Origin of the sequence: Anaerofustis sp. LCP19S3_F7 (assembly GCF_052119445.1) — a bacterium.
Taxonomy (GTDB): domain Bacteria; phylum Bacillota; class Clostridia; order Eubacteriales; family Anaerofustaceae; genus Anaerofustis; species Anaerofustis butyriciformans.
Map to the genome: position 1 here is coordinate 1 of NZ_JBQKFF010000005.1, position 57,671 is coordinate 57,671.

The window sequence follows — 57,671 nt, forward strand, 5'->3', positions numbered from 1 at the left end:
GTATATAGATTATTAAAAATTTTTCTTCAGAATGAAGAATTTTTTATTTATAATAAAATTCTTTTATATTTTATTTTGAATTAATAAAAGGATTAATAAATATTATAAATCATAAATATTATAATTTTCTATATAAATTTTGAATAAAATAAGTAATATCAAATCTTACAAAAATGTTATTGAATAAAGAAAATAAAATGATAACATTAAATTATATAAAAGAACGAAATTTAAGGAGGGAATTATGGGTAATGATAAAAATGAAAAAAAGATAAAATCAGCAGAGAAAGCTATTGATTCATGGTTGTGAACGATTGATGATAGTGAAAAAAATTACAAAAGGATTTAAACGAAAAAAAAAGAATAAAAGTTCTAAATAAAATTGAATCTGCTAAGAAATCGTTATTTTATTACATAAAACAATTAGAAGAATATGGCGGTAACCCATCAGAATATTTAAAAGATGTAACAGATTTTCAAAAAGGAATTATAAATCAATTGTTTCCAAATAGCTTAGATAATAATAATATAGGTGCAAAAAGAATAGTAGACAAAATAATATTCAGAATGGATAAAGTAAAGAAGCTAAAACAGAAAATGACATTTGATCCAAATGATGATATAAAAGTAAAAAATGATTTATTTAGAGCGTATGAATTTATAGGAACATATATAATGGCTTTGGAAGATAAAAGTCTAAGAAGTTTCTATAATGAATACTGGCAGTATACAAGGGATTATGAAAATACAAAAGATAAATATTTTACAAAAGAAGAACAAGAAATAATAGCAACAGGACTTGAATGTTCAAGGGAATATAACGAATATTTCAAAGAAAAACATAAGTTTGCACTTGGGATTTTAGATAAGATAGAAGAGACAGGAGAAAAGTTAATAGAAGTAGGAGAAAAGATAGGAGACTTTGGAGAATTGACACAAGCGAAAGTATGGGTAGATAACTATTATAAAGATGTGTTTCCTCAGATAGTAAAAAATATAGAAGGCGACATAAAAGGAAAGGAGCTTGAAGAAAAATCCAAAGCAATGACAAGAAGATATATAGAATTTATCTTGTCAAAAGAAGAGACTTCAAAAGCAATGGAAGAAAAGCTTTATTATGAAAGAAAAGGAGCTGAAATTGTAGAAGAATTAAAAAAGGATTCTCAAAAGGCAAAAGAAAATTTAAAAGGTTTGCTTGGAAACATATCAAGTATAATGATAGATAAAATGGTAAGAGAAATGGAAAAAGAACCATATATAGCCATTTATGATATGGTAAAGGCAAATGAAGGGGAAGAGAGGGCAGCATTTATGTTCTTATATGATAGAGAACCTATAATAGAAAGTAAGATAGAAACATTTTCAAAATACAGTTTTGAAGAATTAGGATTATAAAATATAAAATTAGCTAAAAACATCAAACGAGAGTTTGGTGTTTTTTTTATTACGAATTTTTGAAAGGGGGTGGTTGAATTGAAAGAATAAATTAAATAATTATTTTTTTAGCCAAAATGAAAAATAGAAAGGAGAAAAAAATGGCAAATATAAATAAAAATTTAAGAATAGGAGATTTTATGTTTTACGGAAGCGAAGGAAATCTTACAATAACATATTTACAATGAGGAGAAGAATAATGGCTGATAAAAAAATATTTGGGAACTATGATTCGAGCAGTTATGATTTGTATGTGATTTGTTCTACAAACTCTCAAAGTGTTACAAATAATAGTTCAAGTGTCACTTTTACTTTTGGAATGTATAAAGCAAGTAGTAACTCTCAAAGTTATAATTTAGACTCTCAAACATTTACTTATAAAATAAACGGGGTTAAATATACAAAATCCGTAAGTTTCGATTTTAGAAGTAAGGGAACGGGAACATATAATAAATTATTTTCTGTAACAAAAACCATAGCACATAATGCAGACGGAACAAAGACTGTATCTGTTAGTGCATCTCATCCAACGGGAATAAGTCTTGGAACAGGAAGTTTGTCGGGAAGTTATACACTTGCGACTATTCCAAGAGCTTCTACTCCTACGCTTAGTGCATCGTCAGTAAATGTAGGAAGTAGTGTTACGATTTATACAAATAGAAAGAGTAGTTCTTTTACGCATAAAATAGTATGTGCAATGGGAAGTTATTCAAAGACTATAAGTAATGTTGGAAGCAGCACATCTTTAAGTTTAGATACTTCTTTGGCAGATTATATTACTTCGGCTACTTCGGCAACAATGAAAATAACATGTACTACATACAATGGTAGTACAAATATAGGAAGTAAGTATGTTAATTTAACTGTTAAAGTTCCAAATACTGATGAATTTAAGCCTACCGTTTCAAGTAATGAGATAACAGGTAATAGTACTCTTGAAGGTCTTTTGGTTCAAAATGTAAGTACTATTGATTCTTTAATAACGGCTAGTGGAAAAAATAATTCTACGATAAAGACATATAAGGTTAATGTTGGAGGGAAAGCTTATTCTTCAACTTCTTCACATATAAAAGGAATTACACTTCCAAATAGTGGGGATCAAATAAATATTGTAACCAGTGTTGTAGACAGCAGAGGTTATGAAAGTACAGCCTTAAACTCAACAATAGCTGTATATCCTTACAGCAATTTAAATATTTCCAATTTTAATGTAAAAAGAGCTGAAGAGGATAGTGGTAACTCTCTTATTGTAAGTTTTAATGCTGATTTTGCGTCGGTTAATAAGAAGAATACTTTTGAATATGTGTTATATAGAAAATTATTTGGTGCAGAAAAATATGAGGAATTTTTTAAAGGGGTTATTGTCGTAAGTGATGAATTTGAAGAAGGGAAGTTTATAGATGGAAAATATGTATCTACTGTTGTAACCAATGAAGATAAGGTTTCTGAAAAATTTAATATTCTAATACCTTTAGATATAGCTACTTTTCCTAATGAAAGTACTTTTGATATAAAAATTAAATATAATGATTTCAATATGAGTGCAGAAGATTATGCATTATTACAAACTGAATTTGTAACTTTAGATTTTAGAAAAGGTGGAAAAGGGATTGCTATTGGGAAATTTTGTGAAGAAGATGCTTTTGAAGTAAATATTCCGGCTGTTTTTCATAAAGGTGTAAAAGGTATAGGTTTGTTAGACTATATTCACCCTGTCGGTTCGATTGTGTACATTAACAATAGCTCTTTTAATCCAAATATAGAATGGGGAGGAAATTGGGAAAGAATAAAAGGTAGGTTTATATTTGGGGCAGACGATGAAACTTATAATTTGAATAGTCAAGGAGGAGAGTTAAGTCATACCTTAAAAACCGAAGAATTGCCTGTTCATTCACATTCTGTTACCATAAATAATGCGCCATCAAGCGGTAGTGTAGGAACGATTTTTTCTTCGGGAACAACTGATGCAACTTCTGGACCTTTTACTAGAAGTGTTTATAAAGAAAGAAATTATCAAACTAGTGATACTACTCCTGTAAATACATGGAAAACAGTAACGTGGTCTTATACTCATAAACATACGGCAACAAGTGCTGATGTGGGGAGTGGAAAGGCTTTTAATATTATACCAGCTTATAAAGCTGTTTATATTTGGGAAAGAATAGAATAAATCAAGGAAACCCTTATGCGGTTTCCTTGATCATGTTGGAGTTTTTAATATAAATAAGTTGAAAAAACATTATTGCCAGTCCTGAAACAAGAACGAATAAATAAAAGTTTATTCCCCTTGAAAGTAACATTGCAGGGCTTGTAAGTGTAAGAGGGAAAATGTATTTGAATAGTGATAAAAATCCTCCTTCACTTGCACCTACTCCACCTGGTAATGGAAGAGCCATAACAGATGAATAAAGTACAGCTTGTATTGATATTATTTGTATAAAATTAAACTGTGAAAGTCCGAAAGATTTATATACAAAGAATGTTACAGAATACATTGCTGTTAGTTGTATAAATGTAATCATTAAAGTTTTTATAAGTGCTTTTTTGTTGTTTTTTATGTATTTTGCACCGCTTGCATATTCTTCAAGTTGTTCTTTTGATTTTTCTTTACATCCTTCAATATTTTTGTATTTTAGTTTTGTTAAAATTTTTGTTGCAAAATTTAATAATTTCTCCATTAATCTTCTATTAAAAAGTGCACATATAATAAACAAAAATGCAATAATATTTATTGTTATTCCTATAAATAAAAGATATTTTATGCTTCCTATTTTTTCCATAAAGAAGTTCATATTAATGAAAAAACCAAGAAGAGAAATAATTACAGTATTGATTTGAAAACTTGCAAGTTCTATAAGTAAAGCTACTATACTGTGTGATATTTCTATGTTATCTTTTTTCATGAAGTAAACCTGCATAGGTTGTCCACCTGATGCTGATGGGGTAATTGAACTAAAGAAAAAGCCCACAAGAGCATATTTTATTCCTTTTATAAGTCCTACATTATATCCCAGTATATTTAAATTTCTAAGTATGTTTATTCCTTCACAACTTATAAATACACACATTGCTATGATGGCAAGTAGTATATAGTTTGTATTTACGTCTTCAATAGTCTCAATTATTGATGTTAAATTTGAATCTTTAAACAACATATAAGACGTAAGAATAAGCATTACCACAAAAAATATTGTAGACTTAAAAATATTTTTTATTTTATTATCCTTCATTTTATTCTCCGGTTGTTTTAAAAATGTATCCTTCATTTTTCCATTTTGGAAGAATTTCTTTTAATGCTTCTATTGTTCTTTTGGGAGCACCATCTCTGCCTCGTCCGTCATGGAGGCAGATAATATCATTGTTCTTTACTCTTTTTTCAAGTTTATTTTTTATTATTTCACTTGTTGTGTTTTTTTGCCAATCTTCTGCCATAACATCCCAAAGGAAAGGTTTTAAATTATAGGACTTCATAAGGTATATCATTGCCCAGTTGAATTGTCCCCAGGGAGGTCTGAAACTTGGGTTTTTTACGCCTAGATTATTTAAGGTATTTATTCCTTTTTGAAAGTTCGTTTTGGTTTTTAGAGGATGTTGTATGAGTGCGCTTTTGTGTTCATACCAATGAAGTCCTATTTTATGCCCTTCTTCTTGCATTCTTTTTATTATGTCAGGATTATTTTTTGCAAATTCACCTACTACAAAAAAGGATGCTTTGATGTCATTTTCTTTTAAAATATCAAGAAGTTCCAAGGTGTATTTTGGATCCGGGCCGTCATCGAATGTAAGGTATATGTTTTTACCATTACTTGTTATATTCTTTTTTTCTATTTTATGTTTTATCTTATAAAAATAAGTTGGGATTATTCCGTATAAAATAATTAATGATATAAATATTAATATAGTATAAAATAAAATTTTCATATGTCTTTCACCTTTAAGCAGATATAATAGTTTCTAAATAATCGTTTTGAGTTTCTTTTTTTATTCTTCTCATATTTTCTTTCATTTGATTTAATCTTTTTTCATCATTGATTAACTCTATTACATCTTTTGATATGTTTTCTTTTTTCTTCCATTTAATCATTCCAATATCATTTTTTTCTATATATAAAGCATTTCCAACTTCTTGCATTAAGAAAGGATGTATTATATATAAAGGACAAAGTGCGTGAATTGCTTCAAATGTTGTTATTCCGCCTGACTTTGTTATTATTAGATCAGCTTTATTCATATATTTATGAACATCATTTGTAAATCCCACTACATTAATATTAGGAAATTTTTCTTTCATCTTATTAAACATTTCTTTATTTTTTCCGCATATTAATGTGACATTGATAGAGTCGTTTTCGTTAAAAGTTTTTAAAATATCTTCTATTCCAGGTATTAATCCAAGTCCTCCACCCATAATTAATAATTCTTTTTGTTTTTTTCCTTTAATTATTTTTAGGTTTTTGAATGCTTGTTTTACAGGTATACCGGAAATTAGTATTTTTTCTTCTTCAACACCTTTTTCCATTAGTTCGATTTTAGTTTCTTTACTTCCTACAAAATATAAATTTGTACCTTTGCCTACCCATTCGTTATGTGCTGATATATCTGTTATATATGTATATAAAGGTATATTGATTTTTTTTGTTTCTTTATATAGTGATATATATTTTGATGCAATTGGTATTGTTGAGATAATTACATCTGCATTATATTCTTCTATTAATTTATCTAATTTTTTAATAAGCGCTTTCTTTAATGGTATTGTTTCATTGTAATTTCCCGCTGTTTTATTAAAAAAGTTATATACTGTTGAAAACTTGCTTGTTAGATGATTAAATCCTGAGTAAATTAAATTTGCCCATGATGGGAAAAGATAATCTACTACATCAACAATGTAAACATTGGAATTATTATTTTTTAATTTAAGTTCTTCCTTTATTGCATTTGCTGCGGATATGTGTCCCATTCCGAAGCGAGCAGTTAAAATTAATGTATTCATTTTTTTCCCTCTCTTTTATATGATATGTAATTTATTTTTTAATTTCTTTAAGCACAATATATCATAAAAAAAGCCTTAAAAACGGAACTTAAGAGAATGTTAATTTTTGTTAATATGTTGTTAATTTTCTTTAAAAAAACGAAAAATTTATTTATGCAAAAAAAATTAAAGATACAATATAAGCTATGATAAAGCCAAAAAAATCTGCAAGAAGACAGACTTTAAGGGTATATCTTAGGTTAGTTATTTTTTCTCCTGATAAATATACATTTAAAACATATAAAGTTGTCTCGGTAGAACCCATCATTATACTTGCTGTAAGTCCAATAAAGGAATCGGGCGTGTATACTTTAAATATATCGCAAAGAATTGCACTGGCTCCTGAGCCTGAAATTGGTCTAAATATCATTAAAGGCAGTAATTCACTTTTAAAATGGAATATATTGCAAATAGGGGATAGAATAGATATTAAAAAATCGCTTAATCCACTTTCTTTAAAAACATTAACGCTTATAATGAATGTCAAAAGGAATGGGAAAATGCTTAAAGTGGTTTTTAGTCCCTTTTTTGCACCTGTTACAAATGTCGCATAAATATCAATTTTTTTTATCATTCCATAGGTTAAAACCCCTAGAATGATTGAAATAATTACAAAAGAAGATATGAAATTTAACATTTATTACCCCTCTTAAATAATTTAGCCAGTATGATTCCACAAATTGTTGTAAATAGTGTTGAAAGTAGGATAGGCAGAAATACTATGGTTGGATTTTTAGATCCAAAGGACATTCTGTAAGCAAATATAGAGGTTGGAAGAAGTTGTAAACAGGTTGTATTTAATACCAAAAACATAATCATATCATCACTTAATGTATCTTTTTTCTTGTTAAGTTTATTCATTTTGTGTATGGCTTCTATTCCAAGAGGGGTTGCAGCATTACCAAGTCCTAAAAAGTTTGCGGAAAGGTTTAAAATAACAGCATTTAAGGCTTCTTTATCCTTTTTTATATCTTTAAATAGTATATTTATAATTGTTTTAAAAACAGTATTTATTTTATCGGTTAATTTGCTTTTTGAAACTATTTCCATTATTCCACTCCAAAAACACATTGTTCCGATGAGAGAAAAACATATTTTTACACTGTCCTGTCCTGCAGATGAAAATGCATTTGCAATATTATTTGTTTTGCCTGTAAAAATTCCAAAAATTACCGAAAAGAGAATAAGAAAATACCATATTTTTTTTAGCATTTATTTTATTTTCCTCCTTAAAAAGTATAAAATGTGACATTTGTAACATAGCAAAATTAAACATTTAAAATGTAAACCTTATCAAGTTACAAAAGTTTTAATTTTTATATTTTATTCTGCTTGACTTTGTGTTATAATCAATTCAACAAAAAAATAAAACAAATAAAAAAATAATTTTTAAGGAGAATATTATAATGGAAGCAGTCGTATTTAGAGGACCAAATGATTTTGGTTTAGAAAACGTTGAAACACCTGAATGTCCAGAAGGTGGTATTTTAGTAAAGGTTGAAGCAGTAGGTCTTTGTGGTTCTGATATTAGAACATTTGGTTCTGGTCATAAAGATGTTACACCTCCACATATTTTAGGTCATGAAGTTGCTGGTGTAATCGAAAAAAGTGATAATGCAAAATATCCAGCAGGAAAAAGAGTAGTTTTAAATCCACTTATTAAACTTTGTGGTGAATGTTATTTCTGTAAAAACGGTTTACAAAACCATTGTATCAATAAAAAACTTTTAGGTTCTGAAATGCCTGGTGGATATGCTCAATATGTTCCAATCCCAGCTGATTGCTGTACAGATGATGGTATCGTAGAAGTTCCAGAAGGATTTAACTTAGATTTAATTCCTTTAGCTGAAACATTATCAAGTGTTTACTCTACACAAGAATTCGCAAACGTAAAAGACGGCGATGTAGTTGTTGTTATCGGTGCTGGTCCTTTAGGAAACTTACATAGTGCAGTTGCAAAAGCAAGAGGAGCTAAAAAAGTTATTATCTCTGAACCAAGTGAACACAGACTTGAAATGGCTCATAGATTTGACACAACAGATGATTTCGTAAACCCTATTGCGGGTGATTTACATGATTTCGTTATGCAAGAAACAGATGGTATCGGTGCTGACGTTGTTATTACAGCTTGCCCAGTAGGTTCTGTTCAAGTTGAAGCTACACATTTATTAAAACCAAGAGGAAAAGTTATTTTATTCGGTGGTCTTCCAAAAGATAACTGTCACGTAGCTTTTGACTCTAACTTAATTCACTATCAAGAACTTGTATTATACGGTGGTTACGCTTACGCTCCATCAGTATTTAGAAAAGCTATCGAACTTATTACAACAGGTAAAATCGATGCTACTAAATTTATCACACACGTTATTCCTTTGAAAGAAATCAAAAAAGGTATCGAATTAGTTAAAACAGGTGAAGCTATTAAAGTTGTTTTAAAACCTTGGGAATAAAATCCATAATTTCTTTTTACATAGCTACAGTTCTTTTATTTAAAGGATTGTAGCTTTTTTGTTTGAAGTTGAAAGATTGATTTGTTAGAAATAATTTAAAATTATACAATTTGAAGTTAGATGAAATTTTTACTGAATTTAATCTGAAATTCAAAAAAATTATGTTTTAAATGTTTGAAATTATTTCCTTTTGTTTTAACATATGATTTGACTATGTAAATTAAACATTATTGATAAAAAAAAACAAATATGATATCATTATCAATAGTATCTATTAGGAGGGTAATATGAAATCTAAAACCAGACAATTAATTGCAAGAATAATTGTAGGCTTGTTAGTTTTTTTTATGATATTAAGTATAGTAGCACCATATATTTTTGCGGCTGAAAAATTTGTTTCATATTCAAATGAAGATTTACATATGAGTTTTAAAATTCCTTCATCTGCAAAAAATGATATGGAGAAAATAAGTGAAAATGCGAGAGAGTTTTCTGTAAATTTTAATTTAACGGTTAGAGTTTCATATGGAGATATTTACGAAGAAGTTTTAAAAAGTAATAAATTATCTAAAAAAGAATTACTTAGGAAACAAGTTTATATAGAAAGTAATTTTGTAAAAGATACTTGGAATAATGAAGATTACATAAAAGATTATTTTAAAGATATATTAGACGATGCTAAAAGCAGTTATGATTATAAGATAAGTAAAACCACTATTAGTGGTATACCTGCATGGAGATGTTCTTATAAAGGGAAAAGTGTAAAAAGTGAAGGTGAGTATTATCTTACAGTTAATAATGGAGGACTTTATACTCTTCAAATAGATTCATATATGGCTGATATGTCAGAAAATAAATCTACCATAAATAAAATAATTGATTCTTATGAGATAACTGATGTATATATTCCAACACAAACAGAACTTACAACTGTTACAAAACAAGAAGAAAAAACTACAGTTTCAAATGCACAAAATAATCAAAATACAAAAGCCCAAAATCAAGAAAACAATAATGATGAAACTTCTGTTATTTTTTCTTATTTTGTTGGCGGAATAATACTTTTAGCTATTTTTATATCGTTAGGCGTATATATTGTTAAACAGAAAAAATATAAAAAGAGAAAAAAAGAAAGAAAAAATATAAGAGTAAAAAGAAGAAATAACGAAAAATTATAATTTAATAAGGAGCAAAAATGGGGTACTGGGAAAGCAGAGGTCTTAGAGGAAGCGAATTTGAGGATTTGATAAATAGAACCAATAAGGTGTATTTTGATGATGATTTAGCTGTTGTTCAAAAGATTCCTACAGCAATAAAACCTGTTAGACTTGATAATGAAAGAGGAGTAATATCTCTTGCTTATTTTGATGAAAAAAGTACCGTTGACTATATTGGTAATATTCAAGGTATCCCTGTTTGTTTTGATGCGAAAGAAATTTCGGGAAAAAGCCTTCCCATTGCCAATATACATGAACATCAAGTGAGATTTATGGATAAGTTTGATATGCAAGGTGGTATTGCATTCTTACTTGTCCATTTTAAAATTTTTGATGAATATTTTATTTTAGACATAAAAACCCTAATAAAGTATTATAATAATGCAATGAAAGGTGGAAGAAAATCTATACCATATGACGCTTTTAATAAAGAATTGAAGGTGTATTTGGATCATAAATATCCTATTCATTATCTTGAAGGAGTAAGCAAATATTTGCAGTTAAAGGAGAAGTAATATGATAAGGATAAAATTTGATAATAAAAAAATTTTAAATATAAAAGAAGATACAACCATTACTGACCTTGCTCAGTTAAGTGATAAAAAAGACTTAATTGTGGGAGGTCTTGTTAATAATGAAGTTGAAAGCTTGAATTATCATTTTAAACAAGATTGTGATTTTAGTTTTGTTTATCTTAATACCTCGTTAGGTAAAAAGATTTATGAAAAAACATTATTATTTTTACTTGCGGTAAGTTCAAAAAAAATTTTTAAAAATAGAGAAATTTCCATAGGGTATTCTATTGGAGGTGGAATATTTTTTGAATATAAAGATGAAAGTGATTTATCTGAAGATGATATTATAAAGTTAAAAGAAAAAATGAGAGAGTTTATAGATTATAATTTTCCTATTGTAAAATTAAAAACTACAAAAGAGGAAATGAAAGAATCAATAAATAAAAATATTTTTTTAACAAATAAAGAAGTTGTTGATTATTTAGATGATAAAAGTCTTTTAACCTTGTATGAATTAGGTGATTGTTATGGATATTTCTATGGTGACTTATTGCCATCTACCGGATATTTGAAAGTTTTTGATATAATAAAATACAATCATGGGGCGGTTTTGCTTGGATGCGATAAACTTCGTCCTAATAAAATCCATGCTTTTTATGATAATCCTAAATTGTTTAAGGAATACGAAGCTTTTGATAAATGGTTAAAAGATGTTAATGTAACAAATATAGCATCGCTAAACAAAAAAATAGAAAATAGAGAATGTGAAGAGCTTATTTTGGCAAGTGAGGCAAGACATGAATATTTAATTGCCAAAGCAGCTGATAAAATAATTACTTCAAAAGATGAAAAAAGAATTATTTTAATATCAGGTCCTTCTTCTTCAGGTAAAACTACAACATCAAAAAGACTTAAAACACATCTTATGGCAAGAGGTTTAAGTCCTGTTACAATAGGTCTTGATGATTATTTCTTAAATAGAGAACTTACTCCGAGAGATGAAGAAGGTAAACCTCTTTATGAGTCAATAGAAGCAATTGATATACCTTTGTTTAATGAACATTTAATAAGACTTATAAGAGGAGAAGAAGTTAGTATACCTATATTTGATTTTAAAAGCGGTCATAGGAGAAAAATCGGAAGAAAAATAAAGGTTGATGAGCATAATCCAATTATTATTGAAGGTATTCATGGACTTAATGAACGTCTTACATTGGATATTCCGGAAAGTAAAAAATTTAAAATATACATTGCTCCATTAACAGTTATGGGAATAGATCAATATAATAGAATTACAACATCAAAAATAAGAATGTTAAGAAGAATTGTAAGAGATGCACATTTTAGAGGTAACAGTGCTACTGATACCATAAGTATGTGGGAAGATGTAAGAGAAGGGGAGAAGGTAAATATTATTCCTTATAGGGAAGAGGCTGATTATATAATTAATTCAACTTTGATTTATGAAATACCGGTACTAAAAAAATATGCTCTTCCTCTTTTATCAGAGATAAAACATGATAATAAATATTATTATGAAGCAAAACATCTTATTGATTTTTTGTCTTTGTTTAAAGATATACAATCAGAAGAATTTATTCCTGGGGTATCTTTATTAAAAGAATTTATCGGCGGAAGTTTATATGAATAAAAATTAAAGAGAATGTCATGACATTCTCTTTAATTTATAATTCTATTATATTTTTTATTTCTTCGAATATTGCACTTATTTCTTCTTTAAATTCTTCACTATCTTGAATGTTTTTGTCACATATTTCGATAAGCTCATTTGTTATTAAATCCGCAACTTCTTCATCTTCTTTATATAATTTTTCATGGTTTTTATCGATAAGTTTATGTGATTTTTTTATAAATACATCTTTTGAGATATTTTCATTTAAAAATTCTTCTATCGCTTTTATTACTTTATTTATCATTTTTTTTCTCCTACAATTATTTTTATTATTATATCATAAAATAAAATCATAGTGCCGATTTTGTAAAATATTGTATTTTTAAGTAAAAAAAATAAAAATGATAACGTTTAATTAGTTTGTGATATAATATTTATAATTTATAAGACAAGAGGATGGTGGAAATTATGAAAAAAATTATAGCTTTAATTATGTCAATTTTTGTCATATGTAGTTTAACTGGTTGTGGAGGAGAAAAACCAGAAGAGTTTCTAGCAACATATTTAGATGTTATGTGCTGTAAAGATGAAGATAAAGTATTAGAAAAATATATAAACGGAGAAGAAGTTGATGAATATTATGAAGAAGCATTAGGCGCAGATCTTAAATATTTTAAATCAAGTGGCATAGATGAATTTATGTTATCTATATATAAAAATTTAAATTATGAAATAATTAGTGTTGAACAAGATGGTGATAAAGCTACTGCGAAAGTAAACTTTTCTGTTGTTGATTTTGGCAAAGCTTATGATCAAGCCATGAAAGATAGTGTTAAATGGTTTATGGATAATATGTCTGCTTCTGATAGTGATATTTCAAATAAATTAATGGAGAATTTTACAAAAGAAATAAATAATACAGCAAAAAAAGGTGATTTTAAAGAAAAAGAAATAACTTTTATTATGAGTAAAGATGATGAGGGATACTGGAATATCGATAATATGAATTCTGCAATGAATGATTTATTTGAAGAAGGGACCAATGATATAAATGATATAAATAATAATCTTGATAGTTATTTTTATTAAAAATAAAATGAAAAAGAACATACATAATGTATGTTCTTTTTATAAATTAAATATCATTTTATACATATTAATATCACCATATTGTTCTAAAATAATATTTCTATACTTTTCAAAACAATGGTATGTGTCTATACAATCGGATAAAGCTCTGTGTTTTTGGTCTCTTTGAATATTTAATTTTTTTAATAGCGTTTCAAGTTTATGATTTTCAAATTCAGGACTTATTTTCCTTGATATTTTAAGTAAGTCTACATAATCATTATTTAAAATTAAAGTTGTATTTCTTTCATAATTATCATATAAGAAATTTATATCAAAATTAACGTTTTGTCCAACTAAAATATCTTTTCCAACGAAATCATTAAACTTAAGTATTGCATCTTTTATATTTGTGGCATCTTTAACCATTTCATTATCAATACCTGTTAGTTTTTGTATTTCCTCAGAAATAGTTTCTTTTTGAGGTTTTACCAAAATTGAAAATTCTTCACTCATTTTAGTTTCTCTTACTTTAAGTGCGCCTATTTCTATTATTTCATTATATTCAGAGTCAAGTCCTGTTGTTTCAATATCGATTACGCAGTAGTCATTTGGAAAATCAAAATATTCTTTCCCTTTATGTTCTCTATATTTTAAATAATTCATATCTTTCTCCTTTTATTTATATAAATTATAATGATTTTTCTTTTGATTTCCATAAGTTTATAATGTTTTTTACAAATTAATAATAAATAAGTTATTTAGTAATAAATAATATCTATAATATGTAAATTTGTAAAATAATAAGCTTAATAAAAGATAAAAATATATGAATAAAAACCGATTTTTTAGTATAATTATATATATAAATAAAAAAATTATAAAAAAAATAAAAAAGTATTGACAATATTTGTATGTTTTAGTATACTAATTAAGCTGTCAGATTAATTAAGTGACCCATTAGCTCAGTTGGCAGAGCACTTGACTTTTAATCAAGGTGTCCGGAGTTCGAATCTCCGATGGGTCACCATTTTTTTGTCAAAAGTGATTGAAAATTATATAAATAAATTTTAAATTTAGTATTGACAAATTTTGAATGTTCTAGTATACTAATTAAGCTGTCAAATATTAAGTGACCCATTAGCTCAGTTGGCAGAGCACTTGACTTTTAATCAAGGTGTCCGGAGTTCGAATCTCCGATGGGTCACCATTTTTTTGCCCATTTACCATATCTTTTGATATGGTTTTTTTATTTTTTTTGAATAATAAACATACATAATTGAAAAGATAATATTATTAAAATCAGGAGAATAGATTTGGAAGAATTATGTATTGAACTTAATGGGGAAAGAATAAAGATTTATTCTTTTATGGATAAAAAAATATCATTAAAAAATATATTAAAACATGTACATTTTTGTAAAGATAGTAAAAATGTAAAGTTTAAAATAACTTTAATAGATAAAATATCAAAAAAGGATAAAATTATTAATTTACGTAAGGCTTTAAACTTATCTGATATATTAATAGTTAATTCTGCCAGTAAAATAAATATAAGGCATTTTAATATAAAAACAATATCATATGGACTAGATGAAAAATCTACCGTTAATGTTTCCAGTATCAATAATATGGAAAATGATAAACCTATAGTATGTATACAAAGAAGTTTTTCGTCTGTATTTTTAAAGGAATATGATCCTATGGAAATCAAAGTGAAAAGAATTAAAAATATAGATGATATAGCTACTTTTTTAGGGTTAATAACTCTTAAATTAGTATTAGAATTAGATTAAATGTTTGAATTTTTATCTTGTGTGATGTATAATTATAAATATAAATTTTAAGAGAGGATCGAACAATGGAAAAGAACAATACCGGAAAAATTATTTTAGCATCTGTAGTTGGTTCTGTAATGATAATTGGAGCCTTAGGAACGTATTTATATGTTAAGGATAAACTTAACAAAAAGAAACTTGGTGGAAAATTAATAAAAGTTGATTACAATTATTCAAAAGAGTTTGACGATTAATGAGAAGACTTCATAAGTTTGAAGTCTTTTTTATTTTATAGAAAAATATAATTCTTTGTTAAACTTATATTTTTATATATTTTATGATAATTTATTCTTTAATGTTTATAACGTGAGTAAGGCTAATTCATTGACAAAAAAAGCTATATTTGTTATCATAAATTTTATAATTTGTAAATTTTTAGAGGTGTCAAAATGAAAATATGGATAGTTAGATTAGTCGGTGTTTTGATGATTTGTCTGGGCGCTTTTTTTGTAAGACGTCTTGATCATGTAGACCCTGATGAAAGATATTTTAAAATATTAGCTTTATTTGCCATCCCTATGGGATTAATGCTTATAATGGCAACATTTATAAAAGTTTTTGGAGCTTAATAAATAAAAAAACGAGGTTGTAAAATGAGTGAAAAAACATTGGAAAAACAATATAATCCTTCAAAAATAGAAGGCGAAATATATGAAAAATGGGAAAAAGGCGGGTATTTTAAACCTGAAGTAAATAAAGACGGAAAACCTTTTACCATAATTATGCCTCCTCCTAACATTACCGGAAAACTTCATATAGGCCATGCTTTTGATGATACTTTACAAGACATTCTTATAAGATATAAAAGAATGAAGGGTTTTGCTGCGTTATGGCTACCTGGTGAAGATCATGCAAGTATTGCAACAGAAGTAAAGGTTGTTGATAAAATCAAGGAAGAGACAGGAAAAACAAAACAAGATTTAGGCAGGGAAGCATTCCTTGAAGAAGCTTGGGATTGGGCTAAAACTTACAGAAAAGAAATAGCAAATCAAGTAAGAAAACTTGGTGCATCATGTGACTGGTCAAGAGAAAGATTTACTATGGATGAAGGTGTAAGCGAAGCCGTAAAAGAAACTTTCGTAAGGCTTTATGAAAAAGGTCTTATATATAGAGGAAACAGAATAATCAACTGGTGTCCAAGCTGTAGAACTGCTTTAAGCGATGCAGAAGTTGAATATGAAGAACAAAAAGGTCATTTATGGCATATAAAATATCCTATTAAGGATAGTGATGAGTATGTTGTAATTGCAACAACAAGACCTGAAACAATGCTAGGGGATAGTGCTGTTGCGATTAATCCTGATGATGAAAGATATACTCACCTTAAAGGTAAAACTTTGATTTTACCTCTTGTAAACAAAGAAATTCCTATTGTATTTGATGACTATGTAGATAAAGAATTTGGTACAGGTTGTGTAAAAATTACACCTTGTCATGACCCTAACGACTTTGAAGTGGGTCTAAGACATAATCTTGAACAAATAAGAGTATTTAATGATGACGGAACAATAAATGAACTTGGTGGAAAATATCAAGGTTTAACAACTAAGGAAGCAAGAAAACAAATCGTAGAAGATTTAAAAGAAGCAGGCTTATTAGAAAAAATAGAAGATCATATGCATAATGTTGGAACATGTTACAGATGTGGAACAACAGTTGAGCCTTTAACTTCACTTCAATGGTTTGTAAAAATGGAACCACTTGCTAAGCCTGCAATTGACGTTGTTAAAAACGCTGAAGTACAATTTGTTCCTGATAGATTTAAAAAGATATACTTTAACTGGATGGAAAACATTAAAGATTGGTGTATTTCAAGACAGTTATGGTGGGGACATAGAATTCCTGCATATTACTGTGAAGAATGCGGCGAAATGGTAGTAAGCAAAAATGTACCTGAAAAATGTCCTAAATGTGGATGCTCAAAATTAAAACAAGATGAAGATGCACTTGATACATGGTTCTCTTCTGCTTTATGGCCATTTTCTACTTTAGGATGGCCTGAAAAAACTGAAGATCTTGAAAAATTCTATCCAAACGATGTTTTGGTAACAGGTTTTGATATTATTTTCTTCTGGGTAGCAAGAATGGTATTTTCCGGAATAGAACAAATGGGTAAACCACCTTTCCATCATGTATATATTCATGGTTTGGTTAGAGACTCACAAGGTAGAAAAATGAGTAAATCTCTTGGAAACGGTATTGACCCACTTGAAGTAATAGATAAATATGGTGCCGATGTACTTCGTTTCTCTCTTGTAACGGGAAATAAAGCGGGTAATGATACAAGATGGCAAGAAAGTAAAGTTGAAGCAAACAGAAACTTTGCAAATAAAATTAACAATGCTGCAAGATTTATTCTTATGAACCTTGAAGATTTTGACGTAGAAAAAGAAGTTGATTTTGATACACTTCATGATACAGATAAATGGATAATTTCAAGAAAGAATCAAATTGTTAAAGAAGTTACTGCAAATATTGAAAAATATGAATTTGGTATTGCGGCAGAAAAACTATATACATTTATTTGGAATGAATTCTGTGACTTATACATTGAATTTGCAAAACCAAGATTAAATTCTGAAAACGCAAATGACAGATTTAATACACAGTATACTCTAAACCATGTATTTATGGATATAATCAAAATGTTACATCCATATATGCCTTTCATTACAGAACATATTTACTCTTTCATGCCTGGAAAGAACGGAATGCTTATTGGAGAAAAATATCCTGAATATAGAGAAGAATATAATTTCTCAAAAGAAGAAAATGATATAGGCATTATTGTTGAAGCTTTAAGAGCTGTAAGAAATGCGAGAGCTAATATGAACATACCACCTTCAAAGAAAGCTGACGGTTATATTTTTGCAAATGATAAAGGCATGGAAAATGTTTTTGCATCAAGTAAAGATATATTATGTAAATTAGCAGGATTTAAAGATATAAGTTTTATTGATAGTGAATATGACAAAGAAGAAAGTTTAAGTGTTGTATCAAGTGGCGGTAAAATCTATATACCTATGGGAGAACTTATAGATAAAGACAAAGAAATTGAAAGACTTCAAAAGGAAGAAAAGAAACTTATTGGTGAAATAGAAAGACTTGATAAGAAACTTTCTAATAAAAACTTTGTAGATAAAGCTCCTGCAAAAGTAGTTGAAGGTGAAAAAGAAAAATATAAAAAATATGAAGCATTACTTAACGAAGTAAGAGAAAGTTTAAATAAACTAAAATAAAAAAAGTGCGTATACACTTTTTTTATTGTTTCTTTTTTGTGAATTAAAAATAAAATTATGAAAAATATAAATATAAATAGTCTTTTTATTTGCTTATTTATATAAGGCAGTAAATTAATTTGTGTTACAAATGCTCTTCACATTTTGATTAAAATGTTGTATAATAAATTAAAATAAAAAAAGACGTACGAGGTGATTAAAATGGTTAGAATTATCGGTGGTGCTGAAGGCACTGGAAAAACACAAAAACTTATTGAATTAGCTAACAGTGAAAACAAAGAAGCAAAAGGACTTCAAGTTTATATTGATTCTTCACTTAACCATTCAAGAGAAGTAATGACACAAATCAGATTTATTAACACATCTGAATTTCATGTAGCATCTCCTGAAATGTTTTTCGGATTTTTATGTGGTTTAATAGCCGGAAACTATGATATTAACCAAATATACATTGATGATATTTTAGAAATCTTAAATGCTAAACATCTTGAAACTGCAATAGCATTTTTAGATCAATTGGAAGCTCTTACAAAAGAGTATGAATGCGATATAACTCTTACTCTTGGCGCAAGAGACGAAGATGAATTAAATCTAATAAAAAAATATGAATATCAAGAAGCGTAACATTGTATACTAAATTTTCTACTAAGTTAAAAGAAAAGTACTCAGGAAAAGTTTATAAAATTCCTATAAGTATTGACACAACCTGTCCGGTAAGAGATGGGAGTATATCTAAAGGCGGATGTATATTTTGTGGTGAAAAAGGTGCAGGATATGAAAATGGTGACTGCAAAGAATCAATTACTAAACAAATAAACGATAATTTAGATATTTTTGTAAATAAATATAAAGCCGAAAAATTTATATTATATTTTCAAAATTTTACCAATACGTATATTAAACTTTCTACTTTTAAAAATAACATTTTGGAAGCTGTAAATGCATTAGATAATGTTGTTGCGGTGTCTATTTCAACAAGACCCGATTGCATTGACAATGATTATTTGAGCTTTTTGAAAGAAGTAGAAAATGAGTATCATCTTGATATAATAATCGAACTTGGTTTACAGTCCGTAAACAACGAAACTCTTAGAAAATTAAATAGAGGACATACTTTAGCAGATTATATTAAAGCTGTTTTAATGATAAAAAGTTATGGTTTTGAAGTAAGTACGCATATAATTGCTTCAATACCATATGACAGCGATGAAGATATAATAGAAGCTGCAAAAATTCTTAGTATTTTAAAAACAGATAGTGTTAAAATTCATTCATTATATGTAGAAAGAAATACAATTTTGGGTAAAATGTATTTAGATGGAAAAATAAAAATGCTTTCAATCGAAGATTATGTAAGGAGAGTAGTTTTATTTTTAGAAAACTTGGATGAAAATATTGCGGTGGAAAGACTGGTATCCAGAGTACCAAAAGAAGAAGATGTCCTCTTTTTAAACTGGGATAGATCTCACTGGGTAATACAGGATATGATTCTGGATGAGATGAAAAAACAAAATACTTATCAAGGGAAAAAATATAATATATATAACAAAGGTTTGCTTGATAAGTTTAAATAAAGGAATGATATTGTGCTTGAAACAGGCGTGAATTGGGATGACTTTTTATATCCGTATAGACAAGCTGTTGACGAACTGGTTTTAAAATTTAAAACAATAAGAGATCAAAAGATAACAGTTGGTCAGTATTCAGAAATTGAAGAAGTTCACGGAAGAGTAAAAAAAGTAAAAAGCATACTGGAAAAATTGGAAAAAAATCATTATAATATTGATGATATTTCAACAAAGATAACCGATGTTGCAGGTATAAGAATAATATGCCAATTTGAAGAAGATATAACAAAGGTTGTCAGTGATATAATGAAAAGGAATGATATGAAGGTGGTTATAAAAAAAGACTACCTTGCAAATCCAAAAGAAAGCGGTTATCGTTCCGTTCATTTAATTATAGAATATCATGTAAATACAGCATTTGGAGTTAAAGATATTCTATGTGAAATACAAGTAAGAACTTTAGCTATCAACTTTTGGGCTACCATAGAACATTCCCTTAATTATAAATATGAGGGGGATATACCTAAGGAGCTTTCCAACAGACTGAAAGCAGCTGCAAAAAAAGTTGAAGAATTAGATAAAGAAATGAGTGCAATAAGAGATGAAGTAATGCACGCACAAAAAATATTTATGGCAAGTAAAAATGCCACATTAATGACAAGTCAATATATATCCTATCTAAATAAGATGGGGTATTTGGAATTAGGGAATAAATATGTTAAAATATTTAATAAGTTATCTGAAAAAGATGACACCCTACAACTTCTTCTTTTAGAAAAACAATTGGAAGCGGAAGTAAAAAAAATAGAAAACAAAGAAAACAAAGGAGAACAATAATGGCTTTAATCTCAAGTAAAGAAATTTTACAAAAAGCAAAAGAAGGAAAATATGCAGTAGGTGCTTTCAATGTAAACAACATGGAAATTATCCAAGGTATCGTTGAAGCTGCACAACAAGAAAATGCTCCTGTAATTTTACAAGTATCAGCAGGTGCTAGAAAATATGCAAAATCAGCTTACTTAACATCTTTAGTTGATGCTGCAATCAAAGATACAGGTGTTGATGTTGTATTACATCTTGACCATGGTGATAGCTTTGAAATTTGTAAATCTTGTATTGATGATGGATTCACATCAGTAATGATCGATGCAAGTAAATATGATTTTGACAAAAACGTTGAAATTACAAAACAAGTTGTTGAATACGCTCATGATCATGGCGTAACAGTTGAAGCTGAACTTGGTAAATTAGCAGGTGTTGAAGATGCTGTTAAAGTTGCTACAAAAGATGCTACTTACACAGATCCTGAAGAAGCTGCTGAATTCGTAGCTAAAACAGGTGTTGACTCTTTAGCAATCGCTATCGGTACTTCTCATGGTGCATACAAATTCAGTGGAGAACCAAGCTTAGACTATGCTAGACTTGAAAAAGTTTGTGAACTTATTCCAAACTTCCCAATCGTACTTCATGGTGCTTCTTCTGTACCTCAAGAATTTGTTGAACTTAACAACAAATATGGTGCAAAAATCCCTGGAGCTCAAGGTGTTCCTGAAGAAATGTTAGCAAAAGCTGCTAAACTTGGTGTTGCTAAAATCAACGTTGATACAGATATTCGTTTAGCAATGACAGCTGCTATCAGAAAAGTATTTGTTGAACAACCAGAAGTATTCGACCCAAGAGGATACTTAGCTCCTGCAAGAACAGCTGTTAAAGATATGGTTGCTCACAAAATGCAAGTATTTGGTTGTGCTGGTAAAGGCTCACTTAAATAGTTTATATGAAAAATTAAATAATAAAAAAAGACCATCTTTAAGATGGTCCTTTTTTTATTTATTAAATGTTTTATTGTAAATTTCTTCTTGTTCCTTAAGGTGAGTTACATACCCAATTGGAATTTCATTATTTGTTGCTTTAATTATTTCTCTTGCGCCTTCTTCGTTAAAAGCTCCGCACAGTTCAATACAGTTTATTCCTTCTTCGTAAAGTTTTTTTGCAATGATACAAGCTTCTTTTAAATTAGAAACTCCAATTATTCTTGCATCTCCATCATGGATGTATGCTGTGTCATTTTTTGAATTAAAATTACCCATTATTAAAAATGCAAATTTCATATTTTGTTATTCCTTTCTTTTTATTACATTAACGGTGCAAATAATCTAAGTAAACTTCTGTATAATCTAAATAAAAACGGAAGTTTTGTTTTTTTGTTGTATCTTCTTGTACTTACTTCAAAAGTTTGAAGCATATCTTTTTTTATTTCTTTTATACTGTTTGTTTTATATAAGTAAACACCACATTCAAAATGTAAATAAAGACTCCTGTAATCCATGTTTGCAGTTCCTACCGTTGCAATTTTATCATCTGAAAGGAAACATTTCCCATGAATAAATCCTGGTGTATAATGATAAACTTTAACTCCGTTTTCAATAAGTTCCAGACAAAATGATTTTGTAAGTTCGAAAGCACTTTTTTTATCGGGTATTCCCGGAATTACGATTCTTACATCTACACCTCTTTTTGCTGCAAGAGTTAGCGCAGTGGTCATTTCATTGTCTATAATTAAATATGGCGTGTAGATATAGACATAATCTTTTGCTGCATTTAAAATGTTGATATATATATTTTCTGATAAAATTTCATTGTCAAGAGGGGAGTCGCTGTATGGTTGAACGTAACCTTCATTTTCGTACTCTTTTGCAAAATTGTAATCAGGTTTGAATTTTTCATATTCAAGCTCGTTGTCGGTAGGTCTTAGTCCGTTCCACATTTCAAGAAACATCATTGTAAAACTCCAAACAGCTTCACCTTCAAGTTTAATTGCATTGTCTTTCCAATGACCAAATCTTTCGATTTCATTTATATATTCATCAGATAAATTTATTCCCCCAGTATATCCGACTTTTCCATCAATTACCATTATTTTTCTATGGTCACGGTTATTCATTACCATTGATAAAAAAGGAACAAAAGGATTAAAAGCTATTGTTTTAATACCTTTCTTTTCTAATATTCTTTTGTATTTTGCCGGTAATACCGTAACAGAACCTATATCATCATAAATAAATCTTACATCTACACCTTCTTTAACTTTTTGTTCAAGTATATCTAAAATAGAATTCCACATTTTGCCTTCATGGACAATAAAATATTCAATGAAAATATATTTTTTTGCTTTCTTTATTTCAATAAGCATATCTTCAAAGGCTTCTTCACCTAATTTAAAAAAGTTTGTTTTGGTGTTTTTGTAAATAGGATATGGGCCGTAGTTTTCTATATACATAATGTTTCCGGCACCATAAGGATCATCGTTTATTATTTCTTCGATAATTGAAGTATCTTGGTTTAACATTCTTTGTGTAAAAACTTGAGATCTGTTTAATTTTTTTATAAGTTTTCTTGCAGGTTTTTTGTTACCGACAAAGAAGTAAAACATTATACCAAACATTGGGAAAGCCATTATAACTATTGCCCAACCCAGCTTGTATGCAGGGTTTATATTCCTAGTATTTACATAAGCAACCGCTATAATACTTACAATTAAAAATAATCCGTAAATTTGGTTGGTTACTTCGCTGAATTTTACCACAACGAAAAATAACATGAATACCTGTAATATAAGTAATATGCCGAAAATAACAATTCTGCTAAATAGTTTATCTAAAAATTTCATTTTTTCCCTTCTTTTAATTTCTTTGTATATAATATAACATTACAAACTTTTAAAGTCCATATTTTACATTAATTATATTTTTTATTTAATTTTTAAATAATATGTCAAAAAAACTACACTTTTTGTAACAAGAATGAAGTGTAATTTTTTTTGTATATGTTAATTAAATTTTATAACAAAACTAAAATTTATATTGTATAAAAATATATAAATTTACGTAATAAAGTCAATATACCATAAAAGTTACAAAAAGTATGAATATCGCTAAAAAGGAAATGTGGCTATGGGTAAAATTATTAAAATATTTGTTTCTTTGTTTATTATTTTCTTTGTTTTTAGTATTTCTGTTTTATTAATTAAAAGTTATAAAATTAATTTTACTTTTTACTGTGATGAAATTGTTTTTCCAATAAATATATTTTAAGAGAAATTTGTAAATGAGAATTTTGAATTTGTTATATTGAGCAGGAGAAATAAAGAGGTTGGGGTGGTTCGTTATTTGAAAGAATATGAAAGAGAAGTTGATATTCCAAGTTGTATTTTTTATGACAATAATTATTTTAAAGTAACTAGAGTATGTGAAAATGCCTTTTTAAATAATAAAAATCTAATAAAAGTTAATATTTCAAAAAATATACAATTAATAGAAATAAATGCTTTTAAAGATTGTATAAATTTAGAATATGTTACTTTTTCATCTGAAAGTACTTTGAAAATTATTGAGATGAATGCTTTTTACAATACAAATATTAAAAAGATTTTTCTTCCTAAAACTTTAAAGGTTATATGTACTCAAAGTTTTTGTTCTTGTAATAAATTAAAAGTTTTAAGTTTTGAAAAAGAGAGTGAATTAAAATATATAGGGTATGGAGCTTTTATGGGATGTGATATTAAAAGAAAAGTAAATATGAATACTAAAGTATATGTTTCAAAAAATTCTTTTTATAATGAAAAAAAATTAGAAGAATACGAGCAGAATTTAAAAAGAATGGAGAAAAGAGAAGTAATCAGAAATTATATGAATATTAAAGATAGAAACAGCATTATATATAATTGTGAAAAATTTATTTCTTATATTGAAATTATAAAATCAAATATAATATTTTTATTTAAATAAGTTAAATCTCCTAAATTTTCAGAAAATTATTGACATTGTATTAATTGTTATAGTACAATAATTTTTAATATAAATTAAATTATAGGGGAGAAGTAAAATGAAAAAAAAAATATTGGCAATTACGATTTGTTTAGCATTATTTCTAGGTATTAGTGGTTGTGGTTCTAATGACGGAAGTAATAAAGTATACAAAATCGGCGTTCTTCAGTTAGTTCAACATGATGCACTTGATAAAGCTAACGAAGGATTTATGAAAGCATTAGAAGATAATGGATTTAAAGATGGTGAAAACATCGAAGTTGATTATCAAAATGCAGCAGGGGATCAATCAAACTGTCAAACTATTTCTGATAGTTTTATAAATGACGGAAAAGATTTGATTTTAGCAATCGGAACACCTGCAGCTCAAGCTGTTGCAAATAAGACAAAAGATATTCCTATTTTGGTAACAGCAGTTACAGATCCAGCTGATGCGGGACTTGTTAAATCAAATGAAAAACCTGAAACAAATGTATCTGGTACAAGCGATTTAACTCCTGTTGAAGAGCAAATTGACTTGTTAAAACAAATTGTTCCTGATGCAAAAACAGTTGGAGTTATGTATTGTTCAAACGAATCAAACTCTATTTTACAAGCTGGTATTGCAAAAAAAGCTATTGAAGCAAAGGGAATGACATATGTTGAAGGAACAGTATCAAATTCAAATGAAATTCAACAAGTTGCATCTTCTTTGGTAGATAAAGCTGATGTAATTTATGTTCCTACTGATAATATGGTTTCTGCAGGTATAGCTACAGTAGCTATGGTTGCAAATGAAAAAGATGTTCCTATTATTTGTGGTGAATCAGGTATGCTTGAAGGTGGTGCTTTGGCAACATATGGTATTGATTATTACAATCTTGGATATAAAACAGGACTTCAAGCTGTTAAAATTTTAAAAGGTGAAGCAAAAGTTGAAGATATGCCTATTGAATATTTAGCAGAAGAAGATTTAGAAATAGCTGTAAATGAAGAAGCTGCCAAAACTCTTGGTATAACAATACCTGATAGTATTATGAGTCAAATAAAAAAATAATATAAATATATAATAATTGTAATTCTTATTTAGTTTTTGGAGGGGAAAATAATGTTAAAAAAGATTATATCAGTATTACTTTGCCTTGGAGTTGTCCTTGGATTTAGTGCTTGTGGTTCAGACAGCTCAGGTGATGAAGTGAAAAAAATCGGAGTTATTCAATTAATACAACATGAATCTTTGGACTCTGCTTATGAAGGTTTCGTTGCAGCACTTAAGGATAACGGATATGAAGATGGAAAAAATATTGAACTTGATTTCCAAAATGCAGCAGGGGATCAATCAAACTGTCAAACAATTTCAGATGGATTTGTAAATGACAATAAAGATTTGATTTTAGCAATCGGAACACCTGCAGCTCAAGCAGTAGCAAGCAAAACAAGCGATATTCCTATTTTAGTAACAGCGGTTACAGATCCTGCAGATGCCGGACTTGTTAAATCAAACGAAAAACCTGAAACAAACGTATCAGGTACAAGTGATATGACACCTGTTAAAGATCAACTTGAAGTATTAAAGGAATTTTGTCCTGAAGCTAAAACAGTAGGACTTTTATATTCTTCAAATGAAGCAAATTCAGTTTTACAAGCAAAGATATCTAAAGAAGAAGCAAAAAAACTTGGTCTTACTTTAGTTGAAGCAACTGTTTCAAGCTCAAATGAAATTCAACAAGTTGTTTCTTCTGTAATTGATAAAGTTGATGCAATTTACATACCTACAGACAACACATTCGCAGCAGGTATGGCTACAGTTGCTCTTGTAACAAATGAAGCAAAAGTTCCTGTATTCTGTGGAGCACAAGCAATGGCAACAGATGGTGGTCTTGCTTGTTATGGTATTGACTATTATGATCTTGGATACAAAACAGGTCTTCAAGCCGTAAAAGTTCTAAAAGGTGAAGCAGATGTTTCTACTATGCCTATTGAATACTTAAGCGGGGATGATTTAAAACTTGTTGTTAATAACGATACATTAAAAACATTAAATATGGAAATTCCTTCAAGTTTAGAAGATAAACTGGTAAAATAATAAAAATTAAAGAGGTATTTATATACCTCTTTTTTTATTTATAAATATTTATTTTTTTGATTTAATATACATCATAGAAATATTATTTTTATATTGAAAAGTTGATAAAATAATAGTAAAATAAAATAATAGTGAAAATTGAGAAAATTTCATTTTTTTTAAATATTAAATTATAGAAATTTCAGGGGGGTATAATATGGAACTTCTTACAGGTATACTTAAAAACCTGCCGGATGCCATAAGCTTAGGTATTTTGTGGGGTGTAATGTGTCTTGGAGTATACATTACATTCAAAATTTTGGATATAGCAGATATGACAGTTGACGGAACTTTTGCTCTTGGAGGATGTGTTACAGCAACTCTTGTTGTTAATGGCATTAATCCTATTTTAAGTTTAATAGTTGCTACTATTGCCGGTATGATTGCCGGATGTGTAACAGGATTTTTACATACTAAACTTAAAATTCCTGCAATTCTTTCTGGTATCTTGTCTATGCTTGCACTTTATTCAATTAACTTAAAAGTTTTGGATGGTAAATCAAACTTAGCAATGCCACAACTTGGAGGAGGAAATGTTAAAACAGTAATAGACTATGTTTGTGATTTAACAGGACTTTCAAGTTCAAATGCGACATTATTATTCGGACTAATTATTGTAATTTTAGCAATGGTTATTTTATACTGGTTCTTTGGAACAGAAATAGGATGTGCCATAAGAGCTACCGGAAATAATGGTGATATGGTAAGAGCTCTTGGTGTTAATACAGACACAATGAAAATTATTGGTCTTATTATTTCAAATGGTCTTGTTTCATTGTCAGGTGCAATGGTTGCACAATCTCAAAGATATGGTGATGTAGGTATGGGAACAGGTACAATCGTAATTGGTCTTGCATCTATTATTATCGGAGAAGTAATTTTAAATAAGGCTATATCATTTAAAACAAAGCTTATAAGTGTAGTTCTTGGTAGTATCATATACAGAGTAATAATTGCAGTTGTTTTAAGACTTGGTATGAATCCAAACGATTTAAAATTATTAACAGCAATAATAGTTGCTCTTGCATTATCTCTTCCTATAATCAAAGGAAAGATAAACGAAAAGAAAAAAATAAAATTAAACAAAGAAATGAATGGCGGGGAGGTGTAGAAAATGCTTAAACTTCAAAATATAAATAAGACATTCAATGAAGGTACTATAAATGAAAAGAAAGCACTAATAGATATAAACTTACATCTATACCCTCAAGATTTTGTTACGGTTATTGGTGGTAATGGTGCCGGTAAATCAACAATGTTAAATATGATAGCAGGTGTTTATCCTGTTGACAGCGGTAAAATTACATTAGCTGACCACTTGATTACAACTCTTGATGAACATAAAAGAGCAAGATGGATAGGCAGAGTTTTTCAAGATCCTATGAGAGGTACTGCCGCAGATATGATGATTGAAGAAAATCTTGCTATGGCATATAGAAGAGGAGATAAAAGAGGTCTAGGCTGGGGAATTAAAAATGAAGAAAGAGATGAATATAGAGAACTACTAAAAACTCTTGATTTAGGACTTGAAGACAGATTAAGCGATAAAGTAGGTTTACTATCAGGTGGACAAAGACAAGCATTAACTTTATTAATGGCAACACTTAAAAAACCTGAACTTCTTCTTCTTGATGAACATACAGCTGCTCTTGACCCTAAAACAGCATCAAAAGTTTTAGAGCTTACTCAAAAAATCATAGATAAAGATAATTTAACAGCATTAATGGTAACACATAACATGAGAGATGCTATTAAATATGGAAACAGACTTATTATGATGTATGACGGACATATTATTTATGATGTTAGAGGAGAGGAAAAGAAAAATCTTCAAGTAAAAGATTTACTTGAAAAATTTGAAATGTGTTCAGGTGGAGAGTTCGCAAACGACAGAATGCTTCTTTCTTAAAAATATAAAGCGTGGTTTTATTCCACGCTTTTTTTATAAGCAGTTTATACATTACAACTAATAATGAAGATATATATTTGATTTATATATAATTAGAAATATATAATTATAAAATGTTTATTTTATAAAATAAAAAGACAGGTTAACACCTGTCTTTTTTAGTGGCAATAACTTAAGTAAACTTTGCGACTTAGGTTTGGTAGGATTTCCCGAAAATATACAAAAACGTCGCCGTAATTGCGGTTTCCCTTTCAATATTTTCCTGCCTCATTGCTGCGGGCAGGACCAAATTACCACTTAGTTCACACTGTAATCCCTAAATTATCTTCAAATGAAACAGCCTAGGAGCTTTCCTCGGCAGGCTTAAGATGACATAGTTTCTTTTGCAACACAGGTTTCATTGGCAATACTTTCTTATCTTTGAGCTCATATTGATAAAAAGTTGGTTTCCAACTCCCCCTGCATCACTCAAAACAGGCTACGCTATTTCAGTAATAATCACGAGATCCCCCGGATTACCACATCCATAGGTTTCTCCCATAAGAACATTCTTATGAGCCTCCGCGGAAATAGGGTCATCGCCCACATGCCGTTGCAGATCGCCCCATTTCCTTTACTTCCTGAAAGAACCCCTTACTGGGCGTAAGAAGCCCAAACAAGAAACTTCATCGATGTGCCCTTTGACGGATTTTTAGCCCCGCCTTCAATCAAAATAAGTCTGACTAGGATACTGCGCCACTTTGTATATTATATCATACCCAAAATATTCTTACAAGATAAGTGATTTTTATAAATAAATATTTTACATGGTTATTCACAACTTGTCCACAGATTGTTTAGAAAATTTGTTCTATAAAGATTAAAATTACCAAAAAAGTTTAAAAATTAAACAAATTTGGTTGCCAAGGGTGGTATCAAGTGGTAAAATGAGAACATAAATTGGTATAGAGTGGTAAGAAATATGTTAATAGGAGAATATAATCACACGGTTGACAGTAAAGGAAGAGTTAGTGTACCAGCCAAATTCAGAAATGAACTTGGTGATTCTTTTATTATGTGCAAAGGCCTTGATAAATGTATCTGGGTTTATCCACAAGATGCGTGGAAAGAACTTGCCGCTAAAATCAAAAGCTTACCAACTACCGATAGAAATGCCAGAAGATTTTCAAGATTTATTTTAGGGAGTGCTTGTGAATGTTCTCCTGATAAACAGGGGAGAACAAACGTCTCTCAACCTCTTAGAGAATACGCCGGAATAACAAAAGATATTGTTGTTGTTGGTGTTGAAGATAAAGTTGAAATTTGGGATAAGGCTCAGTGGGATAGTTTCAACGATATGTCTGATGATGATATCAATGATGTAGCTCAAGAAATGTATGAAGCGGGGATAAGTATTTAAGATGAAACATATAAGCGTTTTATATAGTGAAACCCTTGATATTTTAAATATAAAACCTGATGGTATTTATGTTGATGGAACCATGGGTGGAGCAGGTCATAGTGAAGGAATATGCAAAAGATTATCTGATAAGGGAACATTTATCGGAATTGACAGAGATGATTTTGTTTTTGACAGAGCAAAAGAAAGACTATCTCCTTATAATTGCAAAAAACATTTTGTAAAAGGTAATTTTCACGATATAAAAAATATTTTACAAGAGCTTGGAATTGATAAGGTTGATGGAATGATGGTTGACCTTGGAGTGTCTTCTTTCCAAATTGATGATGAAAAACGAGGATTCTCTTTTAGACATGACGGTCCACTTGATATGAGAATGGATAGAACCAGCGATTTTGATGCAAAGATGCTTGTTAATACATATTCCTATGAGGATTTAAGAAGAATCATAAGTGAATACGGGGAAGAACAATTTGCAGGAAATATTGCAAAACATATTATAAAAAGGCGTGAAGAGAAGCCAATTGAAACAACTTTTGAACTTGTAGAAATAATAAAGGCTGCAATTCCAAAAAAGTTTCACGCAAAAAAACATCCAGCGAAAAAGACTTTTCAAGCTATTAGGATAGAAGTAAATAACGAAATAGATGCACTTGAAAAATCTGTGGAAGATATGATTGATGTTTTAGATAAAGGTGGAAAGCTTGCGGTAATAACCTTTCATTCTTTGGAAGACAGAATCACAAAGAAAGTGTTTAATGATAAAAAGAAGGGTTGCACCTGCCCTAAGGATTTCCCAGTATGTGTATGCGGAAACAAACCGAAAGTAAAAGTGTTAACGGGTAAACCAATTCTTCCTACAAATGAAGAGATAGAATATAATCCCCGTTCAAGGAGTGCAAAGCTTAGAGCTATAGAGAAACTTTAAGTAATAATAAGAAATTTTTTTAAATATAATTTAAGGAGCAACAAATGACAAGAAGAAATAACAATGTGCAAATGAAAAAAAATGTTAATAAAGAAGAAAAGATTTTTACTATTGATACTGTTTTATTTTTGTTTTTGATTGCTTCGATATGTGTTTCTCTTATCACTTGGCAAAGTTACAGAATAAACAGAACAGATATTGCCATATCTAAGCTTGAAAGTGAATTAAAAGAGGTTCAAATGCTAAACGATAGTTTAGAGGGGAAATTGCTTGCAAAAAGAGATTTGAAGGAAGTTCAAAAGATTGCAACAAAAAAATATGGTATGATTAAACCAAGCAGTAACTCTTTTGTTGCAGTTGATGTAACTGATGATACTGATTCAATTTCTTCAACAAAGAGTGCAAGTGCTCAAAATACTGAAGACGAAAGTGCTCTCTCTAAACTTTTTGGTAGTTTCGTCAGCAACTAATGAAGGTGGTAACATTTGAAAACTTTTTTAGATTTAAAACGAAAAAAAAGAATATTATTTATATTTTCCTTTGTATGTGTACTTTTTGTTGCACTAGTTGTAAAACTTGTCTACATACAAGGATGTAAAGCAGTTGAATACGGAGATAAACAATCAGCCATGTTGATGCAGCGTCTTCCTATTACGGCAAGTAGGGGAGATATTTATGACAGAAACATGGCTTTACTTGCAAAAGACGCAACTTGTTCTAGTATTTATGTTTCTCCGGCGAGTATAGAAAAAGAAGATAAAGAAGAGGTTGCAAAATATTTAAGTGAAATGCTTGATTTAGATTATGATGAAGTTTATAAAAAAGTAAATAATTCATCATCAAGTAATGAACTTATAAAAAGCAAAGTTGATAACAGTATAGGTTTGGAAATAAAAAATAAAGGTTATGACGGTGTTTCAGTAACTGAAGATAAAAAAAGATATTATACAAACGGTACATTTGCCGCATATCTTCTTGGATTTACGGGAACAGACCATCAAGGATTATATGGACTTGAAGCAAGTTTTAATGATGTTCTTTCAGGTAAAGACGGTGTTGTTTTATATCAAACAGACGGAAGCGGAAGAAAGATTGCATCAGGCAGTGAAATAAGGCAAGAAGCTACTGATGGAAGCAACCTTGTTCTTACAATAGACAGCGTAATACAAATGTATGCAGAAAATGCTCTTGAAACCGGTATTAAAAAGACAGGTGCAAAGAGAGCTTTGGCTATTGCTCTTGATACGTCAACTGGAGAGATACTTGCAATGGCATCAAATCCAAGTTACGATTTAAATGATCCGTGGGAACTTGATGAGGATTTTGAAGAAAACTTTAGTTCTGATTTTTATACAACTGATGATAATGGTAAGAAAAGAAAGATGACAGAAAGTGAAAAGCTTGCGATGATGTGGGATAATCCAAACATCAGTTTAAACTATGAACCAGGTTCTACTTTTAAGCCGATAACAGTTTCTGCGGCACTTGAAGAAGGAGCTATAACAACATCTTCAAGATTTTATTGTTCAGGATACAAAGTTGTTGCTGGAACGAAGATAAGATGTTCCGTATATCCAAATGCTCATGGAAGTGAATCTTTGGAAGAAACTCTTGTTAACTCTTGTAACCCTGCTATGATGGAAATAGCAATGCGTATGGGACCTGATGTTTTTTATGATTATATATATAATTATGGATTCGGTTCTAAAACGGGAATAGATTTAGGAGGAGAAGAAAGCGGTATTTTATCTCCAAATGAAGATGTAAACATTGTAGATTATGTAACAAAATCATTTGGCCAAGGTTTATCAACTACACCAATACAGATGTCTATGGCGTTAAGTGCTGTAATTAATGGTGGATATTTATTAAAACCTCAACTTGTTAAATACGTAACAGAAGGGGAAGATAATGAAATAACCACAACATATGATAAAGAAGTAGTAAGACAAATTATTTCAAGTGATACTTCTTCTACTATGAGAAAATATCTAAGAAGTGTTGTAACAAAGTCAGATGTTTTATCAAAATATGATTCAAAGGATTTAAAAATGGGTGGTAAAACCGGTACAGCACAAAAGATAATAGATGGTAAATATTCACATTCAAAATATGTAACGAGTTTTTTCGGGTTTGCACCATATGATAATCCTCAAATTGCAGTTATAGTAATTTTGGATGAACCTACAAACGGAAGTTACGGAAGTACTACCGCTACTCCGATTGTAGCAGAAATTCTTGAAAACTCGCTTAACTATTTGAATACAAAAGCTGATTCTGACAGTGAAGATGTTAAGACATTAAATGCAAAGGTTGTTGTTCCTGATGTTAGAGGAGAAAGCTTAACCGATGCAAAGAGTCTTCTTGATTCATTAAACATAGATTATGAAGTAAAATACAAAACTAAAAATATAAAAGACAATGATGCAATAGTCATAAGTCAAACAAACGTACAGGAAACTTACAGTAAAAAAATTACCATTACTGTTGACAGCTCTTCTTCGACGGAAGTAACTATGCCTGATTTAAAAGGTATGAGTGTTCAAAGTGCAAACGAAGCATTAACTAAACTGGGACTTACCATAGAAGTTAAAGGCGGGGGTATTGCAACGAAACAGAGTGTTAAAGCCGGTACAAAAGTTAAGAAAGGAACAAAAGTAACAGTAACCTTTGAATATGTTGATTAATTATTTTGTATTTTATATATAAGTTGTTTTAACAAAAGCCAAAAAGTGATATAATAATGCGGATATTAAAGTTTTGAGGTAAAAAATGCATAGTATTGATATATTAAAATTAGAAAAAATGCTTGGCGGCAAAATTATTAAAGAAGGAAATAATAAAATAATAACCGATGTGGTAATAGACAGCAGGCTTGCAAAAGAGGGAAGTGTATTCTTTGCACTTCCCGGAACTGCTTTTGATGGACATGATTTTGTAAAAAAAGCAGTCGAGAATAAAGCTTGCTGTTGTGTCGTTACTAAACTTGTTGAAGACGCAGAATGTTATCAAATTAAGGTTGAAGATACTCTAAAGGCTCTTTATGATATGGCAAAAAGTTATAAAAGCGAATTTAAGATTCCATTTATAGCTTTAACGGGAAGTGCTGGTAAGACAACCACAAAAGATATGGTTGCCAGTGTTTTATCAAGTAAGTATAACACTATGAAAACAATAGGCAATTATAACAGCACAACGGGTGCTCCTCTTACTTTGTTTAACTTAAACAAAGAACATGAGATTGCAGTTGTTGAAATGGGAATGAACCATAAAGGTGAAATTAAAAAAATAAGTTCACTTGTTGAACCTGATTTTGGAATAATAACAAATGTAGGTGTAACCCATATTGAAAATTTGGGAAGCAAAGAGAATATTTTTAAAGCAAAAATGGAAATTACAAGAGGACTTAAAAAAGGTGGTACTCTTGTTGTAAACGCAGATAATGAGTTCTTTAAGGATTATAAAAGTAATGAATTCAATATTGTAAAAATAGGAATAGAAAACGGAGATTTTAAAGCTTACGATATTGTTTATGATAAAAGCGGTGTGAGTTTTAAAGTTAAATATGAAGATAAAGAATATTCTTTTAAATTGAAAACTCCTGCAAAATACATTGTTTATAACGGACTTGTAGCAATATATACAGGATTTGCTTTTGGGCTTACTTATGAGCAGATACAAAAAGGACTTGATAGTTTTAAAGCAAGCAAAAATAGAATGGATATAGAAGATTATCATGGAATGACTCTTATAAATGATACCTATAATTCCAACCCTGATGCTTTACGAGAGGCTTTAAGTTTACTTAAGAACATAAGTGGCAATAATAGAAAAGTAGCAGTTCTTGGAGATATGTTTGAACTTGGAGAAAAAAGTGAAAAACTACACTATGAATGTGGAAAAGATATAGTAAAAAACGAAGTTGACTTTCTCATTACTGCTGGAGAACATAGCAGGCAAATAGGAGAGGGCGCCGTTTATTACGGTTTTGACAGAAATAATATAAAACATTTTGATTCAAAAGAAGACTTAATGAAGCAAATTGAAAAGTTAACACTTAAAGGAGATTATATTTTATTTAAAGCATCTAGAGGAATGGCTTTTGAAGATGTAATATTAGGCCTAAAAAGGGGAGGTAATTTATAATGATATATGTAATTCTTTCAACTCTTATTTCATTTGCAATAGTAGTATTATTAACACCTAAATTTATTCCTTTTTTGCAAAGACTAAAAATGGGGCAGACAATAAGGGAACTTGGTCCTAAGAGTCATTATAAAAAGGCAGGTACTCCTACAATGGGCGGACTTGTAATGATGCTTGGTATTTTAGTTACATGTGCATTATTTTTTACAAAAGCTGATGGAGATTTGATATTTGCTTTATTTGTAACATTGATTTTCGGTCTTATAGGCTTTTTAGATGATTATATAAAAATGGTTCAAAAAAACAGATTAAATTCTGAGGGTGGAGTTCTTGTTCCATATCTTGGAATGCTTCCTATTCAAAAATTACTTTTACAATTTTCGGCAGCGGGTGCTGTTGCAGTTTATGCAGCATTTCATCCAACAATAGGAACAAGTATTGTAATACCTTTTACCAATATTGTATGGAATATGGGTATATTTTATATTCCGTTTGTTATTATAGCAATAGTTGCTGTCGTTAATGCGGCGAATTTGACAGACGGATTAGACGGGCTTGCATGCGGAGTTACCATGATAATATTATTCTTTTTCTTGGTATTTTCTCTTGCAAACGGATTTACTTCTATGAATATATTTACTGCCAGCGTAATAGGAGCATGCCTTGGATTTTTATGCTATAATGCTCACCCTGCTTCAATTTTTATGGGGGATACAGGTTCGATGGCTCTTGGCGGTGCGGTTGTAATAGTTTCTATTTTTACAAGATCAGAACTTTACATTTTAATCGCAGGAGGAATATATCTCATAGAAGCATTATCGGTTATATTACAAGTTTTCTATTTTAAGAAAACAGGCGGTAAAAGACTTTTCAAAATGGCACCTATACATCACCATTTTGAACTTTTGGGACATCATGAAACAAAAATAGTAACTTGTTTTTGGATTACTACGGCAGTACTTGTTTTAATATCATTGCTGTCACTTCCAGTTATGTTTAGTTAAGGAGAAAAAAATGGAATTAAAAAATGGAATATATATGGTTGTAGGTGGAGGCAGAAGCGGTGTTTCCGTTTCAAGATTTCTTTCATCTCAAAATAAGAAAGTATATTTAACAGATACAAAAGAATATGAAGATATAGCAAAGCTTGGATTTGGAATAGACACTTTGGTTGGTGATGAAAATATTAAATTTATTCTTGGAAGACAACCAAGTGAAGAGGAAATAAAAGAGTGTGAAATGGTTATAGTTTCACCATCTGTTCCTCCAAAGGCTTTTCCTATTGTTACAGCGAAGAAAAACAATATTCCCGTATACAGTGAATTTGAATTTGCAAACAGCTTTTGCAAAGGTTATAAAGTTGCAATAACAGGTACAAACGGTAAGACAACAACTACTACACTTGTTGGTGAAATATTTAAAAATGCCAGATATGAAACATATGTAAACGGAAATATCGGAGATGCATTTATTAACGATGCGGCAAAGGGAGATGAAAACAGCGTTTATTCTCTTGAGATAAGTTCATATCAACTTGAAATGACAGATAAGTTTAAACCTAATGTTGCTATAATTACAAATATTACTCCTGACCATTTGGAAAGACACGGAAGTTTTGAAGAATATGTCAGAGTTAAAGGAAACGTATTTTTAAATCAAGACGAAAATGATTATCTTATCGTAAATAAAGAAGATAATGTTGTAATGGAACTTAGTAAAAAAGCTAAAAGCAATGTTTTGACTTTTACTACAAAAGACGATAAAGATGCAAACGCATATTTGGAAAACGAAAATATAATGATTAACTTTAAAGGCGAAGTTTTTGAGCTTATAAACATAAATAAGCTTAAATTATATGGACTTCACAATGTAATGAATGTTATGTGTGCATCTTTGGCAGGAATTGTAAAAGGCGTAAAAAAAGAAAATCTTGTTAATACCTTAGAAAATTTCAAAAGTGTTGAACATAGAATTGAATATGTTGATACGGTTGATGGAATAGAATATATAAATGATTCTAAAGGTACAAATGTAGATGCAACAGTAACGGCAATAAAGGCAATGAAGAAAAAAACGGTTTTAATGCTTGGAGGTTATGACAAACAGACACCTTTCGACGATTTGGCACAAAACCTTAATGATAATATTAAATGTAGTGTTCTTTATGGAGTTGTAAAAAACAAAATAAAGGATACATTTGATAAATATGGATATAAAAATTACGTTGTTGTAGAAGATGATTTTATTAAAGCTTGTGAAGAAGCTACAAAACTTGCAAATGAAGGGGAATGTGTTCTTCTTTCTCCTGCTACTTCAAGCTTTGATATGTTTGATGATTATGAGCAAAGGGGAAGAGTATTTAAAGAATACGTAAACAAACTGAAAGGATAATTATATGAGAGAAGTAAGAAAAAGAAAAGGGACAATGGATTATTGGCTTCTTCTTACGGTAATAGGTTTAACTGTTTTTGGGATAATATCTATTTTTTCTGCAAGTATGTATAATTCAGGCCTTGAAGGAAGTCCTTTTTCCTATTTTACAAAGCAGCTTATATTTGCCATCATAGGAACCATTCTTATGATTACTATTTCAAATATAGATTATAAAGTGGTAAAACATTTTGCACCAATGGTAATGATAGGTGCAATATTACTTCTTATTTTGGTTTTGTTTATAGGTGTTGATGTTAACGGTGCAAAAAGATGGATTGATATAAAAATCGGTACGATTCAACCAAGTGAATTTACAAAGGTTGCACTTATCTTATATTTGTCTTATTCAATTGAAAAGAAAAAAGAACTTATAGGAACTTTTAAATACGGAATTTTACCTTATATAGGTCTTGCAATGATTGTTTGCGGACTTATAGCTTTGGAACCTAACCTTAGTACTGCAACAATTATAGGTGCACTTATTGTAGGTATGTTAATAATCGGTGGAATGAATTTAAAATGGTTTATTCCTGTTGCGGGACTTGGTGTTGTAGGTATTGTATTTATGATTATAACTACTCCTTGGAGAATTACCAGAATGCTTACTTTCTTAGATCCATGGGCAGATATACAAGGTTCAGGTTGGCAGATTTGTCAGTCTTTAATGGCTCTTGGTTCTGGAGGTTTACTTGGTAGAGGATTTGGAGAAGGAAAAGCAAAACTTCTTTTTATGCCGGAACCTCAAAATGACTTTATTTTTGCTCATATAGGAGAAGAAATGGGGCTGATTTGCGGGATAATACTTATTGCGGTATATTTATTTTTAATATGGAGATGTATCGTTATAGCTTTAAATGCTCCGGATTCTTTCTCAATGTTATTTAGTGGGGGAATGGCAGGGTTGCTTGGAATGCAGGTGTTTATCAATATCGGTGTTGCAACAGCGCTTTTACCTGTAACAGGTATGCCTCTTCCTTTTGTAAGTGCGGGTGCTTCCTCACTTATTTCTCTGATGTGCGGTATGGGGGTAGTTCTTAATATATCAAAACACTGCCGTATATAAGTAAATTATGGAAAATAATTTTTATATAAAGGATTAATGTTAAAATTAATCCTTTTATAAAATAAAGTTATTTAATAGTTTTTTAATTTTATATTTATCAAAATATAATTAAGAATTATATAATTAAGAATTATATAATATTGTTCTTATAGAGAGGAAAAAAAGATGAAAATTTTAATTGCAGGCGGTGGAACAGGCGGACATATTTATCCTGCTGTTGCCATAGCAAATCAAATAAAATATGAACATCCTGATGCTGAAATTGTATTTGCAGGAAGAAATGACTGCATGGAAGCAGATATAGTTCCAAAGGCAGGTTATGAACTTAACAACATAAGAATATACGGTTTTGAAAGATACTATTCTAAATTAAAAAAATTATCTGTGTTTTTCAAAATGTTTAGAGGATATAATGATGCAAGAAAACTTGTAAAGAGTTTTAATCCTGATATTGTTATAGGTACGGGAGGATTTGTATCAGGTCCTGTTGTATTAGCAGGAGCTTTGAAAGGAAAACCTACTCTTATACATGAACAAAATGCTGTTCCCGGATTTACAACAAGAACACTTTCAAAATGGGCAGACATCGTGTGTTCAAGTTTTGAAAATACAAAAGAATATGTAAAACATCCTGAAAGGGTTGTATATACAGGTAATCCAGTAAGGAGAGAGTTTGGGTTATATAACAGGGATATTGCGAGAAAGACTTTGGAAATAGATCCTGATAAAAAAGTTATAGTATGCTTCGGGGGAAGCCTTGGTGCTAAAAATTTAAATGATGCCATGCTTTCTTTAATTGATGAATATAAAAATGATGATGATATCTATATTTGTCATGTAACCGGTAAAAACGGATATGAAGATTTCCTTGAAAATGCAAAGAAAAGAGGATTGAATTTCGGAGAAATTCATAACGTTGAAATAAAAGATTATGTTTATGATATGCCTGTACTTTTAAATGCTGCTGATCTTGTTATTGCAAGAAGTGGGGCAGGTGCCATTGCAGAAATTACATATGTTGGATTAGCGGGAATATATGTTCCTTATCCGTTGGCTGCCGATGATCATCAAAGAAAAAATGCTGAAGAAGTAGAAAGTGCCGGTGCAGGTATTATGATACTTGATGATGAATTAAACGGGGACAGACTTATTGATGAAGTTAAGAAGATTATATGTAACGAAAGTTATTTTAAACAAATGAGTTATATGTCAAAACTTCTATCAATAAAAGACAGTGCAGAACGTATTGTCGATGAAGTGGAAAAGCTTACTAAAAACAAATAAAAATTATATAACCTTCAAAGCTATGTATTCACAATAATAAAATAATATGAATATTATAAACTAAATGGCTTTGGAGGTAGTTTATGGAAAGTTTCGTTATTGAAGGCGGGAAAAGATTAAGCGGTGAGATTGATTTACAGGGATGCAAAAATGCTGCTTTACCTATTTTGGCAGCATCGGTTTTAAATAAATCGGAAAGTATTATTCATAATGTTCCCGATATAGAAGATGTAAATACTATGATTGAAATGCTTAATGATTTAGGCTGTTATGTCGAAAAGAAAGGTCATAGTGTAATTGTTAATTCTAAAGATATAAATAAAGTAAAATTAAATGATAAACTTTTAAGGAAAATGCGCTCTTCTCTTATTTTAATGGGAGCTGTATTATCTCTTGAAAGGGAATGTAGTTTTTCTATGCCTGGTGGTTGTGATATAGGACTTAGACCCATAGATTTACATATTAAGGCTTTAAAACAACTTGGGTGTGTTATGATAGAGGAGAATGGAATAATTACCTTAAAAGGGAAAAAAATTAAAGGCAGAAATATTCAGCTTGATTTCCCAAGTGTCGGAGTAACGGAAAATATTATTCTTGCTTCTGTTTTGGCAGATGGAGTTACGGCAATAGGAAATCCTGCAAAAGAACCTGAGATAATTGATTTGCAAAATTTCCTAAACAGTATGGGAGCTAGAGTTTACGGTGCAGGAGGAAATACTGTATATATAGAAGGGGTTAGAAGCTTAAAAAATACCGAATATACAATAATGAGTGACAGAATAGTATGTGGGACTTTTATGTGTCTTGCAAATATGACCTCTTCAAGTTTCTTTATAAAAAATGCAAAGCTTGATACTATGAAAGCTGTTTATTACAAACTTCTTGAAACAGGTGAAAATTTTAAAATTTACAGTGACGGAATTTTGGTAAGAGGCAGTGATAATATTAAGCCTTTGAAATCTCTTATTACTCTTCCTTATCCAGGTTTCCCTACAGATATGCAGTCTCAAATGGGAGCAATGCTATCAATTGCAAATGGGGTAAGCATAATTAACGAAACAATATTTGAAAACCGATTTAAGTATACTTTGGAGCTTATAAGAATGGGTGCAAAAATGAATGTAAAGGGAAGCACTCTTGTGATTGAAGGTGTAGATAATCTTTGCGGTGCACAGGTATATGCTCCGGATTTAAGAGGTGGTGCAAGCCTTGTTATTGCTGCTTTGGCGGCAGAAGGAAAAAGTATAGTTAGTGATATACATCATATTGAAAGAGGTTATGAAAATATAGATATTTTAATCAATTCTCTTGGAGGAAAAATAAAAAAAATTAAGGTGTAGTTATGAACAGAAGCTATTATGAAGCTAAAACGTACAGACCAAGAAAAAAAAGAAGAAAAAGAAGAAGCAGGTTTTTTAATTCTAAATCACTTCTTATTATTTTTGTACTTTTAATTGTTGTAATTGGGGCTATTTTTGTAACTACATCGGATTTATTTAATATAGAAAGTATTGAAGTTGAAAATAATCAAATTGCTACAAAAGAGGAGATTATTGCCAGAAGCGGTATTTTGGAAGGAGAGAATATTTATTCTTTTTCTGCGTCAAAAGCCGAAGAAGCAATTGAACAAATAATTGTTGTAAAAAAAGCAAATATACATAGGAAATATCCTAATACCATTGTTATAGATATTGAAGAAAAATCTCCTTTTTTTATTCTACAACAAAGTAAAACATATTATGATGTAGATGAAGATGGAAAAGTTATATCTTCTTCAAATACTTTAGTGAGGTATGATGTTCCGATTGTAACCGGCATAGAGGTTAAAGATATTGAAGAAGGAACCAACTTATTTGAAATGGATGATATGAAAATTCAAACACTAAAACAAGTATTTGAATTTTTAAAAGAAAATGAACTGTTAAAAAATGTTTCTCAATTTTATGTAAATAAAGATGGAGAATACAATTTATATTTTACAAACGGAAGCGTTATTCAATTTGCAAGTTATACTGCGTTTTCATATCATGAAGATTTTATAAAATATTTCATACAAAATATGGATATGAAGCAGAAAGTAGAGCTTATTGAAGGAGTAAACCCAATATATAGTAAAATATAAAATATGGTGTCAGATATGTAGTAAAAATGATAAAAAAGTATTGCATATATTTAAAAATAATATTAAAATAGAATATAATTAGTTTACTATGTTTAGGAGGAGTTATTATGCCATACGAAATGGAAGATATACATATGGGTAATTTTGCTGATATAAGAGTAATCGGCGTTGGCGGAGGCGGAAACAACGCTGTAAATAGAATGATAGAAGGAGGACTTCAAGGCGTAAGATTTGTTGCTGTTAATACTGATGCACAAGCTTTGAGTGAATCTTTAAGTGAAAATAAAGTTCAAATCGGAGAAAGAACAACAGGTGGACTTGGTGCAGGAGCTAACCCACAAGTTGGACAAGAATCTGCAGAAGAAAGCACAGATGATTTAAAGAAAATTGTAGAAGGAGCAGACCTTTTATTCATCACAGCAGGAATGGGTGGTGGTACAGGTACAGGAGCAAGCCATGTAATTGCAAAAATTGCAAAAGATCTTGGTATTTTAACTATTGCCGTTGTAACAAGACCATTTGCTTTTGAAGGAAAGGTTAGAGCTTCTAATTCGGATTTAGGTATAAGACTATTAAGAGAACATGTTGATGCATTAGTTGTTATTCCAAATGAAAAATTACTTACACTTGCAGATAAAAATACAACATTTAAAGATGCTTTAAAATTAGCAGATGATGTATTATCACAAGGGGTTAGAGGTATCTGTGACTTAATCGGTATTACAGGTATTGTAAACTTAGACTTCTCTGATGTTAAGACAATCATGAAAGATGCAGGAATGGCTCATATGGGTGTTGGTTATGGTACAGGTGAAGATAAAGCTGTAGAAGCTGTTACTGAAGCTGTTAAATCTCCTCTATTAGAAACAAGTATTAAAGGTGCAACGGGCGTTATCATTAATATTACTGGTGGGGAAGACTTATCATTATTTGAAATTAACAAAGCTGCTGAAATAGCAAGAGAAGAAGCTGATCCTGATGCTAACGTAATCTTTGGTGCGGCTATTGATCCAAGCTTAGAAGATAGTGTTAAAATTACAATTATCGCAACAGGTTTCAACATGAAAGCAAAAAATGGACAACTTGTTGATATAGTTGAAGAAGATACAGATGATGATAAAGAACAACCTGTTAAAAAGAAAGAAAGTAAGAATGATTGGGGAGATATTCCTGATTTCTTAAAGGATTCTTTATCAAGAAGAGATAGAAATGATTTTGAATAAAAAATAATGAAGACCGCATGTGCGGTCTTTTTTATTTAATAAATTGGCTATGTACAATAAAATATTTTAAATGATAAAAATAAAAAAACACATCAAATTGATGTGTTTTATCTTATTTCATAATCGTCATATCCCAAAGTGTCTTTTTCCGGCATAACCCATGAAAGAACAAAATATAAAATTACAAATGGTATTGTCATTGTTAGTAAGGTAAGCACAACATATATTGTTCTAAGTATTGTAACATCAATGTTAAAATATTCGCTAAACCCTTTTAATACACCACAAAATTTTGCTCCGTATCTTGTTTTATATAATTTCTTTTTCATTGTTTCCTCATTTATTAATTTATATCATAACTTGAATATTCAATCTTTTCTTCACCTGGAATAATAAAAGCTAAAATGATATATAACATTATTGATGGTATACCATAAAAAATTAAACATGAAAGTATAAATATAAAACGTAAGATTATTGTATCAATCCCTATATATTCACAAATTCCGTTTAATACGCCGAAAAACATTGAACCATGTTTCTTCTTATAAAGTTTTTTACTCCGCATATAATACCTTTTCTTTCTTAATATTAAATTGATTTAAATTATTCGCAAAACATTATATCATTAAATTTTATTTTTAGCAAGAAAAATTATATATATGAAAATAATCATATATATTTTACATTATATTTTATTGAAAAAAAGATGTTTGGGTAATATAATTAAAATATATATAAAAGAAAGTTAGGTGATTTAAAGTGAATATTGTAGCAGATTTACACACACATACAAACGTATCTCATCATGCATATTCTACAATTATTGAAATGTGTAAAGGGGCAAAAAAAGCAGGTCATATTGCTATAGGGAATACAGATCATGGTCCTGCAATGGAAGACGGAGCTCATCAATGGCATTTTCAATCTCTTCAAATGTTTATTCCAAGAATTCTTGAAGGCGTATATGTTTTAAGAGGTGCTGAAGCAAACATATTACAACCTGACGGAAGACTTGATATTCCAGATCATGTGCTTGATACTTTGGATTATGTAGTTGCATCAATTCATAATGAAACTTTCCTTGAAAGAGATCCTGATAGAATTACTGAAATAATGCTTAAAGTACTTGAAAATCCAAGAGTAGATATTTTGGGACATTTAGGTTCTCCTGCATTCAAATTTGACTATGAAAAAGTTATTTCAAAATGTAATGAATATGACAAAGTTGTTGAAGTAAACAATAACTCTTTTTATGCAAGAAAGGGAAGCAAAGAAAATTGCCTTGAAATAGCAAAGTTATGTAAAAAATATGAAGTGCCTATTTCTGTTAACTCAGATGCTCATTTTTGTCTTGGAGTAGGTAAAATAGATAGAGCAAGAGGAATAATAGAAGCAGCGGGATTCCCTGAAGAACTTATTATAAATGCAAGTGCAGAGAATTTACAAAATTATTTTATGAGAAAAAAAGGTCTTGATATTTTGGGAGAAATTCAAAAAGGCGAAAATAATACTTTGTAATAAAAAAGAAGCTTATGCTTCTTTTTTTATTTTTTCAAACTGTCCGGAACGGCTTCGGTCTTTAAATATAAACTTCCCAGAGTATCGTGGGTTATTGTTATTCCTTTTTCTTCTTTTGTGACTGCATAAGTTAATACATCTTTCTCATTTTGTTTTATTACTAAAAGTAGTTGTTTATCTTCTTCCTTTATTTCATATTTAAAATCGCTTTTAACATCCTCAAAGATTATGCTTCCTGTATAATCACTGTTAAAAACATAATAGAAGTTTAGATTTGAATAATCGATTTCTTTTTTGTCTACATTAACTTTTTCAAGTTTATATTCTCCTGTTATATCTACCGGTTTATTATTTTTCATACCTGACATTATCCCAAAAATTGCAAGAATTATAACAAGTAGTACGGTAACGGATATAAATATGATATTTTTTCTATTCATGCAAAACCTCCATAATTTATATATTAAAATATATGGTTAAAAGTTTTCATATATGCATTTATTTAAAACAATAATATATAAAATATTTATTGGATAAAATCTTATGTTAAAATAATAATTAAGTTTATATATTAATTAGATTTTATATATATATTAGTTTAATAAAGCCTATTTAATATATAAATTAAACAGAAAATATTACATTTTAGTTGACTTAAGTGCCATAAATTAACTATAATAAAAATGTTAATGTTAAATCGAAATAGTTATAAATAAGGAGAAATAAATGGACAATTATAACTTTAAAGAAATAGAAAAAAAATGGCAAGATATTTGGGATAAAGAACAATGTTTCCATGCAGTAACAGGACTTGACAAACCTAAATATTATGCTTTGGTTGAATTCCCTTATCCATCAGGACAAGGTCTTCACGTAGGTCATCCAAGACCATACACTGCTCTTGATATAGTTTCAAGAAAAAAGAGAATGCAAGGATATAACGTACTTTTCCCAATGGGATTTGACGCATTTGGTCTTCCAACAGAAAACTATGCAATCAAAACAGGTGTTCATCCTGCAATTGTTACAAAAAACAATATTGCTAACTTCAAAAGACAACTAAAATCTCTTGGTTACTCTTTTGATTGGCAAAGAGAAATTGATACAACAGATCCAAAATATTATAAATGGACACAATGGATTTTCTTACAATTATTTAAAAAAGGACTTGCTTATAAGAAAGAATTCCCAATAAACTTCTGTACAAGCTGTAAAGTTGGTCTTGCAAATGAAGAAGTCGTAAACGGCGTTTGCGAAAGATGTGGGGGAGAAGTTGTAAGAAAAGTTAAAAATCAATGGATGCTTAAAATTACTGAATATGCAGACAGACTTATTGATGATTTAGATGATCTTGACTTTATTGACAGAGTAAAATCAAGTCAAAAGAACTGGATTGGCAGAAGTTATGGTGCTGAAATTAATTTTAAAATTAAAGACAGTGATGAAAATTTAACTGTATATACAACAAGACCTGATACAATTTACGGTGCAACATATATGGTTATATCTCCTGAACATCCTGTAATCGAAACATTAAAAGATAAAATAACAAATTATGATAAAGTAGTTGAATATAAAGAAGAAGCTGCTAAGAAATCTGATTTTGAAAGAACAGAACTTAATAAAGAAAAAACAGGTGTAAAACTTGAAGGCGTAAGTGCTATAAATCCTATTACAGGAAAAGAAATAAGCGTTTTTGCTTCTGATTATGTACTTATGACATACGGAACAGGTGCAATTATGGCTGTACCTGCTCATGATACAAGAGACTATGAATTTGCAAAAGTATTCGATTTACCTATCGTTGAAGTTGTAAGTGGCGGAGATATTGAAAAAGAAGCCTACACAGGAGACGGTAAGCTTGTAAATTCTCCATTAATTGATGGTTTAGATATTAAAGAAGCAAAAGAAAAAATGACACAAATCGTTGAAGAAAGAGGAATCGGAAGAAGAAAAACTAACTTCAAACTTCGTGACTGGGTATTCTCTCGTCAAAGATATTGGGGAGAACCTATTCCAATTATAAACTGTCCTCACTGTGGATTCGTTCCGCTTGATGAAAGCGAACTTCCTCTTACACTTCCAGATGTAAAAGATTATAAACCAACTGATGACGGTGAAAGTCCACTTAAAAATATGCCTGAGTGGTATAAGGTTAAATGTCCTAAATGTGGTGCTGATGCTGAAAGAGAAACTGACACAATGCCTCAATGGGCCGGTTCAAGCTGGTATTATTTAAGATATACAGATCCTGATAATGATGAAGCTCTTGCAAGCGAAGAAGCTATTAAATATTGGATGAATGTAGATTGGTATAATGGTGGTATGGAACATACTACACTTCACTTGTTATACTCTCGTTTCTGGCATAAATTCTTATATGATATAGGAGTTGTAAATACAAAAGAACCTTATCAAAAGAGAACAAGTCATGGTATGATTTTAGGTGAAAATCATGAAAAGATGTCTAAATCAAAAGGTAATGTAGTTAACCCTGATGAAGTTGTAGACGAATTCGGTGCTGATACTTTAAGAACATATGAAATGTTTATAGGGGACTTTGAAAAAGTTGCTCCATGGAGTGAAAACGGAGTTAAGGGTTGTAAGAGATTCTTAGACAGAGTTGCTAAAATGGAAGATTTAGTGGTTGACGGAGAAGAATATTCTAAAGAACTTACTACTTTAATGCATCAAACTATTAAGAAAGTAAGTGAAGATTATGAAACTCTTAAATTTAACACTGCAATAGCTCAACTTATGAAATTAACAAATGAAGTTTATGACAAAGGAAAAATAAATAAAGCAGAATTTAGAACATTCCTTATTTTACTTAACCCTGTTGCTCCTCATCTAACAGAAGAATTATGGCAAAGAGCAGGATTTGAAGGATACTTACATCAAGCTTCTTGGCCTGAATATGATGAAGAAAAAACAATTGCCGATGAAATTGAAATTCCAATTCAAGTTAATGGTAAATTCAAAGGTAAAGTAGTTGTAGACAGAAATGCTTCTGAAGAAGAAGTTAAAGAAGCAGTACATGCTCAAAAAGCTGTACAAAATATTCCTGAAGGAAAGAAAATCGTTAAGGAAATTTATGTACCTGGAAGAATTTATAATATAGTTGTTAAATAGCATATATTATCATTTACAAATATATGCTAATATAATGTTATTGAATATTTTATAAAAATAACACATGCAAAAGTAATTTTGTTTGTGTTATTTTTTATGTTATAATTATATCACAGGGATAAAGCACTCTAACAGGTAATATGGTTATATATAATGAATTTGGTCATATAAAAATTGATGAAGCAAGAATAGATGAAACATGTAATGCTTATTTTAAATGGAAAGATTTAAACACATATATTTCTAATAATAGTCATAGGGGAATAAATATGCCTGATGCAATAAGTGAACCTATGGGGTGTTATTGTTTAAATTATTTATGGAATAGAGGAGATGAATCTGGAGATGCTACAGACCCTGAAACTGGGGAAAAAATTGAATTTAAAGCAACTTCTCGGTTTGACGGAGATTTATCTTCATTTGGTCCAAAATGTAAATTTGATAATTTAGTATTTTTAAGATTTAAATTAGATGATAATTTACTTTATATTTATAATTTAAAAATTAATTCAGAAGATTTTGGACGTTATCCCGCAAATAAAAAAGAAACCATACAAGATCAAAAAAATCAAGGAAGAAGACCTCATGTAAGTTTACAGAAATTGTTTGTAGAAGAAAAAAATTTAGATCCCGATATTATTTTTGATATTCGAAAATGTAAAGCATATAATAGATTATCAAAAGAATATAATAGGTTTTTAAACAAATAAATGAAAGGTAGAGAGTTTTGTCTCTGTCTTTTTTTATGTGTATTATTGCAACGCGCCGCAATCTATGTTAATATATCTATAATTAAAAAAAGGAGTAAAATTTAGTATGTATAATGTAGCATCATTTTTTGCAGGTATCGGCGGGATTGATTTAGGTTTTGAACAGACTGGAGAATATAAGACAATATATGCTAATGAATTTGATAAATATGCGAGTGAGACTTTTGAACTAAATTTTCCATCAATATCCGTAGATAAAAGAGATATACATTGTGTTTCTGTTAAGGACGTTCCTCAGGTTGATGTCATAATAGGAGGATTTCCTTGTCAGGCTTTTTCTATAGCAGGTTATAGACAGGGGTTTAAAGATGAGAAGGGGAGAGGAGAACTTTTTTTTGAATTAATACGTATGTTAAAATCTAAAAAGCCAAGGGTTGCATTATTTGAAAATGTAAAAAATCTAGTAGGACATGATAAAGGAAATACTTTTAGAGTAATATGTGAAGAACTAAGTAAACTTGGATATTATTATACATATCAGGTATTAAATGCTATGAATTTTGGAAATATTCCACAAAATAGAGAACGTATATATATAGTTGCATTTCGTGATATTGATGATTTTAATAAATTTACTTGGCCTCTTCCAATACCATTGACGGTCGATGTAAAAGATATTATAGATTTTACTGGTAAGGTTGACGAAAAATATTATTATACAAAGGGAAAATATAAAGGCGATATTTATGAACAGTTAGTAGAGGCAACAAAAAATGAAGATTTAAATAATCCTTCAATTTATCAATGGAGAAGAAAATATGTCAGACAGAATAAGAGTGGGGTTGTTCCAACGTTAACAGCAAATCAAGGCGAAGGAGGACATAATGTTTGTATAGTTAAAACTAAATTTGGATTAAGAAAAATGACACCTCGAGAATGTTTTAATGCACAAGGTTTCCCTAAAAGTTATATTCTCCCACAAGATCAAAGCGATACACGTTTATATAAACAGGCTGGAAATTCTGTATGCGTTCCTGTTATTAATAGAATTGCATTAAATATTTTAAAAGCAATAAAATAGAATTTAGGAGAGATAAAATGTCCGATAATTTAACTGTAGAACAGAGAAGGAAAAATATGAAAAATATTAAATATAAAGATACTAAAATAGAATTAGTATTAAGAAAAGCTCTGTGGGAAAAAGGGTATCGTTATAGGAAGAATTATGCAAAGCTGCCTGGTAAACCTGATATAGTTTTTATAAAAGATAAAGTAGTAGTTTTTTGTGATAGTGAATTTTTCCATGGAAAAGACTGGAAATTATTGCAAAAAAGATTGCAAAACACAAAAAATAAAGATTATTGGATAAAAAAAATTTCGAGAAATATAGAAAGAGATAAAGAAGTAAATAACAAACTTGCTTCATTAGGATGGGAAGTAATTAGATTTTGGGGAAAAGATATATTATCTGATACTGATTCATGTGTGAATACTATAGAAAAAATTTTATCAAACAGAAAAGATATTAAAAGTTGAGATGAATTTTATATAAAATAAGAGTCCTGCATAAAATGCAGGACTCTTATTTTTTCCCTATTTGAAAAGTATGTAATAAAAATTTTTTCTTATTATATCACAACACTTTCTTATAAACATCAAAAAAACATAAAGTTAATTAATTCTTAATATTTGTAATATTTTATTAAGGAATATAAAAAAATATCATTCTTATAATATATGTAACAATATATAAAATAGCAATAAAAGAAAGAATGTAAGTTCTGGTTTTCCTATTCATTTTTAAAAAATACTTTTCGTTAGAAGTAATAAGTAAAATTAAAAAAGGAATAGATAATATAAATAAAGGATGATAATAAAAAGCTTGTTTTATATTACCATTCAAAAAAGAAATTAATGCTCTTGTTGTCCCGCAAAAAGGGCAAGGTAGTCCTATAATGTATCGTATAGGACAGTTTATTTTTGTTATATGAATAATAAAAGCATATAATGTTATTACCGTTAAAATTATAATGTATTTTTTGATATTTTTCTTTTTCATAGATAATATAATTTAATATACTTTCTGTTTTTATTTTAATATAATATAAAAAATTTTTTTAGTCAAACTATCCTTTTCCATTTCTTAAGAAAAACTAAATAATAAAGGTTTTTATTGACATAAAACCTTTAACCATTATATACTTAAATTACGATATACAGGTAGAATGAGAGGAAAAAGTTATGGAACAAAATAAAGTAGATATGTTTTTAATGTCAAATGCTGAATATTTTCCAGAAGAAAATATGATGTTAATAAGAGAAAGATTGCAAGTACTTCCTGATGAATGTTTCGTGCAATTATCAACAATGCAGTTTAAATCACCTGTTGTAATGTTGGTTGTTTCTTTATTCGTTGGAGGTCTTGGTGTTGATAGAATGATGCTTGGTGAAGTTGGACTTGGTGTATTAAAACTTCTTACAGGCGGTGGATGTGGTATTTGGACTATAATAGACTGGTTTATGATTATGGGTAAAACAAAAGAAAAGAATGTATTAAAATTAATGAATGCCATAAACATGATGCAATCTAATCCATATGGACAAACAAACTATAATAATCAATACAACCAATATAATTAAGAAAACCAAAATGATAATATTATAGATGTTGACGAACAATAAAAATAAAAAGCAGTTTTTACTGCTTTTTATTTTTTATTACATTAAAGCATTCATTCAACATATTAATCATTTCAAATTGATTTGTTAAATATAAAATCTTTTTTGCTTCATTAATTTTTATTATTCCTTTTTCTTCCTTATTTACAATATATAAATATATTCCTTCAAAATACATTGTAAGTACATTCCAGTGTAACATTGTTATATCTTCTCTTATCTCTTTTAATCTTTTTATTACTGATTTTATTATGTTATATTCTTTTTCTATGAATAAATAATATATGTTATTTATAAGTAAATGGGAAAGATTTATTTTAAAGTTTGGATAGTTTTTATATTTTTCCATGTTTTCCCATGCTAAAATAAAAAGCTCAGTTCTGTCTTCGTCAAATATAAAATTCATATCTGAAAAAATTTTGATTTCTTCCAGTGTCCAGCTTTCTGTGGCAAAAAGATATTTTTTTATATATTGTTTTGCCTTTTTTCATTCTTCTTTTTTTAATATGTTTTCTTTTAGATTAATATTTTTAAGTAATGTCAGTTGCATATATTTTAAATTAGTTTTTGTATCATTATGATTAATTGTTTTATTTATATTTTCTAATTTTTTTGTTATATACTTACAACTCGTTTTTAAATTGTTTGTATTTATATTTTCCATAATATTATCAAGTTTTGATAATTTATATTTATTATGTATGAATATCATTTCTTCAGGAGAAACCATGATTCTATTTAATATTTCAAGCATTTTACTAAATTTTATGTCATACATTCCTTTTTCAAAATCAATGGCAAAAGATTTGTTTAATATACCGATGTAAGTTTCTTTTAAAGTGATATTTTTACTTGTTCTTATTTGTTTTATTGTCGGTCCGTATTTTCCCATTTTATTACCTCAAATAAATAATAATATATATTTTATCAATAATTTATTTTAGTTGGAATACTCGTACCATTTAAAATTTTAATATATTTTAAATATAAAATATATTAAGGAGGTAGATTATGGAGAAAAGAAAATATAAATTTAAAATGTGGAAATATGGAATTGGACTATTAAAACAAGAAAATGATTATGATAATACAGATGTAATTAATAAGATTGATATGTTGGAAGAGAAAATAAAAAATTTTGAAAATAAACTAAATGATGCTTTTAAATTATAAAAAGGAAGAATAATCATTCTTCCTTTTTTGTATGATATAAATTTTTTATACCATATAATATTAAGTTTGAGAGGTAATATAATTAGGGAGGGTTTCCTATTTGGCTTTTAATTTAAATGAAAGACAATCAGTACAGTCACATTGTGTTGGATGTGATTCATGTGTACCTACTTTGATTGAATCAAGAGAACAATAGTTGCAGTCATTACAATTATATTCACAGCTTTTAACATCGCATTCGATTGAAGTATTTTTATTCATGTTTTTCCTCCTGTACATTTTAAAGTCGTAACTTTTGGTTACGTATTTAGTATGTGGAGAAAAAATAAAAATATTATTTTATTTTGTTAAATCATCTAAACTTTTAAAGGTATATCCTTCCTTTTTAAGTGTTGTAATTAAATCTTTTAAAACTAAGCTGTTTGTTTTTGATGTTGAATGTAAAAGCATTACGCAACCGTTATGCATTCTAGGCATTATTTTTTCAAATACACTGCTAAAACTTTTTTGTTCGTTATTGTTCCAGTCAACATATGCAAGTGACCAAAAAATTGTTTTGTATCCCATGCTGTTTGCAATAGAAAGAGTATGCTCGTTGAACGTTCCTTCCGGAGGCCTTAAATATTTCTTTAATTCTTTACCTGTTGTTTTTTTGTATAAATCTTCCAAATCTGTAAGTTGTTTTTTGAATTCTTCGTCACTTACATATCTTAAATCTTTGTGTGAATATGTATGATTTCCTACTATATGACCTTCATTAATCATTCTTTTTACCAAATCGGGATTTTTTTCTATGTAATTACCTACCAGAAAAAAGGCGGCAGGGACTTTTTCTTCTTTTAAGGTGTCGAGTATTTTAGATGTATATCCATTTTCATAACCTGCATCAAATGTAAGATAAATAACTTTTTGATTTTCATCTCCCACATAGTACGCATTATATTTTTCTAATGTTTCTTTATCTGCATTTCCTACAGGTTGTTTATTTTCTTTATAATTTCCAAGTCCCCACTGAGTTTTATCAATACCTGCATTGATATTATGTAAAAATAGGATAAATATTGTAATTAAAAAAATAATGAATACTAAAATAGAAAAAAACATTTTAATTTTTTTACCGTTTAAATTAATCATAAAAAGCCTCCTAATAGATTATATTTACAAACTTCAGTTTTATGATTAATTATAGTATTTGTTTATAAAAAGAAAAAAACACCTTGCGGTGTTTTTTCCCTAAAACAAAACAATATCAATTTCAAAGGGTAAAAATATATTATATAAAATTTGGAAACATTAATTTTATATTTCTATATTTTACATTATTATTATAAATAATAAATATTAAATTAAAATGATAAAAAAATTAATAATTAATAAATTTTATTTTTTTTATTATTGCCTTATATAAAAAATTTATTCAAAAATTTTAAAAAAGAGGCTATATTAAGGTTATAAAAGGATTTATTGGTGCTTAAAATTGACATTGATTTTATATAGTGATATAATTTTTTAGTTAATGAATATTAGCGTGCTTATGCACATTTTATAAAATAAAAAAAGTTAGAAGGATGAATTAATGAAGAAAGAAAATATAAGAAATATTGCAATCATTGCCCATGTAGACCACGGTAAAACTACATTAATAGATGCAATGCTTAAACAAAGCGGTACATTCAGAGAAAATGAAGATGTAAATGAAAGAGTAATGGACTCAAATGATCTTGAAAGAGAAAGAGGAATTACTATTTTAGCTAAAAATACATCAGTATACTATGATGATATTAAAATCAACATTGTAGACACACCTGGACATGCTGACTTCGGGGGAGAAGTTGAAAGAAGTCTTTCTCTTGTAAATGGAGTTATTCTTCTTGCTGATGCTTTTGAAGGTTGTATGCCTCAAACAAGATTTGTTCTTAAAAAAGCATTGGAACAAAACTTACCTGTAATAATTGTTATAAACAAAGTAGATAGAGAAAATTCAACACCTGAAAAAATTGCCGATGATGTATTGGAATTATTTATAGATCTTGAAGCTGATGAAAGCTATCTTGATTCAAAAGTTCTTTTTGCTTCTGCAAAACAAGGCTGGGCAAGTGAAACACCTGTTAAAAAAGATGATAGCCTTGAAGTATTATTTAAGGCAATAAAAGAAAATATTCCTTGTCCTACAGGAGATGAAGAAAAGCCTTTCCAATTCCTTGTATCAAATATTGAATATGATGAATATACAGGAAGACTTGCCATCGGTAAAATTGAAAGAGGCCATGTTCAAGCAAATGACATGGTAAGTATTGCAAGAAAAGAAGGAAATGTTACAAAAGGTAAAATTTCTCAACTTTATACTTATGAAGGACTTAAAAAAGTTCCTTGTCAAAAGGCAAGCGCCGGAGAAATCGTATGTATAGCAGGTATTGCAGATATTAACATAGGAGAAACAATCGGAGCTGTTGACAATGTAGAGGCTGTTCCTTTTGTTGAAATAGATAAACCTGTACTTTCAATGAACTTTTCCGTAAACACTTCACCATTAGCCGGAATGGACGGAAAATATGTAACAAGCAGACATCTTAGAAACAGATTATTCAGAGAACTTCTATCAAATATTTCTCTAGAAGTAAAACCTACTGACAGTGCAGATACTTACAAAGTATCAGGAAGAGGAGAACTTCATCTTTCAATTCTTATAGAAAATATGAGAAGAGAAGGTTATGAATTTATGGTATCAAAACCAACTGTTATAACAAAAGAAATAGACGGCGTTTTATGTGAACCTTTTGAAAGACTTGTTGTTGATGTTGATGATGAATATACAGGAACAGTTATAGAAAGCTGTGCAACAAGAAAAGGTGAACTTTTAAATATGGATAAATCAAGTGATAAATATACAAGACTTGAATTTATGATTCCTTCAAGAGGACTAATCGGATACAGAAGTGAACTTATGACAGCTACAAAAGGCACTGCTGTTGTAAACTCAAACTTTGAAAAATATATGCCATATAAAGGAGATCTTGAAGGCAGAAGCAGAGGTTCTTTAATTGCTAGTGAACCTGGAGAAAGTATTACTTACGGTTTATACAATGCACAGGAAAGAGGGACTTTGTTTATAGGACCAAACACTACTGTTTATGAAGGAATGGTTGTAGGGGAAAACTCAAGACCTGACGATATGACTGTAAATGTATGTAAGAGAAAACAAGTTACAAATATGCGTGCGGCGGGAAGTGATGAAGCATTAAGACTTACTCCTCACAGACAATTAAGTTTGGAACAATATCTTGAATTTATAAATGACGATGAACTTTTGGAAGTAACACCAAATCATCTAAGAGTAAGAAAAGAAATTCTTGATAAACAACTTAGAATTAAAGCTGAAAACAGAAAAAGACAACAACAAAAAATGGGTAACTAAAAAGAGCCATAAAGGCTCTTTTTTTATAAAATAATTTTTGAGTTTTTAAAATAATTTAAAGAATTATATAAAATAATGTGATATAATTCTTTCTGATTTTGTTATTTTTAGAGGTGGTATGAATATAATAATAGGCAATATAATTTCTTTTATAGCAGCATTATTTATGATACTAAGTTGCATGGTAAATAACAGAAGCAGGATTTTTATGTTTCAATGTATAAATGCTTTGTTGCTTGCGGTAGCATCTATATTTTTTGTTTCCTATGCAGGCGTAGCATCCCTTATTTTATCTGCAATAAGAAATTTTATTGTTTCAAAAGATAAATTTACAAAAAATATAATGATTGTTTTTATGATACTGTCTTTTATTATTGGTATTATTGTAAACAATAGGGGATTTATAGGTTTTCTTCCGATTCTTGCAACACTACAATATACATTTTGCAGTTATTACATTAAAGATGTACAGGGAACAAGGTACAGTATTTGGATTAACTTATTTATGTGGATTATATATTCCTTTAGTATTTTAGATTTTTCTACGGGAATATCCGATTTTACAACTCTTGTAATTAATACAGTATCAATTTTTAAATATAAAAAAGAAAATAAAGAAATACAGGTAAATTAAAATATTACAAAATACAAAATTGAGAGGGAATAAATGAACATAATAATAGGAAATGTAATATCTTTGATTGCTACTTGTTTTATGGTAAGCAGTAGTTTAGTTGATAAAAGAAAAACACTTTTTATTCTTCAAACAATAAATGCTCTTTTGCTTATTATTTCATCTTTATTTTTGGGAGCATATTCAGGAATAATTGCATTAATTGCAACAGCAGTAAGAAATTATGCTATATCCATAGATAAATATTCCAAAAAGTTAATGATAATTTGTACTGTTTTTACCATTGTTTTTGGGTTAATATCAAATAACAGAGGTATTGCAGGACTTCTTCCCATAATAGCAACTTGTGAATATTCTATTTGCTGCTACTATTTTACATCCATAAAAGAAACAAAAATGAGTTTATGTGTTAATTTGTTTTTATGGGTTATGTATTCAATAAGCATTTTAGATATATCTACTGCTCTTACGGATTCTACTACATTTGTTATAACATCAATTTATTTAATAAAGAACTCTAAGAAGAAAAATAATATATTACCAAATGAAGATACTCTTTAGGGGTATCTTTTATTATTTGTAAATAAATATTTTATGTATTGAGATTTTTGTAAATTAAAATTTAATTATAAATAATTATCTAAGCGCTTTTAATAATTACTTATGTGTTTTAATTAAATTTTTTTACTATTGCAATAAAGTAAATATATTAGTAGAATAAAGAAAAAAGTATTTATATATTAATGAAAATGATATATAAAATGATGATGTAAGAGGGAATAGAAATGAAAAAAAGATTTTTAAATTGCATGTTGTTGTTAGTTATTGTATTTATTTTTATGCCTTTTAATTTTACATTTGCAACGAATGATAATTTACAGAAATGATAATTTACATACTAGTGGTAAATGTGGAGAAAATGTTACATGGGAACTAAAAGGCAGTGAATTGATTATTGACGGAACAGGCGAAATGT

Annotated in this window: 59 protein-coding genes, 2 tRNA genes and 1 pseudogene (1 of these 62 running past the window's edge); 45 read left to right on the forward strand and 17 right to left on the reverse strand. The window is 29.1% G+C overall.

Features of this window, described 5'->3' with window-relative positions; all coding sequences use genetic code 11:
• The first annotated feature begins 498 nt into the window (after positions 1-498).
• A complete protein-coding gene (locus tag ACTQYZ_RS06195) occupies positions 499-1,395 on the forward strand; it encodes a hypothetical protein (protein ID WP_441416225.1) in 897 nt (298 codons plus the stop codon).
• Between the two features lie 238 nt (positions 1,396-1,633).
• On the forward strand, positions 1,634-3,604 hold the full coding sequence (locus ACTQYZ_RS06200; protein ID WP_441416226.1) for a DUF859 family phage minor structural protein: 1,971 nt from the start codon (positions 1,634-1,636) through the stop codon (positions 3,602-3,604).
• A 13-nt stretch (positions 3,605-3,617) separates the two neighbouring features.
• On the opposite strand, the gene ACTQYZ_RS06205 is transcribed toward ACTQYZ_RS06200, so the two are convergent.
• The 5 genes from ACTQYZ_RS06205 to ACTQYZ_RS06225 form a co-directional block, all read right to left on the reverse strand.
• Positions 3,618-4,664 (reverse strand): lysylphosphatidylglycerol synthase transmembrane domain-containing protein, encoded by a 1,047-nt coding sequence (locus ACTQYZ_RS06205; protein WP_441416227.1) that lies wholly within the window; start codon positions 4,662-4,664, stop codon positions 3,618-3,620.
• A gap of 1 nt (position 4,665) precedes the next feature.
• Positions 4,666-5,355 carry a polysaccharide deacetylase family protein gene (locus ACTQYZ_RS06210; RefSeq protein ID WP_441022261.1) on the reverse strand — a complete coding sequence of 230 codons (690 nt, stop codon included), beginning with the start codon at positions 5,353-5,355 and terminating at the stop codon, positions 4,666-4,668.
• Between the two features lie 13 nt (positions 5,356-5,368).
• Positions 5,369-6,427, reverse strand: a complete 1,059-nt coding sequence (locus ACTQYZ_RS06215) for an MGDG synthase family glycosyltransferase (RefSeq protein ID WP_441416228.1) — start codon at positions 6,425-6,427, stop codon at positions 5,369-5,371.
• A 151-nt stretch (positions 6,428-6,578) separates the two neighbouring features.
• Positions 6,579-7,103 carry a spore maturation protein gene (locus ACTQYZ_RS06220; RefSeq protein WP_441022257.1) on the reverse strand — a complete coding sequence of 175 codons (525 nt, stop codon included), beginning with the start codon at positions 7,101-7,103 and terminating at the stop codon, positions 6,579-6,581.
• The gene (locus ACTQYZ_RS06225; RefSeq protein ID WP_441416229.1) at positions 7,097-7,678 is read right to left on the reverse strand and encodes a nucleoside recognition domain-containing protein; all 582 of its coding nucleotides are present in this window, start codon (positions 7,676-7,678) and stop codon (positions 7,097-7,099) included. Before ACTQYZ_RS06225 ends, ACTQYZ_RS06220 begins: the two co-directional genes overlap by 7 nt.
• Positions 7,679-7,872: 194 nt before the next feature.
• On the opposite strand from ACTQYZ_RS06225, the gene ACTQYZ_RS06230 reads away from it, so the two are divergent.
• The 4 genes from ACTQYZ_RS06230 to ACTQYZ_RS06245 all read left to right on the forward strand — a co-directional run bounded on the left by ACTQYZ_RS06230 (position 7,873) and on the right by ACTQYZ_RS06245 (position 12,299).
• Positions 7,873-8,916, forward strand: a complete 1,044-nt coding sequence (locus tag ACTQYZ_RS06230) for an alcohol dehydrogenase catalytic domain-containing protein (protein ID WP_441022253.1) — start codon at positions 7,873-7,875, stop codon at positions 8,914-8,916.
• 287 nt (positions 8,917-9,203) lie between these two features.
• Complete coding sequence (locus ACTQYZ_RS06235; RefSeq protein ID WP_441416230.1) at positions 9,204-10,094, forward strand: hypothetical protein; 891 nt, start codon at positions 9,204-9,206, stop codon at positions 10,092-10,094.
• Positions 10,095-10,111: 17 nt separating this feature from the next.
• Positions 10,112-10,648, forward strand: coding sequence for a Holliday junction resolvase RecU (locus ACTQYZ_RS06240; RefSeq protein ID WP_329379618.1), 537 nt, complete (start codon positions 10,112-10,114; stop codon positions 10,646-10,648).
• A gap of 1 nt (position 10,649) precedes the next feature.
• A complete protein-coding gene (locus tag ACTQYZ_RS06245) occupies positions 10,650-12,299 on the forward strand; it encodes a nucleoside kinase (RefSeq protein ID WP_441022248.1) in 1,650 nt (549 codons plus the stop codon).
• Between the two features lie 34 nt (positions 12,300-12,333).
• On the opposite strand, the gene ACTQYZ_RS06250 is transcribed toward ACTQYZ_RS06245, so the two are convergent.
• Positions 12,334-12,585 carry a hypothetical protein gene (locus ACTQYZ_RS06250; RefSeq protein WP_441022246.1) on the reverse strand — a complete coding sequence of 84 codons (252 nt, stop codon included), beginning with the start codon at positions 12,583-12,585 and terminating at the stop codon, positions 12,334-12,336.
• Between the two features lie 164 nt (positions 12,586-12,749).
• Between ACTQYZ_RS06250 and ACTQYZ_RS06255 the strand changes: the two genes are divergently transcribed.
• Positions 12,750-13,370: a hypothetical protein gene (locus tag ACTQYZ_RS06255; protein WP_441416231.1), complete on the forward strand. Its 621-nt coding sequence runs from the start codon at positions 12,750-12,752 to the stop codon at positions 13,368-13,370.
• 39 nt (positions 13,371-13,409) lie between these two features.
• On the opposite strand, the gene ACTQYZ_RS06260 is transcribed toward ACTQYZ_RS06255, so the two are convergent.
• Complete coding sequence (locus ACTQYZ_RS06260; RefSeq protein WP_441022242.1) at positions 13,410-14,015, reverse strand: 3'-5' exonuclease; 606 nt, start codon at positions 14,013-14,015, stop codon at positions 13,410-13,412.
• Positions 14,016-14,303: 288 nt separating this feature from the next.
• On the opposite strand from ACTQYZ_RS06260, the gene ACTQYZ_RS06265 reads away from it, so the two are divergent.
• The 10 genes from ACTQYZ_RS06265 to fba all read left to right on the forward strand — a co-directional run bounded on the left by ACTQYZ_RS06265 (position 14,304) and on the right by fba (position 21,766).
• Positions 14,304-14,379 (forward strand) — tRNA-Lys (locus tag ACTQYZ_RS06265).
• Between the two features lie 104 nt (positions 14,380-14,483).
• A tRNA-Lys gene (locus ACTQYZ_RS06270) sits at positions 14,484-14,559 on the forward strand.
• A 106-nt stretch (positions 14,560-14,665) separates the two neighbouring features.
• A complete protein-coding gene (locus tag ACTQYZ_RS06275; RefSeq protein ID WP_441416232.1) occupies positions 14,666-15,145 on the forward strand; it encodes a hypothetical protein in 480 nt (159 codons plus the stop codon).
• 65 nt (positions 15,146-15,210) lie between these two features.
• The gene (locus ACTQYZ_RS06280; RefSeq protein WP_329379635.1) at positions 15,211-15,381 is read left to right on the forward strand and encodes a stress-responsive transcriptional regulator PspC; all 171 of its coding nucleotides are present in this window, start codon (positions 15,211-15,213) and stop codon (positions 15,379-15,381) included.
• A gap of 195 nt (positions 15,382-15,576) precedes the next feature.
• The gene (locus ACTQYZ_RS06285) at positions 15,577-15,756 is read left to right on the forward strand and encodes a hypothetical protein (RefSeq protein ID WP_329379639.1); all 180 of its coding nucleotides are present in this window, start codon (positions 15,577-15,579) and stop codon (positions 15,754-15,756) included.
• Positions 15,757-15,780: 24 nt separating this feature from the next.
• On the forward strand, positions 15,781-18,426 hold the full coding sequence (locus tag ACTQYZ_RS06290; protein ID WP_441416233.1) for a valine--tRNA ligase: 2,646 nt from the start codon (positions 15,781-15,783) through the stop codon (positions 18,424-18,426).
• 201 nt (positions 18,427-18,627) lie between these two features.
• A complete protein-coding gene (locus tag ACTQYZ_RS06295; RefSeq protein WP_329379646.1) occupies positions 18,628-19,050 on the forward strand; it encodes a hypothetical protein in 423 nt (140 codons plus the stop codon).
• A gap of 2 nt (positions 19,051-19,052) precedes the next feature.
• The gene (locus ACTQYZ_RS06300; RefSeq protein ID WP_253229463.1) at positions 19,053-20,000 is read left to right on the forward strand and encodes a TIGR01212 family radical SAM protein; all 948 of its coding nucleotides are present in this window, start codon (positions 19,053-19,055) and stop codon (positions 19,998-20,000) included.
• 12 nt (positions 20,001-20,012) lie between these two features.
• On the forward strand, positions 20,013-20,831 hold the full coding sequence (locus tag ACTQYZ_RS06305; RefSeq protein ID WP_441022235.1) for a GTP pyrophosphokinase: 819 nt from the start codon (positions 20,013-20,015) through the stop codon (positions 20,829-20,831).
• On the forward strand, positions 20,831-21,766 hold the full coding sequence (fba, locus tag ACTQYZ_RS06310) for a class II fructose-1,6-bisphosphate aldolase (RefSeq protein WP_441022234.1): 936 nt from the start codon (positions 20,831-20,833) through the stop codon (positions 21,764-21,766). The genes ACTQYZ_RS06305 and fba overlap by 1 nt, the downstream gene beginning before the upstream one ends.
• Positions 21,767-21,820: 54 nt before the next feature.
• Here the strand turns inward: fba and ACTQYZ_RS06315 are convergent, their stop codons facing one another.
• Positions 21,821-22,105: a DUF6506 family protein gene (locus ACTQYZ_RS06315; RefSeq protein ID WP_138268492.1), complete on the reverse strand. Its 285-nt coding sequence runs from the start codon at positions 22,103-22,105 to the stop codon at positions 21,821-21,823.
• 23 nt (positions 22,106-22,128) lie between these two features.
• Positions 22,129-23,664 carry a cardiolipin synthase gene (cls, locus tag ACTQYZ_RS06320; protein ID WP_441022230.1) on the reverse strand — a complete coding sequence of 512 codons (1,536 nt, stop codon included), beginning with the start codon at positions 23,662-23,664 and terminating at the stop codon, positions 22,129-22,131.
• A 499-nt stretch (positions 23,665-24,163) separates the two neighbouring features.
• Between cls and ACTQYZ_RS06325 the strand changes: the two genes are divergently transcribed.
• From ACTQYZ_RS06325 to ftsZ, 17 genes are all read left to right on the forward strand, one after another.
• Positions 24,164-24,781, forward strand: coding sequence for a leucine-rich repeat domain-containing protein (locus ACTQYZ_RS06325; protein WP_441416234.1), 618 nt, complete (start codon positions 24,164-24,166; stop codon positions 24,779-24,781).
• Positions 24,782-24,878: 97 nt separating this feature from the next.
• Complete coding sequence (locus ACTQYZ_RS06330; protein ID WP_441022226.1) at positions 24,879-25,856, forward strand: ABC transporter substrate binding protein; 978 nt, start codon at positions 24,879-24,881, stop codon at positions 25,854-25,856.
• 51 nt (positions 25,857-25,907) lie between these two features.
• Complete coding sequence (locus ACTQYZ_RS06335; protein WP_441022224.1) at positions 25,908-26,885, forward strand: ABC transporter substrate binding protein; 978 nt, start codon at positions 25,908-25,910, stop codon at positions 26,883-26,885.
• A 196-nt stretch (positions 26,886-27,081) separates the two neighbouring features.
• Positions 27,082-28,035, forward strand: a complete 954-nt coding sequence (locus ACTQYZ_RS06340; protein WP_441022222.1) for an ABC transporter permease — start codon at positions 27,082-27,084, stop codon at positions 28,033-28,035.
• 3 nt (positions 28,036-28,038) lie between these two features.
• Positions 28,039-28,833 carry an ABC transporter ATP-binding protein gene (locus ACTQYZ_RS06345; RefSeq protein ID WP_441022220.1) on the forward strand — a complete coding sequence of 265 codons (795 nt, stop codon included), beginning with the start codon at positions 28,039-28,041 and terminating at the stop codon, positions 28,831-28,833.
• A 961-nt stretch (positions 28,834-29,794) separates the two neighbouring features.
• Complete coding sequence (gene mraZ, locus ACTQYZ_RS06350) at positions 29,795-30,232, forward strand: division/cell wall cluster transcriptional repressor MraZ (RefSeq protein WP_329379688.1); 438 nt, start codon at positions 29,795-29,797, stop codon at positions 30,230-30,232.
• 1 nt (position 30,233) lies between these two features.
• On the forward strand, positions 30,234-31,160 hold the full coding sequence (rsmH, locus tag ACTQYZ_RS06355) for a 16S rRNA (cytosine(1402)-N(4))-methyltransferase RsmH (protein WP_441416235.1): 927 nt from the start codon (positions 30,234-30,236) through the stop codon (positions 31,158-31,160).
• A gap of 44 nt (positions 31,161-31,204) precedes the next feature.
• Positions 31,205-31,630 carry a hypothetical protein gene (locus ACTQYZ_RS06360; RefSeq protein WP_441022216.1) on the forward strand — a complete coding sequence of 142 codons (426 nt, stop codon included), beginning with the start codon at positions 31,205-31,207 and terminating at the stop codon, positions 31,628-31,630.
• 15 nt (positions 31,631-31,645) lie between these two features.
• Positions 31,646-33,847: a penicillin-binding transpeptidase domain-containing protein gene (locus ACTQYZ_RS06365; protein ID WP_441416236.1), complete on the forward strand. Its 2,202-nt coding sequence runs from the start codon at positions 31,646-31,648 to the stop codon at positions 33,845-33,847.
• Positions 33,848-33,932: 85 nt separating this feature from the next.
• A complete protein-coding gene (locus tag ACTQYZ_RS06370) occupies positions 33,933-35,306 on the forward strand; it encodes a UDP-N-acetylmuramoyl-tripeptide--D-alanyl-D-alanine ligase (protein WP_441022212.1) in 1,374 nt (457 codons plus the stop codon).
• The gene (gene mraY, locus ACTQYZ_RS06375) at positions 35,306-36,310 is read left to right on the forward strand and encodes a phospho-N-acetylmuramoyl-pentapeptide-transferase (RefSeq protein ID WP_441022210.1); all 1,005 of its coding nucleotides are present in this window, start codon (positions 35,306-35,308) and stop codon (positions 36,308-36,310) included. Before ACTQYZ_RS06370 ends, mraY begins: the two co-directional genes overlap by 1 nt.
• Before the next feature lie 10 nt (positions 36,311-36,320).
• On the forward strand, positions 36,321-37,697 hold the full coding sequence (gene murD / locus ACTQYZ_RS06380) for a UDP-N-acetylmuramoyl-L-alanine--D-glutamate ligase (RefSeq protein WP_441416237.1): 1,377 nt from the start codon (positions 36,321-36,323) through the stop codon (positions 37,695-37,697).
• A 4-nt stretch (positions 37,698-37,701) separates the two neighbouring features.
• Positions 37,702-38,802 (forward strand): putative lipid II flippase FtsW, encoded by a 1,101-nt coding sequence (gene ftsW, locus ACTQYZ_RS06385; RefSeq protein WP_441022207.1) that lies wholly within the window; start codon positions 37,702-37,704, stop codon positions 38,800-38,802.
• A gap of 165 nt (positions 38,803-38,967) precedes the next feature.
• Positions 38,968-40,086, forward strand: coding sequence for an undecaprenyldiphospho-muramoylpentapeptide beta-N-acetylglucosaminyltransferase (gene murG / locus ACTQYZ_RS06390; protein WP_441022205.1), 1,119 nt, complete (start codon positions 38,968-38,970; stop codon positions 40,084-40,086).
• A gap of 83 nt (positions 40,087-40,169) precedes the next feature.
• On the forward strand, positions 40,170-41,426 hold the full coding sequence (gene murA / locus ACTQYZ_RS06395) for a UDP-N-acetylglucosamine 1-carboxyvinyltransferase (RefSeq protein ID WP_441022203.1): 1,257 nt from the start codon (positions 40,170-40,172) through the stop codon (positions 41,424-41,426).
• A 2-nt stretch (positions 41,427-41,428) separates the two neighbouring features.
• Positions 41,429-42,208: a cell division protein FtsQ/DivIB gene (locus ACTQYZ_RS06400; protein WP_441022201.1), complete on the forward strand. Its 780-nt coding sequence runs from the start codon at positions 41,429-41,431 to the stop codon at positions 42,206-42,208.
• A gap of 107 nt (positions 42,209-42,315) precedes the next feature.
• Positions 42,316-43,431 carry a cell division protein FtsZ gene (gene ftsZ, locus ACTQYZ_RS06405; RefSeq protein WP_441022199.1) on the forward strand — a complete coding sequence of 372 codons (1,116 nt, stop codon included), beginning with the start codon at positions 42,316-42,318 and terminating at the stop codon, positions 43,429-43,431.
• Positions 43,432-43,538: 107 nt separating this feature from the next.
• On the opposite strand, the gene ACTQYZ_RS06410 is transcribed toward ftsZ, so the two are convergent.
• Both ACTQYZ_RS06410 and ACTQYZ_RS06415 read right to left on the reverse strand, forming a co-directional pair.
• Positions 43,539-43,760: a PspC domain-containing protein gene (locus ACTQYZ_RS06410; RefSeq protein ID WP_329379725.1), complete on the reverse strand. Its 222-nt coding sequence runs from the start codon at positions 43,758-43,760 to the stop codon at positions 43,539-43,541.
• A 14-nt stretch (positions 43,761-43,774) separates the two neighbouring features.
• Complete coding sequence (locus ACTQYZ_RS06415) at positions 43,775-43,999, reverse strand: PspC domain-containing protein (RefSeq protein WP_441416238.1); 225 nt, start codon at positions 43,997-43,999, stop codon at positions 43,775-43,777.
• 194 nt (positions 44,000-44,193) lie between these two features.
• Between ACTQYZ_RS06415 and ACTQYZ_RS06420 the strand changes: the two genes are divergently transcribed.
• Positions 44,194-44,952: a phosphatase gene (locus ACTQYZ_RS06420; RefSeq protein ID WP_441022196.1), complete on the forward strand. Its 759-nt coding sequence runs from the start codon at positions 44,194-44,196 to the stop codon at positions 44,950-44,952.
• A 26-nt stretch (positions 44,953-44,978) separates the two neighbouring features.
• On the opposite strand, the gene ACTQYZ_RS06425 is transcribed toward ACTQYZ_RS06420, so the two are convergent.
• Positions 44,979-45,392, reverse strand: coding sequence for a hypothetical protein (locus ACTQYZ_RS06425; protein ID WP_441022194.1), 414 nt, complete (start codon positions 45,390-45,392; stop codon positions 44,979-44,981).
• Between the two features lie 286 nt (positions 45,393-45,678).
• Here ACTQYZ_RS06425 and leuS point away from each other — a divergent pair, with 286 nt between their 5' ends.
• The 4 genes from leuS to ACTQYZ_RS06445 all read left to right on the forward strand — a co-directional run bounded on the left by leuS (position 45,679) and on the right by ACTQYZ_RS06445 (position 50,330).
• A complete protein-coding gene (leuS, locus tag ACTQYZ_RS06430; protein WP_441416239.1) occupies positions 45,679-48,084 on the forward strand; it encodes a leucine--tRNA ligase in 2,406 nt (801 codons plus the stop codon).
• A gap of 140 nt (positions 48,085-48,224) precedes the next feature.
• Positions 48,225-48,794 (forward strand): Bsp6I family type II restriction endonuclease, encoded by a 570-nt coding sequence (locus ACTQYZ_RS06435; RefSeq protein ID WP_441416240.1) that lies wholly within the window; start codon positions 48,225-48,227, stop codon positions 48,792-48,794.
• A 106-nt stretch (positions 48,795-48,900) separates the two neighbouring features.
• A complete protein-coding gene (locus tag ACTQYZ_RS06440; RefSeq protein ID WP_441416241.1) occupies positions 48,901-49,875 on the forward strand; it encodes a DNA cytosine methyltransferase in 975 nt (324 codons plus the stop codon).
• A 17-nt stretch (positions 49,876-49,892) separates the two neighbouring features.
• Positions 49,893-50,330, forward strand: coding sequence for a very short patch repair endonuclease (locus ACTQYZ_RS06445; RefSeq protein ID WP_441416242.1), 438 nt, complete (start codon positions 49,893-49,895; stop codon positions 50,328-50,330).
• 166 nt (positions 50,331-50,496) lie between these two features.
• Here the strand turns inward: ACTQYZ_RS06445 and ACTQYZ_RS06450 are convergent, their stop codons facing one another.
• Complete coding sequence (locus ACTQYZ_RS06450) at positions 50,497-50,853, reverse strand: DUF2752 domain-containing protein (protein ID WP_441022190.1); 357 nt, start codon at positions 50,851-50,853, stop codon at positions 50,497-50,499.
• 182 nt (positions 50,854-51,035) lie between these two features.
• Here ACTQYZ_RS06450 and ACTQYZ_RS06455 point away from each other — a divergent pair, with 182 nt between their 5' ends.
• Positions 51,036-51,434, forward strand: coding sequence for a TM2 domain-containing protein (locus ACTQYZ_RS06455; RefSeq protein ID WP_441022188.1), 399 nt, complete (start codon positions 51,036-51,038; stop codon positions 51,432-51,434).
• Positions 51,435-51,492: 58 nt separating this feature from the next.
• On the opposite strand, the pseudogene ACTQYZ_RS06460 reads toward ACTQYZ_RS06455, so the two are convergent.
• Together ACTQYZ_RS06460 and ACTQYZ_RS06465 are read right to left on the reverse strand one after the other, a co-directional pair.
• Positions 51,493-51,945: pseudogene (locus ACTQYZ_RS06460) on the reverse strand (Rgg family transcriptional regulator); the annotation flags it as partial.
• A 15-nt stretch (positions 51,946-51,960) separates the two neighbouring features.
• A complete protein-coding gene (locus ACTQYZ_RS06465) occupies positions 51,961-52,365 on the reverse strand; it encodes a hypothetical protein (protein WP_441416243.1) in 405 nt (134 codons plus the stop codon).
• A gap of 119 nt (positions 52,366-52,484) precedes the next feature.
• Between ACTQYZ_RS06465 and ACTQYZ_RS06470 the strand changes: the two genes are divergently transcribed.
• Positions 52,485-52,646 carry a hypothetical protein gene (locus tag ACTQYZ_RS06470; protein WP_441022184.1) on the forward strand — a complete coding sequence of 54 codons (162 nt, stop codon included), beginning with the start codon at positions 52,485-52,487 and terminating at the stop codon, positions 52,644-52,646.
• A 96-nt stretch (positions 52,647-52,742) separates the two neighbouring features.
• Here ACTQYZ_RS06470 and ACTQYZ_RS06475 read toward each other — a convergent pair whose 3' ends face one another.
• Entirely contained in the window at positions 52,743-52,907 is a 165-nt protein-coding gene (locus ACTQYZ_RS06475) for a DUF1540 domain-containing protein (RefSeq protein ID WP_138268460.1), read from the reverse strand.
• 78 nt (positions 52,908-52,985) lie between these two features.
• Positions 52,986-53,780: a delta-lactam-biosynthetic de-N-acetylase gene (gene pdaA, locus ACTQYZ_RS06480; RefSeq protein ID WP_329379750.1), complete on the reverse strand. Its 795-nt coding sequence runs from the start codon at positions 53,778-53,780 to the stop codon at positions 52,986-52,988.
• 442 nt (positions 53,781-54,222) lie between these two features.
• Between pdaA and typA the strand changes: the two genes are divergently transcribed.
• The 4 genes from typA to ACTQYZ_RS06500 form a co-directional block, all read left to right on the forward strand.
• Positions 54,223-56,061 carry a translational GTPase TypA gene (typA, locus tag ACTQYZ_RS06485; RefSeq protein ID WP_441416244.1) on the forward strand — a complete coding sequence of 613 codons (1,839 nt, stop codon included), beginning with the start codon at positions 54,223-54,225 and terminating at the stop codon, positions 56,059-56,061.
• A 118-nt stretch (positions 56,062-56,179) separates the two neighbouring features.
• Positions 56,180-56,695: a YgjV family protein gene (locus ACTQYZ_RS06490; protein ID WP_441022179.1), complete on the forward strand. Its 516-nt coding sequence runs from the start codon at positions 56,180-56,182 to the stop codon at positions 56,693-56,695.
• Between the two features lie 33 nt (positions 56,696-56,728).
• Positions 56,729-57,256 carry a YgjV family protein gene (locus ACTQYZ_RS06495; RefSeq protein ID WP_441022177.1) on the forward strand — a complete coding sequence of 176 codons (528 nt, stop codon included), beginning with the start codon at positions 56,729-56,731 and terminating at the stop codon, positions 57,254-57,256.
• A 306-nt stretch (positions 57,257-57,562) separates the two neighbouring features.
• Positions 57,563-57,671 carry the 5' portion of a leucine-rich repeat domain-containing protein gene (locus ACTQYZ_RS06500; protein ID WP_441416245.1) on the forward strand. Its footprint extends 470 nt past the window's final position, so the window shows 109 of its 579 coding nt (coding positions 1-109); the start codon lies at positions 57,563-57,565; its stop codon lies off the right edge, out of view.

Bases quoted from the DNA above. Each gene is read 5' to 3' on its own strand.
- ACTQYZ_RS06200 (WP_441416226.1), top strand. From the start codon at position 1,634: ATGGCTGATAAAAAAATATTTGGGAACTATGATTCGAGCAGTTATGAT.
- ACTQYZ_RS06205 (WP_441416227.1), bottom strand. From the start codon at position 4,664: ATGAAGGATAATAAAATAAAAAATATTTTTAAGTCTACAATATTTTTT.
- ACTQYZ_RS06210 (WP_441022261.1), bottom strand. From the start codon at position 5,355: ATGAAAATTTTATTTTATACTATATTAATATTTATATCATTAATTATT.
- ACTQYZ_RS06215 (WP_441416228.1), bottom strand. From the start codon at position 6,427: ATGAATACATTAATTTTAACTGCTCGCTTCGGAATGGGACACATATCC.
- ACTQYZ_RS06220 (WP_441022257.1), bottom strand. From the start codon at position 7,103: ATGTTAAATTTCATATCTTCTTTTGTAATTATTTCAATCATTCTAGGG.
- ACTQYZ_RS06225 (WP_441416229.1), bottom strand. From the start codon at position 7,678: ATGCTAAAAAAAATATGGTATTTTCTTATTCTCTTTTCGGTAATTTTT.
- ACTQYZ_RS06230 (WP_441022253.1), top strand. From the start codon at position 7,873: ATGGAAGCAGTCGTATTTAGAGGACCAAATGATTTTGGTTTAGAAAAC.
- ACTQYZ_RS06235 (WP_441416230.1), top strand. From the start codon at position 9,204: ATGAAATCTAAAACCAGACAATTAATTGCAAGAATAATTGTAGGCTTG.
- ACTQYZ_RS06240 (WP_329379618.1), top strand. From the start codon at position 10,112: ATGGGGTACTGGGAAAGCAGAGGTCTTAGAGGAAGCGAATTTGAGGAT.
- ACTQYZ_RS06245 (WP_441022248.1), top strand. From the start codon at position 10,650: ATGATAAGGATAAAATTTGATAATAAAAAAATTTTAAATATAAAAGAA.
- ACTQYZ_RS06250 (WP_441022246.1), bottom strand. From the start codon at position 12,585: ATGATAAATAAAGTAATAAAAGCGATAGAAGAATTTTTAAATGAAAAT.
- ACTQYZ_RS06255 (WP_441416231.1), top strand. From the start codon at position 12,750: ATGAAAAAAATTATAGCTTTAATTATGTCAATTTTTGTCATATGTAGT.
- ACTQYZ_RS06260 (WP_441022242.1), bottom strand. From the start codon at position 14,015: ATGAATTATTTAAAATATAGAGAACATAAAGGGAAAGAATATTTTGAT.
- ACTQYZ_RS06280 (WP_329379635.1), top strand. From the start codon at position 15,211: ATGGAAAAGAACAATACCGGAAAAATTATTTTAGCATCTGTAGTTGGT.
- ACTQYZ_RS06285 (WP_329379639.1), top strand. From the start codon at position 15,577: ATGAAAATATGGATAGTTAGATTAGTCGGTGTTTTGATGATTTGTCTG.
- ACTQYZ_RS06290 (WP_441416233.1), top strand. From the start codon at position 15,781: ATGAGTGAAAAAACATTGGAAAAACAATATAATCCTTCAAAAATAGAA.
- ACTQYZ_RS06295 (WP_329379646.1), top strand. From the start codon at position 18,628: ATGGTTAGAATTATCGGTGGTGCTGAAGGCACTGGAAAAACACAAAAA.
- fba (WP_441022234.1), top strand. From the start codon at position 20,831: ATGGCTTTAATCTCAAGTAAAGAAATTTTACAAAAAGCAAAAGAAGGA.
- ACTQYZ_RS06315 (WP_138268492.1), bottom strand. From the start codon at position 22,105: ATGAAATTTGCATTTTTAATAATGGGTAATTTTAATTCAAAAAATGAC.
- cls (WP_441022230.1), bottom strand. From the start codon at position 23,664: ATGAAATTTTTAGATAAACTATTTAGCAGAATTGTTATTTTCGGCATA.
- ACTQYZ_RS06330 (WP_441022226.1), top strand. From the start codon at position 24,879: ATGAAAAAAAAAATATTGGCAATTACGATTTGTTTAGCATTATTTCTA.
- ACTQYZ_RS06335 (WP_441022224.1), top strand. From the start codon at position 25,908: ATGTTAAAAAAGATTATATCAGTATTACTTTGCCTTGGAGTTGTCCTT.
- ACTQYZ_RS06340 (WP_441022222.1), top strand. From the start codon at position 27,082: ATGGAACTTCTTACAGGTATACTTAAAAACCTGCCGGATGCCATAAGC.
- ACTQYZ_RS06345 (WP_441022220.1), top strand. From the start codon at position 28,039: ATGCTTAAACTTCAAAATATAAATAAGACATTCAATGAAGGTACTATA.
- mraZ (WP_329379688.1), top strand. From the start codon at position 29,795: ATGTTAATAGGAGAATATAATCACACGGTTGACAGTAAAGGAAGAGTT.
- rsmH (WP_441416235.1), top strand. From the start codon at position 30,234: ATGAAACATATAAGCGTTTTATATAGTGAAACCCTTGATATTTTAAAT.
- ACTQYZ_RS06360 (WP_441022216.1), top strand. From the start codon at position 31,205: ATGACAAGAAGAAATAACAATGTGCAAATGAAAAAAAATGTTAATAAA.
- ACTQYZ_RS06370 (WP_441022212.1), top strand. From the start codon at position 33,933: ATGCATAGTATTGATATATTAAAATTAGAAAAAATGCTTGGCGGCAAA.
- mraY (WP_441022210.1), top strand. From the start codon at position 35,306: ATGATATATGTAATTCTTTCAACTCTTATTTCATTTGCAATAGTAGTA.
- murD (WP_441416237.1), top strand. From the start codon at position 36,321: ATGGAATTAAAAAATGGAATATATATGGTTGTAGGTGGAGGCAGAAGC.
- ftsW (WP_441022207.1), top strand. From the start codon at position 37,702: ATGAGAGAAGTAAGAAAAAGAAAAGGGACAATGGATTATTGGCTTCTT.
- murG (WP_441022205.1), top strand. From the start codon at position 38,968: ATGAAAATTTTAATTGCAGGCGGTGGAACAGGCGGACATATTTATCCT.
- murA (WP_441022203.1), top strand. From the start codon at position 40,170: ATGGAAAGTTTCGTTATTGAAGGCGGGAAAAGATTAAGCGGTGAGATT.
- ACTQYZ_RS06400 (WP_441022201.1), top strand. From the start codon at position 41,429: ATGAACAGAAGCTATTATGAAGCTAAAACGTACAGACCAAGAAAAAAA.
- ftsZ (WP_441022199.1), top strand. From the start codon at position 42,316: ATGCCATACGAAATGGAAGATATACATATGGGTAATTTTGCTGATATA.
- ACTQYZ_RS06410 (WP_329379725.1), bottom strand. From the start codon at position 43,760: ATGAAAAAGAAATTATATAAAACAAGATACGGAGCAAAATTTTGTGGT.
- ACTQYZ_RS06415 (WP_441416238.1), bottom strand. From the start codon at position 43,999: ATGCGGAGTAAAAAACTTTATAAGAAGAAACATGGTTCAATGTTTTTC.
- ACTQYZ_RS06425 (WP_441022194.1), bottom strand. From the start codon at position 45,392: ATGAATAGAAAAAATATCATATTTATATCCGTTACCGTACTACTTGTT.
- leuS (WP_441416239.1), top strand. From the start codon at position 45,679: ATGGACAATTATAACTTTAAAGAAATAGAAAAAAAATGGCAAGATATT.
- ACTQYZ_RS06435 (WP_441416240.1), top strand. From the start codon at position 48,225: ATGGTTATATATAATGAATTTGGTCATATAAAAATTGATGAAGCAAGA.
- ACTQYZ_RS06440 (WP_441416241.1), top strand. From the start codon at position 48,901: ATGTATAATGTAGCATCATTTTTTGCAGGTATCGGCGGGATTGATTTA.
- ACTQYZ_RS06445 (WP_441416242.1), top strand. From the start codon at position 49,893: ATGTCCGATAATTTAACTGTAGAACAGAGAAGGAAAAATATGAAAAAT.
- ACTQYZ_RS06450 (WP_441022190.1), bottom strand. From the start codon at position 50,853: ATGAAAAAGAAAAATATCAAAAAATACATTATAATTTTAACGGTAATA.
- ACTQYZ_RS06455 (WP_441022188.1), top strand. From the start codon at position 51,036: ATGGAACAAAATAAAGTAGATATGTTTTTAATGTCAAATGCTGAATAT.
- ACTQYZ_RS06465 (WP_441416243.1), bottom strand. From the start codon at position 52,365: ATGGGAAAATACGGACCGACAATAAAACAAATAAGAACAAGTAAAAAT.
- ACTQYZ_RS06470 (WP_441022184.1), top strand. From the start codon at position 52,485: ATGGAGAAAAGAAAATATAAATTTAAAATGTGGAAATATGGAATTGGA.
- ACTQYZ_RS06475 (WP_138268460.1), bottom strand. From the start codon at position 52,907: ATGAATAAAAATACTTCAATCGAATGCGATGTTAAAAGCTGTGAATAT.
- pdaA (WP_329379750.1), bottom strand. From the start codon at position 53,780: ATGATTAATTTAAACGGTAAAAAAATTAAAATGTTTTTTTCTATTTTA.
- typA (WP_441416244.1), top strand. From the start codon at position 54,223: ATGAAGAAAGAAAATATAAGAAATATTGCAATCATTGCCCATGTAGAC.
- ACTQYZ_RS06490 (WP_441022179.1), top strand. From the start codon at position 56,180: ATGAATATAATAATAGGCAATATAATTTCTTTTATAGCAGCATTATTT.
- ACTQYZ_RS06495 (WP_441022177.1), top strand. From the start codon at position 56,729: ATGAACATAATAATAGGAAATGTAATATCTTTGATTGCTACTTGTTTT.